General features: G+C 66.7%; 46 protein-coding genes (2 of these 46 cut by a window edge). 31 read left to right on the top strand and 15 right to left on the bottom strand.

The features are described 5' to 3' along the window. From F7R26_RS02495 to F7R26_RS02465, 7 genes are all read left to right on the top strand, one after another. A protein-coding gene (locus F7R26_RS02495; protein ID WP_150987841.1) for a xanthine dehydrogenase family protein molybdopterin-binding subunit crosses the window boundary here: on the top strand, positions 1-1,689 show its 3' portion. Its footprint begins 702 nt before the window's first position; only the last 1,689 of its 2,391 coding nucleotides appear in the window; its start codon lies off the left edge, out of view; it ends in the stop codon at positions 1,687-1,689. A gap of 15 nt (positions 1,690-1,704) precedes the next feature. Further along, positions 1,705-2,505: an FAD binding domain-containing protein gene (locus F7R26_RS02490; RefSeq protein ID WP_150987838.1), complete on the top strand. Its 801-nt coding sequence runs from the start codon at positions 1,705-1,707 to the stop codon at positions 2,503-2,505. Between the two features lie 127 nt (positions 2,506-2,632). Continuing rightward, positions 2,633-3,529 carry an AAA family ATPase gene (locus tag F7R26_RS02485; protein WP_150987835.1) on the top strand — a complete coding sequence of 299 codons (897 nt, stop codon included), beginning with the start codon at positions 2,633-2,635 and terminating at the stop codon, positions 3,527-3,529. 3 nt (positions 3,530-3,532) lie between these two features. Further along, complete coding sequence (locus F7R26_RS02480) at positions 3,533-4,828, top strand: vWA domain-containing protein (protein ID WP_193692117.1); 1,296 nt, start codon at positions 3,533-3,535, stop codon at positions 4,826-4,828. Next, positions 4,819-5,400, top strand: a complete 582-nt coding sequence (locus F7R26_RS02475; protein ID WP_150992933.1) for a CoxG family protein — start codon at positions 4,819-4,821, stop codon at positions 5,398-5,400. The genes F7R26_RS02480 and F7R26_RS02475 overlap by 10 nt, the downstream gene beginning before the upstream one ends. Then, a complete protein-coding gene (locus F7R26_RS02470) occupies positions 5,373-6,401 on the top strand; it encodes an XdhC family protein (protein WP_150992931.1) in 1,029 nt (342 codons plus the stop codon). Before F7R26_RS02475 ends, F7R26_RS02470 begins: the two co-directional genes overlap by 28 nt. Continuing rightward, the gene (locus F7R26_RS02465) at positions 6,398-7,024 is read left to right on the top strand and encodes a nucleotidyltransferase family protein (protein WP_241754406.1); all 627 of its coding nucleotides are present in this window, start codon (positions 6,398-6,400) and stop codon (positions 7,022-7,024) included. The genes F7R26_RS02470 and F7R26_RS02465 overlap by 4 nt, the downstream gene beginning before the upstream one ends. A gap of 1,026 nt (positions 7,025-8,050) precedes the next feature. Here the strand turns inward: F7R26_RS02465 and F7R26_RS02460 are convergent. From F7R26_RS02460 to otsB, 3 genes are read right to left on the bottom strand one after another with little or no spacing between them, the layout of a single operon-like run. Further along, on the bottom strand, positions 8,051-9,442 hold the full coding sequence (locus F7R26_RS02460) for an alpha,alpha-trehalose-phosphate synthase (UDP-forming) (protein ID WP_150992929.1): 1,392 nt from the start codon (positions 9,440-9,442) through the stop codon (positions 8,051-8,053). Positions 9,443-9,476: 34 nt separating this feature from the next. Further along, entirely contained in the window at positions 9,477-11,315 is a 1,839-nt protein-coding gene (locus F7R26_RS02455) for a glycoside hydrolase family 15 protein (RefSeq protein ID WP_277820351.1), read from the bottom strand. Positions 11,316-11,327: 12 nt separating this feature from the next. Then, entirely contained in the window at positions 11,328-12,113 is a 786-nt protein-coding gene (gene otsB, locus F7R26_RS02450) for a trehalose-phosphatase (RefSeq protein ID WP_150992927.1), read from the bottom strand. A gap of 242 nt (positions 12,114-12,355) precedes the next feature. Here otsB and ilvA point away from each other — a divergent pair, with 242 nt between their 5' ends. Continuing rightward, on the top strand, positions 12,356-13,882 hold the full coding sequence (gene ilvA / locus F7R26_RS02445; protein WP_150992925.1) for a threonine ammonia-lyase, biosynthetic: 1,527 nt from the start codon (positions 12,356-12,358) through the stop codon (positions 13,880-13,882). Between the two features lie 15 nt (positions 13,883-13,897). After that, complete coding sequence (gene queF, locus F7R26_RS02440; RefSeq protein ID WP_043343529.1) at positions 13,898-14,731, top strand: NADPH-dependent 7-cyano-7-deazaguanine reductase QueF; 834 nt, start codon at positions 13,898-13,900, stop codon at positions 14,729-14,731. Positions 14,732-14,809: 78 nt separating this feature from the next. Here the strand turns inward: queF and F7R26_RS02435 are convergent, their stop codons facing one another. Next, positions 14,810-16,219, bottom strand: coding sequence for a carbohydrate porin (locus F7R26_RS02435; protein ID WP_150992923.1), 1,410 nt, complete (start codon positions 16,217-16,219; stop codon positions 14,810-14,812). A 208-nt stretch (positions 16,220-16,427) separates the two neighbouring features. Here F7R26_RS02435 and F7R26_RS02430 point away from each other — a divergent pair, with 208 nt between their 5' ends. Genes F7R26_RS02430 through F7R26_RS02410 form a run of 5 tightly spaced genes read left to right on the top strand, consistent with a single transcriptional unit; the run spans position 16,428 to position 21,856 of the window. Continuing rightward, positions 16,428-17,141, top strand: a complete 714-nt coding sequence (locus F7R26_RS02430) for a TetR/AcrR family transcriptional regulator (RefSeq protein WP_150992921.1) — start codon at positions 16,428-16,430, stop codon at positions 17,139-17,141. Between the two features lie 27 nt (positions 17,142-17,168). Further along, a complete protein-coding gene (locus tag F7R26_RS02425; protein ID WP_150992919.1) occupies positions 17,169-18,167 on the top strand; it encodes an HlyD family secretion protein in 999 nt (332 codons plus the stop codon). After that, positions 18,164-19,177, top strand: coding sequence for an ABC transporter ATP-binding protein (locus F7R26_RS02420; protein ID WP_150992917.1), 1,014 nt, complete (start codon positions 18,164-18,166; stop codon positions 19,175-19,177). Before F7R26_RS02425 ends, F7R26_RS02420 begins: the two co-directional genes overlap by 4 nt. Then, a complete protein-coding gene (locus tag F7R26_RS02415; protein ID WP_150992915.1) occupies positions 19,174-20,352 on the top strand; it encodes an ABC transporter permease in 1,179 nt (392 codons plus the stop codon). The genes F7R26_RS02420 and F7R26_RS02415 overlap by 4 nt, the downstream gene beginning before the upstream one ends. Positions 20,353-20,362: 10 nt before the next feature. Continuing rightward, positions 20,363-21,856 carry an efflux transporter outer membrane subunit gene (locus F7R26_RS02410; protein ID WP_193692116.1) on the top strand — a complete coding sequence of 498 codons (1,494 nt, stop codon included), beginning with the start codon at positions 20,363-20,365 and terminating at the stop codon, positions 21,854-21,856. Positions 21,857-21,945: 89 nt separating this feature from the next. On the opposite strand, the gene F7R26_RS02405 is transcribed toward F7R26_RS02410, so the two are convergent. From F7R26_RS02405 to F7R26_RS02390, 4 genes are all read right to left on the bottom strand, one after another. Continuing rightward, the gene (locus F7R26_RS02405) at positions 21,946-23,139 is read right to left on the bottom strand and encodes a pyridoxal phosphate-dependent aminotransferase (protein ID WP_150992913.1); all 1,194 of its coding nucleotides are present in this window, start codon (positions 23,137-23,139) and stop codon (positions 21,946-21,948) included. 111 nt (positions 23,140-23,250) lie between these two features. Next, positions 23,251-23,535, bottom strand: coding sequence for a hypothetical protein (locus F7R26_RS02400; protein ID WP_150992911.1), 285 nt, complete (start codon positions 23,533-23,535; stop codon positions 23,251-23,253). A 225-nt stretch (positions 23,536-23,760) separates the two neighbouring features. Next, positions 23,761-29,652: an excinuclease ABC subunit UvrA gene (gene uvrA / locus F7R26_RS02395; RefSeq protein WP_193692115.1), complete on the bottom strand. Its 5,892-nt coding sequence runs from the start codon at positions 29,650-29,652 to the stop codon at positions 23,761-23,763. A 355-nt stretch (positions 29,653-30,007) separates the two neighbouring features. After that, positions 30,008-31,354: a cytochrome-c peroxidase gene (locus F7R26_RS02390; protein WP_170301993.1), complete on the bottom strand. Its 1,347-nt coding sequence runs from the start codon at positions 31,352-31,354 to the stop codon at positions 30,008-30,010. A 229-nt stretch (positions 31,355-31,583) separates the two neighbouring features. Here F7R26_RS02390 and acpA point away from each other — a divergent pair, with 229 nt between their 5' ends. Further along, positions 31,584-33,722: an acid phosphatase gene (gene acpA / locus F7R26_RS02385; protein WP_150991786.1), complete on the top strand. Its 2,139-nt coding sequence runs from the start codon at positions 31,584-31,586 to the stop codon at positions 33,720-33,722. Between the two features lie 131 nt (positions 33,723-33,853). Here the strand turns inward: acpA and ssb are convergent, their stop codons facing one another. Both ssb and F7R26_RS02375 read right to left on the bottom strand, forming a co-directional pair. After that, positions 33,854-34,411, bottom strand: coding sequence for a single-stranded DNA-binding protein (gene ssb, locus F7R26_RS02380; RefSeq protein ID WP_150991789.1), 558 nt, complete (start codon positions 34,409-34,411; stop codon positions 33,854-33,856). Between the two features lie 197 nt (positions 34,412-34,608). Further along, positions 34,609-35,865, bottom strand: a complete 1,257-nt coding sequence (locus F7R26_RS02375) for an MFS transporter (protein ID WP_150991792.1) — start codon at positions 35,863-35,865, stop codon at positions 34,609-34,611. A gap of 351 nt (positions 35,866-36,216) precedes the next feature. Between F7R26_RS02375 and uvrA (F7R26_RS02370) the strand changes: the two genes are divergently transcribed. From uvrA (F7R26_RS02370) to F7R26_RS02360, 3 genes are all read left to right on the top strand, one after another. Continuing rightward, on the top strand, positions 36,217-39,081 hold the full coding sequence (gene uvrA / locus F7R26_RS02370) for an excinuclease ABC subunit UvrA (RefSeq protein WP_150991795.1): 2,865 nt from the start codon (positions 36,217-36,219) through the stop codon (positions 39,079-39,081). Positions 39,082-39,086: 5 nt separating this feature from the next. Then, entirely contained in the window at positions 39,087-39,434 is a 348-nt protein-coding gene (locus F7R26_RS02365; protein ID WP_150991798.1) for a hypothetical protein, read from the top strand. A 113-nt stretch (positions 39,435-39,547) separates the two neighbouring features. Continuing rightward, positions 39,548-40,033 carry an adenosine-specific kinase gene (locus tag F7R26_RS02360; protein WP_150991801.1) on the top strand — a complete coding sequence of 162 codons (486 nt, stop codon included), beginning with the start codon at positions 39,548-39,550 and terminating at the stop codon, positions 40,031-40,033. 38 nt (positions 40,034-40,071) lie between these two features. On the opposite strand, the gene F7R26_RS02355 is transcribed toward F7R26_RS02360, so the two are convergent. After that, positions 40,072-41,757, bottom strand: coding sequence for a Na/Pi cotransporter family protein (locus F7R26_RS02355; protein ID WP_150991803.1), 1,686 nt, complete (start codon positions 41,755-41,757; stop codon positions 40,072-40,074). A 188-nt stretch (positions 41,758-41,945) separates the two neighbouring features. Next, complete coding sequence (locus F7R26_RS02350) at positions 41,946-42,518, bottom strand: adenine phosphoribosyltransferase (protein WP_150991805.1); 573 nt, start codon at positions 42,516-42,518, stop codon at positions 41,946-41,948. Positions 42,519-42,680: 162 nt separating this feature from the next. Between F7R26_RS02350 and F7R26_RS02345 the strand changes: the two genes are divergently transcribed. Both F7R26_RS02345 and F7R26_RS02340 read left to right on the top strand, forming a co-directional pair. Then, on the top strand, positions 42,681-43,259 hold the full coding sequence (locus F7R26_RS02345) for a DJ-1/PfpI family protein (protein WP_150991807.1): 579 nt from the start codon (positions 42,681-42,683) through the stop codon (positions 43,257-43,259). 68 nt (positions 43,260-43,327) lie between these two features. Next, complete coding sequence (locus F7R26_RS02340) at positions 43,328-43,711, top strand: ribbon-helix-helix domain-containing protein (protein ID WP_043343452.1); 384 nt, start codon at positions 43,328-43,330, stop codon at positions 43,709-43,711. Positions 43,712-43,746: 35 nt separating this feature from the next. Here F7R26_RS02340 and F7R26_RS02335 read toward each other — a convergent pair whose 3' ends face one another. Then, a complete protein-coding gene (locus tag F7R26_RS02335) occupies positions 43,747-45,726 on the bottom strand; it encodes a monovalent cation:proton antiporter family protein (RefSeq protein WP_150991854.1) in 1,980 nt (659 codons plus the stop codon). 150 nt (positions 45,727-45,876) lie between these two features. On the opposite strand from F7R26_RS02335, the gene F7R26_RS02330 reads away from it, so the two are divergent. The 11 genes from F7R26_RS02330 to F7R26_RS02280 all read left to right on the top strand — a co-directional run bounded on the left by F7R26_RS02330 (position 45,877) and on the right by F7R26_RS02280 (position 55,162). Beyond that, positions 45,877-46,860 carry a KpsF/GutQ family sugar-phosphate isomerase gene (locus F7R26_RS02330; RefSeq protein ID WP_150991810.1) on the top strand — a complete coding sequence of 328 codons (984 nt, stop codon included), beginning with the start codon at positions 45,877-45,879 and terminating at the stop codon, positions 46,858-46,860. A gap of 17 nt (positions 46,861-46,877) precedes the next feature. Further along, positions 46,878-47,504 (top strand): LPS export ABC transporter periplasmic protein LptC, encoded by a 627-nt coding sequence (gene lptC, locus F7R26_RS02325; RefSeq protein ID WP_150991856.1) that lies wholly within the window; start codon positions 46,878-46,880, stop codon positions 47,502-47,504. Positions 47,505-47,558: 54 nt separating this feature from the next. Further along, complete coding sequence (lptA, locus tag F7R26_RS02320) at positions 47,559-48,203, top strand: lipopolysaccharide transport periplasmic protein LptA (protein ID WP_150991812.1); 645 nt, start codon at positions 47,559-47,561, stop codon at positions 48,201-48,203. Between the two features lie 24 nt (positions 48,204-48,227). Then, entirely contained in the window at positions 48,228-49,013 is a 786-nt protein-coding gene (gene lptB / locus F7R26_RS02315; RefSeq protein ID WP_150991814.1) for an LPS export ABC transporter ATP-binding protein, read from the top strand. A 135-nt stretch (positions 49,014-49,148) separates the two neighbouring features. Further along, positions 49,149-50,624 carry an RNA polymerase factor sigma-54 gene (locus F7R26_RS02310; RefSeq protein ID WP_043343436.1) on the top strand — a complete coding sequence of 492 codons (1,476 nt, stop codon included), beginning with the start codon at positions 49,149-49,151 and terminating at the stop codon, positions 50,622-50,624. A 49-nt stretch (positions 50,625-50,673) separates the two neighbouring features. Further along, complete coding sequence (hpf, locus tag F7R26_RS02305) at positions 50,674-51,024, top strand: ribosome hibernation-promoting factor, HPF/YfiA family (RefSeq protein ID WP_006159435.1); 351 nt, start codon at positions 50,674-50,676, stop codon at positions 51,022-51,024. A gap of 382 nt (positions 51,025-51,406) precedes the next feature. Next, the gene (gene ptsN / locus F7R26_RS02300) at positions 51,407-51,862 is read left to right on the top strand and encodes a PTS IIA-like nitrogen regulatory protein PtsN (protein WP_006159436.1); all 456 of its coding nucleotides are present in this window, start codon (positions 51,407-51,409) and stop codon (positions 51,860-51,862) included. A 35-nt stretch (positions 51,863-51,897) separates the two neighbouring features. Beyond that, positions 51,898-52,869, top strand: a complete 972-nt coding sequence (hprK, locus tag F7R26_RS02295; RefSeq protein WP_006159437.1) for an HPr(Ser) kinase/phosphatase — start codon at positions 51,898-51,900, stop codon at positions 52,867-52,869. 188 nt (positions 52,870-53,057) lie between these two features. Further along, positions 53,058-53,381, top strand: coding sequence for a PsiF family protein (locus tag F7R26_RS02290; protein WP_150991818.1), 324 nt, complete (start codon positions 53,058-53,060; stop codon positions 53,379-53,381). A 119-nt stretch (positions 53,382-53,500) separates the two neighbouring features. Beyond that, a complete protein-coding gene (gene rapZ / locus F7R26_RS02285; protein ID WP_150991821.1) occupies positions 53,501-54,418 on the top strand; it encodes an RNase adapter RapZ in 918 nt (305 codons plus the stop codon). Between the two features lie 66 nt (positions 54,419-54,484). Next, positions 54,485-55,162 carry an LON peptidase substrate-binding domain-containing protein gene (locus F7R26_RS02280; protein WP_150991824.1) on the top strand — a complete coding sequence of 226 codons (678 nt, stop codon included), beginning with the start codon at positions 54,485-54,487 and terminating at the stop codon, positions 55,160-55,162. A gap of 6 nt (positions 55,163-55,168) precedes the next feature. On the opposite strand, the gene mutY is transcribed toward F7R26_RS02280, so the two are convergent. After that, a complete protein-coding gene (gene mutY, locus F7R26_RS02275; protein WP_150991828.1) occupies positions 55,169-56,338 on the bottom strand; it encodes an A/G-specific adenine glycosylase in 1,170 nt (389 codons plus the stop codon). A gap of 123 nt (positions 56,339-56,461) precedes the next feature. Beyond that, a protein-coding gene (locus F7R26_RS02270) for a dynamin family protein (RefSeq protein WP_150991830.1) crosses the window boundary here: on the bottom strand, positions 56,462-57,671 show its 3' portion. Its footprint extends 734 nt past the window's final position; the window shows 1,210 of its 1,944 coding nt (coding positions 735-1,944); its start codon lies beyond the right edge, outside the window; its stop codon occupies positions 56,462-56,464.

The raw sequence follows: 57,671 nt of genomic DNA, 5'->3' as shown, positions 1-57,671 counted from the left end.
GAGCGCCTGCTGATGGGCGCCTTCGTGCTTGGCCTGCCGGAGTCGCGCCTGCGCATCATCGCGCCGGATGTGGGCGGCGGCTTCGGCTCCAAGATCTTCCTGTACGCGGAAGACGTGGCGCTGACCTGGGCCTCGAAGAAGATCAAGCGCCCGATCAAGTGGACCGCCGAACGCTCGGAGTCCTTCCTGACCGATGCGCACGGCCGCGACCACGTCACCAAGGCCGAGCTGGCGATGGACGCCGATGGCAAGTTCCTGGCCATGCGGGTGCACACCACCGCCAATATGGGCGCCTACCTGTCGACCTTCGCGTCGAGCGTGCCGACCATCCTGTACGCCACGCTGCTGGCCGGGCAGTACACCACGCCGGCGATCTATGCCGAAGTGCGCGCCGTGTTCACCAACACCGCGCCGGTGGACGCTTACCGCGGCGCGGGCCGCCCGGAGGCCACCTATGTGGTGGAGCGGCTGGTGGAAGCCGCTGCGCGCGAAATGAAGATGGACCCGGCGGAAATCCGCCGCAAGAACTTCATCCACGACTTCCCCTACGCCACCCCGGTCGGCCTGACCTATGACACCGGCGACTACGAGCCGTGCCTGGCACGCGCGCAGGAACTCGCCGACGTCAAAGGCTTTCCCGCGCGTCGTGAAGAAGCGAAGCAGCGCGGCAAGCTGCGCGGCCTGGGCTACTCCTGCTATATCGAGGCATGCGGGCTGGCGCCGTCGAATATCGCCGGCGCGCTGGGCGCGCGTGCGGGACTGTTCGAAGTCGGCGAGATCCGTGTCCACCCGACCGGCACCGTGACCGTGTTCACCGGCTCGCACAGCCACGGCCAGGGGCATGAAACCACCTTCGCGCAGATCGTGGCGGACCGGCTTGGCATTGCCCTGGATGCCGTGGAAGTGGTGCACGGCGACACCGGCCGCGTGCCGTTCGGCATGGGCACCTATGGCTCGCGCTCGCTGTCGGTAGGCGGCTCGGCCATCATGAAGGCGCTCGACAAGATCGAAGCCAAGGCCAAGAAGATCGCGGCCCACTTGCTGGAGGCCTCGGACGCCGACATCGAGTTCAAGAACGGCACGTTCAGCGTGGCCGGCACCGACCGCAGCAAGACCTTCGGCGAGGTGGCGCTCACCGCCTACGTGCCGCACAACTACCCGCTCGACAAGCTGGAACCGGGCCTGAACGAAAACGCCTTCTACGACCCGACCAACTTCACCTATCCGTCGGGCGCCTACATCTGCGAGGTGGAAGTCGATCCGGACACCGGCGAAAGCAAGGTGATCAAGTTCACCGCGGTGGACGATTTCGGCAACATCATCAACCCGATGATCGTCGAAGGCCAGGTGCACGGCGGCATCGGCCAGGGCCTCGGCCAAGCCATGCTGGAACAGTGCGTGTACGACGACGACAGCGGCCAGTTGCTGACGGGCTCCTACATGGACTACGCCATGCCGCGCGCCGGCGACCTGCCGGATTTCACGGTGGAAACCGCCAAGGGCACGCCCTGCACGCATAACCCGCTGGGCGTGAAAGGCTGCGGCGAGGCCGGCGCGATCGGCTCGCCACCGGCCTTCATCAACGCGCTGGTGGATGCGCTCTCGCCGCTTGGCGTGCACGACATCCAGATGCCCGCCACGCCGCACCGTGTGTGGCAGGCCATCCGCCACGCGCAGGCCCCTAACTGAGATCGGAGGCACATCATGTACGCATTCAATTTCGAACGCGCCGCCGATACCAAGGCGGCCGTGGACAAACTCAAGGCGGACCCGGACGCCAAGTACCTCGGCGGCGGCCAGAGCCTGCTGGCCGCGATGAAGCTACGCCTGGCCGCGCCATCCGCGCTGATCGACGTAGCCCGCATTCCCGGCATGGCGGATATCCGTGTCGAGAACGATGAGCTGGTGATCGGCGCGGCGGCACGCCATGCCGACGTGGCGGCCAACGCCGACGTGCGCAAGCGCATTCCCGCGCTGGCTGCGCTGGCCGACGGCATCGGCGATCGCCAGGTGCGTGCGATGGGCACACTGGGCGGCTCGCTGGCCAACGACGATCCGGCCGCCTGCTACCCGGCGGCCGTGCTCGCGCTCAACGCCACGGTGGTCACCGACCGCCGCAACATCGCCGCCGATAGCTTTTTCAAGAGCCTCTACGAAACCGCGCTGGAACCCGATGAGCTGATCACCGCCGTGCGCTTCCCCACGCCGGACAAGGCTGCCTACATCAAGTTTCGCAACCCGGCATCGCGCTTCGCGCTGGTGGGCGTGATGGTGGCGCAGTTCGGCAAGGTCGTGCGGGTCGCGGTCACCGGCGCGGCCGACAGCGTGTTCCGCTGCGCACCGCTGGAGCAGGCGCTGGCAGCCAGCTTCACGCCGGCGGCAGCACGCGCGGTGGTGGTGGATGCCAGCAAGCTGAACACCGACTTGCATGCATCCGCCGAGTACCGCGCGCACCTGATCCCGGTGCTGGCGGCGCGCGCGGTGGAGCAGGCGTTGAAGGGATAGGGGAGAAAGCCGGAGCGAAAGCGCCGGCACTCGCCAAGCCGGGCGTGCTCACTTCGAGCTCACGCCCGCCCTCTCCCCCAGCCCCTCTCCCACGTGGTGGGAGAGGGGAGCCAACCGGCTAGCCCCCATGCTTCCCCAGTCCATCGATCAAACCGCTGCCCTGCTGGAGGCACAGCAGTACTTCGCCGATCGCGAAACCGCCACCGTGCTGTACCTGGCACTGCGCATGCAGCGCCCACTCTTCCTCGAAGGCGAGCCTGGCGTGGGCAAGACCGCACTGGCACGGGCCATGGCCGACGCCCTCGGCACGCGCTTGCTGCGCCTGCAATGCTACGAGGGGCTCGATGCCTCCAGCGCGCTGTACGAATGGGATTACCCGCGCCAGATCATGGCGCTGCGCCTGGCCGAAGCGCGCGGCGAGCGGCCCGACACGCAATCGCTGTATCACGACGATTTCCTGCTCAAGCGCCCCTTGCTGGAATCCCTGCTGCCCGACCCGGCCGCGCCCGGCATCCCGCGCGTGCTGCTGATCGACGAGATCGACCGCGCCGACGAACCCTTCGAAGCCTTCCTGCTGGAGGTGCTGTCGGAGTTCCAGGTATCGATCCCCGAGATCGGCGTGATCCGGGCCGAGCAGCCGCCGCTCATCATCGTCACCTCCAACCGGACCCGCGAGGTGCATGACGCGCTCAAGCGCCGCTGCCTGTACCAATGGATGGGCTATCCCCAGCGCGAGCGCGAACTGCAGATCGTGGCCGCGCGCGCCCCCGAGGCCGCCGCCGCCCTGCAGCACCAGGCCATCGACTTCATCCACCGGCTGCGCGGCATCGACCTGTTCAAGTCGCCCGGCATCGCCGAGGCCATCGACTGGTGCCGCGCGCTGGCCGCGCTGGGCGTCTGCGAGCTCGATCCGCAATCGGTGCGCGACACGCTGGGCGTGCTGCTCAAGTACCAGGACGACCTGGCCCGGGTCGATGGCCCCACCGTGGCCGAGCTGCTCGCCAGCCGGGCGCCGGGAGCCTGAGTCATGCCCCGGCTCCATCCGGACGCGCCGCTGGCTGCCGTGCCACCCGCCGGCACGCTGCCCATGCTGGCGCGCAACGTCACGCATTTCGTGCGGCTGCTGCGCGATGCCGGCTTTGCGCTGTCGCCCGCGCAAGCTGTGGATGCGCTGCTGGCGCTGCAGTACGTGGACATCGGCAGGCGCGACGAAGTGCGTGCGGCCATGGCAGCCCTGATGGTGAGCGGGCCCGATCAGCGCCTGCTGTTCGATGCCGCCTTCGACCTGTTCTGGCGCGACCCGGACTGGGAGGGCAAGCTGCGCGCCCTGCTGCTGCCGCGCGTGGATGCCGGCGCGCCGCCGCCGCCGCGCAACAACCGGCTGGCCGACGCACTCGCCGCCCAGCGCCCGCCCGAATCCGGCCGACGTGGCGAGGACCACGCCGAGCGCTTTACCGCGCCGCTCACCTTCTCCGCGCAGGAGCGCCTGTCGCAACGCGACTTTGAAACCCTTGGCGCGGAAGAATGGCGCGCGCTGCAGCACATGATCCGCGCGCGCCACGCGCGCCTGGCCACCGAGCGCACGCGCCGCCTGCGCGCCGCCGCCAGCGGGCCGCACGCCGACCTGCGCGCCAGCGCGCGGCTGGCGGTGCGCCAGCAAGGCGAATGGCTGCGCTGGAAATACCGCCGCCGCGCCGAGCGCCGCCCGCCGCTGGTGCTGCTGCTCGATATCTCAGGCTCGATGAGCCAGTATTCGCGCGCGGTGCTTTACTTTTGCCATGCGCTGATGCAATCGCGCGAGCGGCTGTCCGTGTTCCTGTTCGGCACCCGGCTGACCAACATCACACGCTGGCTGCGCGAGCGCGACCCGGACGAAGCGGTTGGCGCCATCACGGGCCAGGTGCGCGACTGGGCCGGCGGCACCCGCATCGGTGCCGCGCTGGCCACCTTCAACCGCCAGTGGGCGCGCCGCACGCTGTCCGGACGCGCCACGGTGCTGCTGGTCACCGACGGGCTCGACCATGAAGACATCGACCTGCTAGACGCCGAAATGGCACGCTTGCGCCGCTTTGCCCATCGCATCGTCTGGCTCAACCCGCTGCTGCGCTATGCCGGCTTCGTACCGCAGGCACGTGGCGTGCAAGCCATCCTGCCGCATGTGGACGCCCTGCGCTCGGCGCACAACCTGGACAGCCTGTTCGCGCTCGAATCCCTGCTGGCCGCGCGCGAGACCCTGGCCATGCCCGTGTTCCCCGCGGCGCCGAAGCCCGCAGACATTAAAAACATGAAGGACACCAAGGAGACGCCCCAACCATGGAAATGACACAGACGCGGCAACTGCCGGTAGCGCAGCAAACCGCCTGGGAAGCCCTGAACGACACGGCGCTGCTCAAGCAATGCATCCCGGGATGTGAGAGCATCGAGCCTGACGGCGACAACGCCTACCTGGTGGCGCTGACCGCCGCGGTGGGCCCGGTCAAGGCGCGCTTCAAGGGGCGCATGGCCCTGCAGGACATCCAGGCGCCCGACAGCTACACCATCCAGTTCGATGGACAAGGCGGGGTCGCCGGTTTCGGCAAAGGCACCGCGGCGGTCACGCTGGCCCCCGAAGGCGACGCGACGGTGCTGACCTACACGGTCAACGCCCAGGTTGGCGGCAAGATCGCGCAGATCGGCTCGCGCCTGGTCGACGCCGCCGCGCGCAAGATGGCCGATACCTTCTTCGACCGCTTCACGGCGGCGTTGAGCGGGTCCGGCGCGCAGGGTGACGAACCAGGCACGGATGACAATGTCGCCAAGGACGGAGCGGCGGCCGGCGAAGGCAGCGCGCCCGATGAACAAAACGGTGAAACGAAGCGGAAACGATCATGGACAGCGTGGATCTCGAAGTCCTGAAAAGCAGTGTGAAGTGGCAGGCCGAAGGCCATCGCACGCTCTTGGTGACGGTAGTCAGAACCTGGGGCTCCTCGCCCCGGCCGGAAGGCGCCATGCTGGCCGTGCGCGACGACGGCCTGGTGGTCGGCTCGGTCTCGGGCGGCTGCATCGAAGATGACATCATCGACCGGGTACGGCGCGAAGGCATTGCCGGCGCGCACCCCGAGGCCGTCAAGTACGGCATCAGCGCGGAGGAAGCGCACCGCTTCGGCCTGCCCTGCGGCGGCACCATCGAACTGGTGACCGAGCCGCTCAGCGCCGACAGCCACCTGGACGAACTGCTGGCCGCCGTGGAAAGCGGCAAGCTGGTCGCCCGCACGCTCGACATGGCAACAGGCCGCGCCACCCTGGGCCCGGCCGCGGCCACCGACGGCCTTGCCTTCGACGGCGCCACCCTGCTCACCATCCACGGGCCGCGCTACCGCATGCTGGTGATTGGCGCGGGACAGCTCTCGAAGTACCTGAGCCAGATCGCGGTTGGCCTGGGCTTCCAGGTCACCGTATGCGACCCGCGCGAGGAATACACCGAGACCTGGGACATCCCCGGCGTCACCATGGTGCGCACCATGCCGGACGACACCGTGACCGACATGAAGCTCGACGAGCGCTGCGCGGTGATCGCCGTCACGCACGACCCCAAGCTCGACGACCTGGCCCTGATGGAAGCCCTGCGCACGCGCGCCTTCTATGTCGGCGCCCTCGGCTCGCGCCGCAACAACCAGGCGCGCCGCGAGCGGCTCAAGGAGTTCGACCTCAACGAGCTGCAGCTCGCGCGGCTGCACGGCCCGGTCGGCATCTACATCGGCAGCCGCACGCCCCCCGAGATCGCCATCTCGATCCTGGCCGAAGTCGTCGCCGCCAAGAACCACGTCTCGCTGCCCGACATCCTCCAGGTAGAAGGCGCCAAGGCCGCGCGCGAACTGGCCGCCAACGAAGGCAGCACCTGCAGCCCCACCCCGTGACCACCCCGCTGACGGGCCCCATCAACGGCGCCATCCACACTGCCGAGCCCCCCACCGGCATCCTGCTGGCAGCCGGCTACGGCCGCCGCTTCGACCCCGCCGGCCAGCGCAACAAACTCCTGGCCACGCTGCCCGACGGCCACACCGTAGCCGCCCGCAGCGCCCGCACGCTAGCCTCCGTGCTGCCCGGCACGCTAGCCGTGATCCGCCCCGGCAATGCCGCGCTGGCAGCCGAATTGCAAGCTGCCGGCTGCCGGGTCCTGGAGACGGCAGCCGCCGAAGCCGGCATGGGCGCCGCGCTGGCTGCGGCGGTGGCCGCCACGCCCGGCGCCAGCGGCTGGGTAGTGGCGCTGGCCGACATGCCGTGGCTGCCGGCCGAGCTGGTGCGCGCGGTGGCGTTGACGATCACGACGCGTGACGCGATTGCCGCACCGTGGCGCGACGGACGGCGTGGGCATCCGGTCGGATTCGGGTCCGCGTGGCGGGATGCCCTGCTGAAGCTTGATGGGGATGAAGGCGCGCGGGAATTGTTGAAGACGCAGCCGGTGATGAGGATTCTGACTGAGGATGAGGGGGCGTTTCGGGATGTGGATGTTGAGGGGGATATAGGGGGTAGGGGGTAAGGGGGTTGGGGGGTATTGGGGTGTTTGCTGGCGGTGTTGGTTTTTGGGCCCACGAGCCGGACGACATCTCCCTGCGGGGTTGGTCGCTGTTTATTTCATCGGCGTTGGTTTTTGGACCCAAAAGCCATACGACATCCCCCTGCGGGGGCTGCCGGTCACTTTTCTTTGACCGGCAAAGAAAACTAACGAAAAGAAAGCCGCCCTGCCGGGGGCAGAGCAATCAGGCTGTTTTTGCCTCGGTGGTCTCGTCGTACGGCCCGGAGTGTTGGCTAGCGGATCCTACCGGCCCAAAGGACATCGCACATACATGACCCATGGGTTACGTCGTGCGGCCCCTGACCTCGTGCGCGGTGACCATTCCCACATCTGCCGTTCGCGGGGCGAAGTGCTGCGCCGTTTCGGGCGTTACTGGTTTCGTGGTTTTGTCTCAGAGGACGAGCGCGGTGAGGGGGTGCGAGCGCGGACCTCGCGGACGGGCCACGGTGCCCACCACGAAACCAGAGGGGGGTGAAGCAAGGTGCCGCTCGCGCCGGTACGGCAGGGCATCAAATACCCGGGCGCCGGCCGCCAGAGACAAAACCACGAAACCGCCGAGGCAGGCAGGATCGTGGCGCTAAGCACCGCGAACGGCAGATGCCCGAACGCGCACCGAGCAAAGCGATCAGGGGCACTACCACGTGACCATAGGGTCATGCAGTAGCGATGTCCTTCGGGCCGGTAGGATCCGCCAGCCAACACTCCGGGCCGTACGACGAAACCACCGAGGCAAAAACAGCCTGATTGCTCTGCCCCCGGCAGGGCGGCTTTCTTTTCGTTAGTTTTCTTTGCCGGTCAAAGAAAAGTGACCGGCAGCCCCCGCAGGGGGATGTCGTATGGCTTTTGGGTCCAAAAACCATCGCCGATGAAATAAACAGCGACCAAGCAAGCAAGGGCGATGTCGTACGGCCCTTGGATGCAAAAACCAACACCGCCAGCAAACACCCCAATACCCCCCTACCCCCCTACCCCCTTACCCCCTACCCCCCCTTACCCCCCATCCGTCTCCGCCAAAGTCCTCAAATACTCCCTCCTCCACCAATGCACATCCTGCGCCCGAATCCGCTCCAGCAACTTCTGATGCCGGGACTGCCGCTCCGCCAGCGGCATATGCAAGGCCTGCTGAATCGCCTGCGCGGTGGCATTGATATCGTATGGATTCACCAGCAACGCCTCGCGCAACTGCTCGGCAGCTCCAGCAAACCGCGATAGCACCAGGACCCCGGGATCGTCCGGATCCTGCGCGGCAACAAACTCCTTCGCGACCAGGTTCATCCCATCGCGCAGCGGCGTCACCAGCGCCACGCGGCAAGCGCGGCAAAGGCCCGGCAAACGGCGCCGTGCAGTGGTGCGATGGATATAGCGCACCGGCATCCAGTCCAGCTCGCCGTACTCGCCATTGATCGCCCCGGACAGCCCTTCCAGCTCGCGCCGCAGATCCGCGTAGGCATCTACCGTTTCGCGCGATGGCGCGGCAATCTGGATCAGCGTGGCGCTGCGGCGGTTCTCCGGATACTGCGCCATCAGCGTCCTGACTGCCTTGAGCCGCTGCGGCAGCCCCTTGGAGTAATCCAGGCGATCGATGCCTAGCAGCAGACGGCGGCTCGAATACTGACCGCGCATCATCTCGTATGTCTCGCGCGATTCCTCGCACTGGCCCAGCGCGGCGAACTCGTCGACGTCGATGCCGATCGGGAACGCTTGCGCGCGCACGGTGCGGTGGAAGGCCCGGAAGCGATACTCGCCCATGGGCTCGGCCTGCGCTTCGCTTTGCACGTAGCGCGAGAAATGCTCGAGATCGAGCTGGCTCTGGAAGCCAACCAGGTCATAGGCGAACAGCGCCCGCATCAGCCATTCGTGCTGTGGGATGGCGGCAAGGATCAGCGGCGGGGGCAACGGGATATGCAGGAAAAACCCCATGCGCTGGCCGCAGCCCATGGCGCGCAGCTCAGACGCAAGCGGGATCAGGTGATAGTCGTGGATCCAGATCACATCGTCCGGGCGCAGCAGCGGCGCAAGCTTGCGTGCAAAGAGCTGGTTGACGCGGCGATAGATGTTGAGATAACCGGAGTCGAAATCCGCCAGGTCGATGCGATAGTGGAACACCGGCCACAACACGCCATTGCTGTAGCCCTGGTAGTACGCGTCGTGGTCCTCGCGGCACAGGTCGACCGTGGCCAGCGTGACATTGCCGGCTTGCTGGATATGCAGCTCTCCCTCGCCCGGCGTGCCGCCCTGCGCGGCTTCCACGATCTTGCCGCTCCAGCCGAACCACATGCCGCCGGTCGCCTTGAGCGCTTCGCCCAGTGCCACGGCGAGGCCGCCCGCGGCAACGTTGCGCGGATCGGCCACGCGGTTGGATACCGCTACTAGTCTGCCCATACATTCCCTTGCGCTGGCCTTGCCGCGCGCGCCTTCAGATCACGGAATCCCATGGCGCGGACAGGCGCATGGCGCCGTTGATCAGGCCCACCATCGAGTAGGTCTGCGGAAAATTGCCCCACATCTCGCCGGTCACGGGGTGTGTATCCTCGGACAGCAGGCCAAGCGGATTGCGCGCCGCCAGCATGGCTTCGAAGATCTCGCGCGCTTCCTCCCGGCGCCCCACGCGCGCGAGCGCATCGATACGCCAGAAGGTGCAGATGTTGAAGGCGGTCTCGGGCTTGCCGAAGTCGTCCGGCGCCTCGTAGCGGCGCATGTAAGGCCCGTCGCACAGTGACGCTTCCATGGCCTTGAGCGTGGACATGAAGCGTTCATCCCTGGGCTCGATAAAGCCGACCTCGGCCATCAGCAACACGCTGGCATCGAGCTCGCGCCCGCCGAAGCTCTCGGCGAACGCCTGGCGTTCCTCGCTCCAGGACTCGCGCACGATGCGCACCTTCATGCCGTCGGCATGCTGGCGCCAGTAAGCCGCGCGATCGGGCAATTGCAGCGCATCGCCGATTTTGGCGAGGCGGTCGCAGGCGGCCCAGCTCATCAGCGCGGATGAGGTATGCACCCGCGCGCGCGTGCGCAGCTCCCACATGCCCGCATCGGGCGTGCCGAACACGCGTACCGCCTGCTCGCCCACGGTTTCCAGCACGTGGTACTCGGCCGCCCCGCCGCGGTGCAGCAGGCGATGGTCGTGGAAAGCCTGGGCCGCGCCCAGCACCACGTTGCCGTAGACATCATGCTGGAAGTGCTCCTGTGCCTGGTTGCCCACGCGCACCGGACCCATGCCACGGTAGCCGGACAAATGATCGAGCATGCTCTCCGGCAATTCCAGCTCCAGCCCGATGCCGTACAGTGGCTGGATATGGCCATTCTTGGATTGCATCACCACGTTGGACAACCAGCGCAGGTAGTCCTCCATGGTGCCGACCTCGGACAAGCTGTTGAGCGCGCGGATCACGAAGAAGGCATCGCGCAGCCAGCAGAAGCGGTAATCCCAGTTGCGCCCGCTGCCGGGCGCCTCGGGAATACTGGTGGTCATGGCCGCGACGATGGCGCCCGTCTCTTCATACAGCGACAGCTTGAGCGTGATGGCGGCGCGGATCACCGCGTCCTGCCACTCGCGCGGCACCGCGAGACGGCGGCTCCACATCTTCCAGTAAGCCGTGGTTTCCTGCTCGAAGTCGCGCGCGACTTCCTCCACGCCGCCTTGCAGGGTTTCGTCAGGACCGAGGATGAAGTTGAGGTCGCGCGTGAGCAGGAAAGGCGTGTGCGACAGCACGTAGGTCAGCGGCGCGTCGGTGGTCATGCGCAGCGTGCTGCCGTCGCCGACATAGCGCACGTGGCTGCTGCCGCGCGTGATCTCGGGCTTGATGCGCCCCCAGTCGAAACGCGGCGCCAACGTCACGCGCACACGCGGCGCGCCCTGTATCGGGCGGATGCGGCGGATCAGCGAGGTGGGGCGGAAGTAGCGCCCGATGCGGAAAAAACGCGGTGCGAAATCGGTGATCTCAAGGCTGTTGCCGTGCTGGTCGGTCAGCCGGGTCCGCAGCACGGCCGTATTGGGCTCGTACCACTGGTGCGCTTCCTGGAAGTCCTCGATTTCGATGGCGAAGTGGCCAGCGTTCTCGCCCGGATCGAGCAAGGCATTGAAGACCGGATCGCCGTCAAAGCGCGGCAGGCAGCACCACACGATGCGCCCGCGCCCGTCGACCAGCGCGGAGATCGCGCAGTTGCCGATCATGCCCAGCGATAGCGAAGGGTCGGCGTAGCGGCCGGCACCTCCGGCGCGCGCCGGATTATCCTCGGTGGATGGGTTGCTCACAGCGAATCCCCCTCAAGACGTCGTTGTGGATGTGGCTCCGGAAACCTGCGTGCCCTGCGCGGCGGCCATGACTTCAAGTGCCTTGGCGGAGCGATGCAGCCAGCAGCGCAGCGCGGCCGGGCCGGTCACGCTGGCGGTGGCGGCGCTGGGCCGCGCGCCAACCAGCAAGCCGATGCCGCCGAGGCGGCGCACCACGGCAAAGCCTGCCTCGTCGGTAATATCGTCGCCGGCAAACAGCGGCGTGCGCCGCGCAAATGGCGGGCTGCGCATAAAGGCCTCGATGGCGCCGCCCTTGTCGATGCCTGCCGGCTTGAGCTCCACCACCATCTTGCCGTGCAGGACTTCGATGCCCGGCATGCGGCTGGCAAGTTCAGCCGCGAAGTTGCGCACCATGCCTTCGAGGTGGGGAACGGCGCGGTAGTGCACCGCGACCGCAACCGATTTGCGCTCGAGCTGCAGGCCGGGATGCGCGCCGACCAGCGCTTCGAGCGGCGGGAGCAGCAGCGGCACGCCGGGGTCAGGCTGGCGCAGGCGGTGGCCGCCCGCGTCGCGCAGCTCCGCGCCATGCACGCCGGCGCACGGCAGTTGCAGCGGATGCAGGAAATGATCCAGCTCGGCGATCGGCCGGCCGGAAACCAGGGCTAGCGCGCCGCCCAGATGCAGATGCAGGGCGCGCAACGTCCCCACCAGTTCCGGTTCGACCTGCACGAGGTCAGGACGCGGCGCAAGGTCGGCCAGCGTACCGTCGAAATCCAGGAACAGTGCGGTGTTCGGTTCGATAAGAGGTAGGGAAGGCATTGCGTTACACCGTATCACGAGTGTTCCGGCAGCGTCCACCGGGCTTCGTCCTACAAGGTGCGCAAACGCCCCTTCGGCGCGCCACGGCGGCGCCTGCACCGCTGCGGTGCGCAACGCGCCTCGCGCACGAAGGTGAGCTTGCCTGCCCTTCGCGCCCGCTTGCACAGGGGTGCAGCCATCGCCGCCCCCCGCCATCCTTTATCATTACCGGTTTCCGCCAATCCCCGCCCCGGCTGTCCACGATGACCCGCAAACCCGATTACCTGAGAAAGATCCTGACCGCCAAGGTGTACGACGTGGCCCAGGAGACCGATCTCACCTATGCAAACCTGCTCTCCGCGCGCACCGGCAACAAGGTGTGGTTCAAGCGCGAGGACACCCAGCCGGTGTTCTCGTTCAAGCTGCGCGGCGCATACAACAAGATGGCCTCGCTGTCACCGGAGGAACTCAAGCGCGGCGTGATCGCCGCTTCGGCCGGCAATCACGCGCAGGGCGTGGCGCTTTCGGCCGCGCGCCTGAAGTGCAAGGCGCTGATCGCGATGCCGGTCACCACGCCGCAGGTGAAGATCGACGCGGTGCGCGAGCGCGGCGGCGAGTGGGTGGAAATCGTGCTGCACGGCGACTCATACAGCGACGCCTACAACCACGCCGCGGTGCTGGAGAAAAAGCACAAGCTGACCTTCATCCACCCCTTCGACGATCCCGAAGTCATCGCCGGCCAAGGCACCATCGCCATGGAAATCCTGCGCCAGCACCCGGGCCCGCTGCATGCGGTGTTCGTGGCGATCGGCGGTGGCGGCCTGATCTCCGGCATTGCCTCCTACATCAAAGCGGTGCGCCCGGAGATCAAGGTGATCGGCGTGCAGACCGTGGACTCCGACGCGATGAAGCGCTCGGTGGACGCGGGCAAGCGCGTGGAGCTCAAGGAAGTGGGCCTGTTCTCGGACGGCACCGCCGTGAAGCTGGTCGGCAAGGAAACCTTCCGCATCACGCGCGAGCTGGTCGACGAGATCATCCTGGTGGACACCGACGCCATCTGCGCCGGGCTCAAGGACGTGTTCCAGGATACCCGCAGCATCCTGGAGCCGGCCGGCGCGATGGCCGTGGCCGGCCTGAAACTCTACGCCGAGCGCGAGAAGCTCAAGGGCCAGCACCTGGTGGCCATTGCCTGCGGCGCGAACATGAACTTCGACCGCCTGCGCTTCGTGGCGGAGCGCGCCGAGGTGGGCGAGGCGCGCGAGGCGGTCTTCGCGGTCAGCATCCCCGAGGAACGCGGCAGCTTCAAGCGCTTCTGCGAGCAGCTCGGCACGCGCAATGTGACCGAGTTCAACTACCGCATCGCCGACAACAGCATGGCGCATATCTTCGTCGGCGTGCAGATTGCGAGCCGCGCGGAGAACGAGAAGATCGCCGCCGGATTCCGCCGCCACGGCTTCGATACGCTGGACCTGTCCAACGATGAGCTGGCCAAGCAGCACATTCGCTACATGGTGGGCGGGCACTCGCCACTGGCGCATGACGAACTGCTGTACCGATTCGAGTTTCCCGAGCGGCCGGGCGCGCTGATGCGCTTCCTGTCGAGCATGAGCCCGAACTGGAATATCAGCCTGTTCCACTACCGCAACCAGGGCGGCGACACCTCCAACATCCTGGTTGGCATCCAGGTGCCCAAGAACGAGAAACGCGCCTTCCGCGCCTTCCTCGCCACGCTTGGCTATGTACACTGGGAAGAGACCGAAAATCCCGTGTACAAGCTGTTCCTGTCCTGATCAACCGAGGCAACCATGAGCCTTCCCGAACAATCGCCGCTAGGCAAACCCTCGGCCTACAAGACCGAGTACGACCCGACGTTGCTGTTCCCGATCCCGCGCCAGCCCAAGCGCACGGAGATCGGGCTGGCGCAAGGGCGCGCGCTGCCGTTCTTCGGCGTGGACATCTGGAACGCGTACGAGCTGTCGTGGCTGAACATGAAGGGCAAGCCGCAGGTGGCGCTGGCCAGCTTCATCATTCCGGCCGACACGCCCAACATCGTCGAGTCCAAGTCGTTCAAGCTCTACCTGAATTCGTTCAACCAGAGCAAGATCGCCTCGCCCGAAGCGTTGCAGCAGCTGCTGCACCACGACTTGTCCGAGGCTACCGGCGGCACGGTGCAGGTGCGCCTGGTGACCGAGGCTGATCTCGGCACGCAGAAGATGGCCGAGCTGGACGGCGTGCAACTGGACCGGCTCGACATCGAAACCGACATCTACGAGCCGGCCCCGCACTTGCTGCATGCCGCCCAGGACGAATCGCCAGTGGAAGAAACATTGGTCTCGCATCTGCTCAAGTCCAACTGCCTGGTGACCGGCCAGCCGGACTGGGGCAGCGTGCAGATCCGCTACGTGGGCGCGCCGATCAACCAGGAAGGACTGCTCAAGTACCTGATCTCGTTTCGCAACCACAACGAGTTCCATGAGCAATGCGTGGAGCGGATCTTTACCGACGTGATGCGGCAGTGCAAGCCCGTGAAGCTGGCGGTTTATGCGCGCTATACGCGGCGCGGCGGGCTGGATATCAATCCGTTCCGCACCAACTTCAACACGCCGTGGCCGGACAACCGGCGCAACGCACGGCAGTGAGCCTCGCAAACGCATGAAACCAAGAAAAACCCCGGCGCGCACGCCGGGGTTTTTACTTGCGCCATGATCCTGGCCTGCTCAAAACTCCGCGTGCAGGCGCACGCCGTAGAACATCGCCGGGCCGCGGTCGCGGTTGTAGCCAGGATTGCGGATGTACTGGAAGTCCGGGCTGATGCTCAGGTACTTGATCGGCTGGAAGCTGTAGAACAGCTCAAGGACCTGCTCAGGACCATAGCGCAACGCGCCATCGCCAAGAAAAGCGCCCTGCCCACCCGCGGCCAGGTAAGCCTGGTGCCGCGATCCCAGCATATTCACCGACATCGCCAACCCAAGCACATCGCGCGGCCGGCCCCACGCATTGCCGTTGAGCACGCCGCCGATGGCGACCTGGCGGCCGATTTCCGTAAAGGCATAGGTCTCGGTCTTGTCGTCCGACATATTGGCGCGCGCGAACACGCCGAGCGATTCGTTGACCCGTTGCATCAGCGACAATCCCGCGCCGATCTTGGCGTGCTCCTCGCGCACATTGGCCACGTCCGGCGTCGCGCCATTGGCGGCGCCGAACTGCAGCGCATCGCTGAACGCGCCCATGCGCGCCTTGTTGCGCCAGAGCAGCAGGCGCGCCACGCCGGGCTGGCCGGCCAGGTTGTAGCGCTTCTCGAACTCGAGGATGTCGCCATAGTGCTGGAACATCCGCGTATCGAGTTCCAGCCCGTTTGACTCCAGCGGCTGCAGGAAGCGGCCAAGCCGCACCGACCACATGTCGCCGATGTACTCGAGCGCCACGCCCCAGTTGTAGCCGCGCGCGTCGGCTGGGTAGTCGAAGGAGCCGTGCGTCATGAACGACCAGTTCATGAACTGGGTACGCGGGTCGGAGCCGTACTCGTTCTGGTCGAACACGTCGAGCACGCCGAAGTTGCCGGCGGTCAGCACCACGCGGCGCTTGTCGACGCTGCCGGCCAGCTGGTTGAAATCGGCGTCCACCTGCTCACTGCCGCCGCCCAGCCCCCAGGTCTGGCGGACAAACGCGCGCGCCCGGTAGAACACCGGACTGGTGCTCGATACCTTGGCCAGTTCACCGTTGGTCGGCCCGCCCAGGCCATGCAGCTCGGAGAACGGCACGCCCTGGGTCACCTCCGGGTTGAAGTGAAACTCCGCGCCGCGCCACAGGCGCACTCCGAGATCGAGCGTGGCGCTGAACGAGTAGCTCTTGGCGCGCTCCGCCGTCAGGCTGTTGGCGCCGGAATAGGCCGCGCCAAAGGACGGCTTGCGCTGCCAGATATAGGTGGTCTGGCCGTGGAAGGCGTAATCCTCGGGGGCATCGGCCTGCGCGGGCGCGTCGCTGCTTGTCCCGGCTTTTTCCTGCGCCAGGGCGGGCATGGCCGCCATGCCCGCAAGGCCGGCCAGCGACAAGGCCACACCCGCCAGGCGAGTGGCAAAAAACAGGCGTAGCCGCGCTGGGGCGGCATGGAAACGACAAAGCAGCATGAAAAAATCCGGGGAACAGCAGCAGGCACATTAAGGGGCAAGCCCGGCTGATGGGCGGACGAAGCATAGCCAAGCGTTTATGACATGTCTACCTTGCATTGCTGCGTCGCAACATAGCGAGAATAAAAGTGTCTTATAAGTAATTTTGCAATCGACCTTGAATTAATTAATGCATAAATTAATATTACCTGGAGATTCAGGAGCCGCCATGCCGCCTGCTACTGCCACCCCGCCCGCAAGCCGCCGTCCGGGCCGGCCCGCCGCCGGGGATGCTGCCAGCGCCGGACAGCGCGAGCAGTTGCTCGACGCCGCCACGGATTTGTTCGCCCAGCGCGGCGTTGCCGCCACACCGATCAAGACCATCGCTACCCATGCTGGCGTCACCCCGGCGCTCGTGCACTACTACTTCCGCGATCGCGACCAGTTGCTTGACGCGGTGGTCGACGAGCGCCTGCAGCCGCTGGTGGAACAGGTGTTCGCGCCGGCCGCCGCCGACAGCGCGGACGCGGCAGCCATGCTGGTGGGCATTGCCGGGCGGCTGATCCGCACCGCCGCCGCCACACCATGGTTTCCCGGGCTGTGGATCCGCGAGATCGTTGGCGCCGACGGCCAGTTGCATCAGCGCGTGCTGCAGAAGTTCGCGCTGCAGCGCGCCGGCCTGGTGATCGGCCCGCTGGCGGCGGCGCGCGCACGCGGCGAGATCAACGCCAGCCTGGAGCCGGCGCTGCTGATGGTGTCGCTGATCGGCCTGACGCTGCTGCCGCTGGCCACCACCCATATCTGGCGCCGCCTGCCCGGCGCCGCCGCCATCGACAGCGAGGCGCTGGTGCGCCACGTCAGCGCGCTGCTGGCGCACGGCCTGGGGGTACCGCCGACCGCGCCGATCGCGCAGCCCGGGCCGGCCACGCCGCCGTCCGCCTGAACCCAGCCTGCCCGCCACGGAGCCCGCATGCCTCGCCACGCTCAGCCTCATTCCTCCCGCCCCGTCCCGAACCCGCGTGCGGGCTGGCCATTGGCCGCCCTGATCGGCGCGGCGCTGCTATCTGCCTGTGGCGAGCCAGCGCCACCCTCCTGGCAAGGCTATGTGGAGGGCGAATTCGTCAGCGTGGCCTCCCCCTTTGCCGGCCGGCTGGACCAGATCTCCGTCCAGCGCGGGCAGCAGGTGGCAGGAGGCGCGCCGCTGTTCGCGCTGGAGGCCGACGACGAGCGCGCGGCCCGGCAGCAAGCGGCGGAACAGGTGCGTGTGGCCGAATCCCAGCTTGCCGACCTGCAGACCGGCAAGCGCGTGCCGGAAGTCGACGTGAGCCGAGCGCAGCTGGCGCAGGCGCAAGCCGCCTCGGTGCGCAGCGCCGCGCAACGCAAGCGCGACGAAGCCCAGTACGCCATCGGCGGGATCGCGCTGGCGCAGCTGGAAGACAGCCGCGCCACCGCCGCCTCCGACGCCGCCCGCGTGCGCGAGCTGCAGCGCAATATCGACGTGGCCCGGCTGCCGGGACGCTCCGCGCAGCAGGCGGCCCAGCAAGCCCAGGTGGCCGCCGCGCGCGCCGCGCTGGCGCAGGCCGAGTGGAAACTGTCGCGCAAGACCGTGAGCGCGACCCAGGCCGGCCTGGTCTACGACACGCCCTTCCGCCTTGGCGACTGGGTGCCGGCCGGCAGCCCGGTGGTGCGGCTGCTGCCGCCCGGCAACGTCAAGGTGCGTTTCTACGTGCCGCAGGCCGTGCTCGGCGCGTTCAAGAACGGCGAGGCCGTGCGCGTGCGCTGCGATGGCTGCGCCGCGCCCGTTGCGGCCACGGTCACCTACATCTCCAGCCAGGCCGAGTACACGCCGCCGGTGATCTACAGCAATGAAACGCGCAACAAGCTGGTGTTCCTGGTGGAAGCGCGGCCCGCACCGGCCGACGCGCCGAAGCTCCATCCGGGCCAGCCGGTCGAGGTGGCAAGGCCATGAACGCAACCGTTGCTCCCCTGGACGGCGGGCCCGGCAAAGCCAGCGCCCTGGCCATCGACGTGCACGGCATCAACAAGCACTACGGTGACAAGCACGTCGTCAACAACCTGACGATGCAAGTCGCGCGCGGCGAGATCTTCGGCTTCCTCGGCCCCAACGGCAGCGGCAAGACCACGTCCATCCGCATGATGTGCGGGCTGCTGACGCCGGACTCCGGCACCGGCACCTGCCTGGGCTACGACATCCTGCGCGAGACCGCCGAGATCAAGCGGCGCGTGGGGTACATGACGCAGAAGTTCTCCTACTGGGACGATCTCTCCATCCGCGAGAACCTGGATTTCGTGGCGCGCGTGTACGGCATGCCGCGCCGGCGCGAGGCGGTGGACCGGGCACTCGAGGAGCTCGGCCTGGCCAGCCGCGCGCAGCAACTGGCCGGCGCGCTCTCGGGTGGCTGGAAGCAGCGCCTGGCGCTGGCCGCCTGCCTGCTGCATGAACCGGAGCTGTTGCTGCTGGACGAGCCCACCGCCGGGGTCGACCCGAAAGCGCGCCGCGATTTCTGGGAGCAACTGCACCAGCTAGCCGCGCGCGGCATCTCGGTGCTGGTCAGCACGCACTACATGGATGAAGCCGAGCGTTGCCACAAGCTCGCCTATATCGCTTACGGCAAGCTGCTGGCGCAGGGCACGGCAAGCGAAGTGGTGGCCAGCCAGAAGCTCGTCACCTGGAGCGTGCAGGGCGAGCAGCTCTCCGCGTTGTCGGATCAGCTCAAGGGTGCGCCGGGCGTGGAGCAGACCGTGGTGTTCGGCAGCGCGCTGCACATCACCGGGCACGATGCGCCCGTGCTGGAGGCCACGCTGCGCCGCGTTGCCGGCCCGCAGCACCGGATCGAGCCGATCGAGACCAGCCTGGAAGACGTCTTCATCCACATGATGAGCGGCGCCGAGGACAATATGCGCGCGGGTGAGCAAAAGCAAAAAAACAGGCAGGACGGCGAGGAGGCCCGGGCATGACGCGCGACCCAGGCGAACCGGCCAAGGCCACCAACGGCGCACGCTTCCCGCTCTCCCTGCAGCGCTGGTGGAGCATCGTGCTCAAGGAGTTCCTGCAACTGCGGCGGGACCGCGTGACCTTCGGCATGATCGTCGGCCTGCCCATCGTGCAGCTGATGCTGTTCGGCTTCGCCATCAACACCGATCCGCGCCACCTCACCACCGCGGTCATCGCCGCGGACCAGAGCGAGTTCACCCGCTCCTTCGTGGCCGGCATGCAGGCAACCACCTACTTCAACGTGGTCGGCACCCTGCCCGACGAAGCCGCCGGGCGCGAGGCGCTGATGAAGGGCGAGGTGCAGTTCGTGCTCAGCATCCCGCCCGACTTCACCAGCCGGCTGCTGCGCGGCGAACGCCCGGCGCTGCTGGTGGAGGCTGACGCCACCGACCCGTCCGCCACCGGCTCGGCCATCGCCGCGTTGTCGCAGCTGCCGTTCTCGGTCGCGGACAAGGACCTGCAGGGCGCGCTGGCGCATCTGGCGGGCGGCAAGCCGCCGTTCGACGTGCAGGTCCAGCGCCTCTATAACCCGGAGGGACTCACGCAGTACAACATCATTCCCGGGCTGATGGGCGTGATCCTGACCATGACCATGGTCATGATGACGGGCCTGGCGATGACGCGCGAACGCGAGCGCGGCACCATGGAAAACCTGCTTGCCACGCCGGTCAGGCCGCTGGAGGTGATCAGCGGCAAGATCATCCCCTACATCTTCATCGGCCTGATCCAGTCCACCATCATCCTGCTGGCCGCGCGCTGGGTCTTCGGCGTGCCCTTTGTCGGCTCGGTAGTGGCGGTCTACCTGGCGGCGCTGCTGTTTATCGCCGCCAACCTGACCGTAGGCATCACACTGTCGTCGCTTGCGCAAAACCAGCTGCAGGCGGTACAGCTGACGTTCTTCTACTTCCTGCCGAACCTGCTGCTGTCCGGCTTCATGTTCCCGTTCCAAGGGATGCCGCGCTGGGCGCAGGCCATTGGCAACGTGCTGCCGATGACCTACTTCAACCGCCTGATCCGCGGGATCCTGCTCAAGGGCAACAGCTGGACCGAGCTATGGCCGAACGTGTGGCCGATGGCCCTGTTCACGGTCGTCGTCATGACCATCGCGGTGCGTTTTTATCGCCGCACGCTGGATTGAGGAGCCTGCCATGCAAGCCTCGCCACACGGTAAATCCACATCCCGCACGGTCCTCGCCGTACTGACGGCAGCCATGCTTTCGGCATGCGCGGTGGGTCCGGACTTCACCGAGCCGGCCGCGCCCGCTGCGCCGTCCTATACCGAGGGCACGCAGCCAGCGCGCACCAGCGCCGCCGACGCACCGCACGGCCAGGCGCAAACGCTGGAGAGCGGCGCCGACGTGCCGGCGCAATGGTGGACGCTGTTCCGCAGCCCCGCGCTGGACCGCGCCATCCGCGCGGCGCTGGATGCCAGCCCGACGCTGGCGCAGGCACAGGCCCGCATCGAACAGGCGCGCCAGGAACTGGTGGCCACCACCGGCGCGCGCCTGCTGCCGCGCGTGGACGCCAAGCTCAACACCACGCGCCAGCAGGTCGACTTCAACTCGCTCGGCATCACCGCCTTTCCCAGTCCCGGGCCATTCACGCTGTACGGCGCCAGCGTGGAAATCTCCTACACGCTCGACCTGTTCGGCGGCCAGCGCCGCGAGCTGGAAGGCCTGCGCGCGGCGGTGGACTACCAACGTTTCGAGCTGGAGGCCGCGCGCCTGACGCTGGCCGGCAACGTGGCCACGGCCGCCATCCGCGAGGCTGGCTTGCGCGCGCAGATTGCCGACACCGAGGCCATCGTGGCGGCGCAGCAGCGCCAGCTCGCCATCACCGAGCAACGCTTGCGCGCGGGCGGCGTGGCGCAGGTGGACGCGCAGCGCCAGCGCAATGAACTGGCGCAGAGCCAGGCCTTGCTGCCGGGCCTGGCGCAGCAGCTTGCGGCCACGCGGCATCAGCTTGCCGTGTACCTGGGACAAGCCCCCGCAAGCGCCCGACTGCCCGAGTTCCGGCTGGAAGATCTCACCTTGCCCGCCACGCTTCCGGTGAGCCTGCCCTCCACCATGGCAAGGCGGCGCCCGGACATCCGCGCGGCCGAGGCGCTGCTGCACCAGGCGTCGGCCAATATCGGCGTGGCCACCGCGCAGCTCTACCCGCAGCTCACGCTGTCCGGCAGCGCCGGCACGCAGGCGCTCTCCGCGCGCGATCTGTTTGGCAGCCTCAACGTGTGGTCGCTTGCCGCGGGGCTGGCGCAGCCGGTGTTCCGGGGCGGCGAGCTGGTGGCGCGCAAGCGCGCGGCGCAAGCGGCCTACGCGCAATCGCTCGCGGCCTACCAGCAAACGGTGCTGCAAGGCCTGCGTGAAGTCGCGGATTCGCTGCGCGCGCTGGAGGCCGATGCCAACACCCTGCAGGCGCGCGCCGACAGTGCGAAGCAGGCCGCCGATACGCTAGCGGTCGTGACCGGCCAGTATCGCCTGGGCGGCGTCAGCCAGCTCGCGGTGCTCGATGCCGAGCGGCAGTACCGGCAGGCCGCGCTTTCGCTGTCGCAGGCTACCGCCAGCCGCTTTACCGATTCCGCGGCGCTGCTGCAGGCGCTGGGGGGCGGCTGGTGGCAGGCAGAGGCGACCGCTGCGCAGTGAAGCGCTAGTGCTAATGCCAATGCTAGCGGTGCCGTCTCGACATGAAGATGGCGCACGCCAGCCCGATCGCACCGCGAGCGGCGCGGCGCTCACCGCCCCAGAAACCCGCGCAACCGCCGCACACCCTCGTCTAGCCTTGCCGGATCACACGCATAGCACCAACGCACAAAGCCCTCCCCCTCGTCCCCGAACGCGCTCCCCGGCGCCAGCCCGAGCCGTGCCTCGCGCACCAGCTGCTTGCACAACGCCAGGCTGTCGCTGGCGCCGGCCAGCCGGAAGAACACATACATGGCGCCCTCGGGCGCATGCACATCCACGCCCGGCACCGCAGCCAACGCACCCACCAGGTGATCGCGCGCCGCGCGCAGCCTGCCGACCAGTTCACGGGTAAAGGCCTCGCCCTCGCGCACCGCCACAATGCCGGCTTCCTGCACGAAGGACGGCGCGCACGATGTGTTGTACTCAACCAGCTTGCCCAGGTCGTCGGTGAGCGCAGCGGGCAGCACCATCCAGCCCAGCCGCCAGCCGGTCATCAACCAGGCCTTGGAGAATGAGTTGACGCAGATCACCCGCTCGTCGCGGCTGGCGATATCCAGGAACGACGGCGCGATGGCGCCATCGCCTTCGCCGTAATACAAGCGCTCGTAGACTTCATCGGCAATGATCCAGATGCCATGGCGCCGGCAGTGCGCGAGCACCGCTTGCTGGTCCGCGCGCGACATCACCCAGCCGGTCGGGTTGTTCGGCGAGTTGATCATCAGCAAGCGCGTCTCAGGCGTCAGCGCGGCCAGCAGCTTGTCGAGATCCAGGGTCCAGCCGTGCGTGCCGTAATCGAGCGCGACGGTTTCCACCTCGGCGCCAAGGATCTTGGGGATTTCCACCAGGTTGGGCCACAGCGGCGTGACGGCAACCGCGCGGTCGCCGGGCCCGGCCACCAGCTGGGCAGCCAGCATCAGCGCGTTGACGCCGGCGCTGGTCACCACCACGTTGTCCAGGGCGGTGGCGCCGTGCAGCGCGCTGACGTAGTCGGCCAGCGCGCTGCGCAGCGGGGCAATGCCCAGGTTATGCGTGTAGAACGTCGCCCCGCCGGCCAGTGCCCGGCTGGCGGCGTCGCGGATAAAGGCGGGCGTGACCTGGTCGGACTCGCCGAACCAGAAGGGCAGCACGTCGGGCAGGCCGATGCCAGCATTGGCCACCTCGCGGATGCGCGAGGCGCGCAGGTGATGGACGGTGGCGCGGGCTGCGGCCGGGGCGCACGCAAAGCCGGACGGGCTGGTGGACATCTGAGCTCCTTGCGGTGTAGGGGTCGGACTGCGGGTCGGACTACGGAACCCACAGAGCGTACCGCAAAGGCACTGCCGCCGGTATGCCCGGCAGCATGCCGAGCTGGCTGGCTAACGCCCGGGCCCGGCGGAATCGTCCTGCTGCGGCCAGCCGGGTTTCATCCGCAGGCCAAAGCTGCTGCGCGGCTGCACGTCGCGCTCGGGGCGCAGTGCGTATTGGTCGTGGTTGACCTGCGGCGCGGTGGTGGCTTGCTGAACGGCCCGGGAGGTTGGCGTCGGCGCCGAGGCCGCGCGCTTGCCCGCCTTGGCAGGCGCGCGTGCGCCGCTGGCGTCCGATGCGGCAGCGGGTGCCGCCAGCGCGGACGTGCTGGCCAGGGCGAGCCAAAGCGCCGTCACGATGGCGGGTAGGCAGAGGAGGGAGAAAAGGGAAAGGGGTTTTGCTATCACGCTGTCATGCGGCGGCTACGCATGGCCCGCCCGGCCGCCACCTCTGTGGCGCACGGCTGGACCGGCGGCGGCCACCAGTGGCTGAATCCGTCATTGTGTCAGCTACCGGGGCCGCCGGGTGAAAATGGCCTGCAGCCTCGCCCTCCGGGTAGGGGCGAGGCCGCCGTGCTGGCTTTACTGCGCCGCCGCAAGGCGGTGCCCGGCGTCGTTGCCGCTCTCTGGCGCTGCCTTGCCAGCCGCCTTGCCGCGGGCCAGCACCGGCGCCAGCGCCGCGCCGGTGTGGCTGGCCCGCACCCGCACCAGCCCCTCGGGGTCGGTCGCGGCGACAATGCCGCCGCCCGCCACGCCGCCCTCCGGGCCCAGGTCGAGGATCCAGTCCGCCTCGGCGATCACGTCGAGATCATGCTCGATCACCACCACGCTGTGCCCGCCATCGGCCAGCCGGTGCAGCACGCGGATCAGCTTGGCCACATCGGCCATGTGCAGGCCCACGGTAGGCTCATCCAGCACGTACAGCGTGTGCGGCGCCTGCTGCCCACGGCGGGTGATGTCGTCCCGCACCTTGGACAACTCGGTCACCAGCTTGATGCGCTGCGCCTCGCCGCCGGACAGCGTGGGCGACGGCTGGCCCAGCGTCAGGTAGCCCAGGCCCACGTCCTTCATCAGCTGCAGCGGGTGCGCGATATTGGACATGGCGGAGAAGAACTCCACCGCCTCGTCGATCTCCATCGTCAGCACGTCGCCGATATTCTTGCCGCGCCAGGTGACCGCCAGCGTCTCCGGGTTGAAGCGCTGGCCGTGGCAGACATCGCAATGCACCTTCACGTCCGGCAGGAAGCTCATGCCGATGGTGCGCACGCCCTGTCCCTCGCAGGCCGGGCAGCGCCCGTCGCCGGTGTTGAAGGAAAAGCGCGAGGCGGAATAGCCGCGCGCCTTGGCCTCCAGCGTCTGCGCGAACAGCTTGCGGATGGTGTCCCACACGCCGATATACGTGGCCGGGCAGGAGCGCGGCGTCTTGCCGATCGGGGTCTGGTCGACCTCGAGCACGCGGTCGATGCTCTCATACCCGGTGATGGACTCGCAGCCCTGCCAGTTGTGCGTGACCTCCAGCTTGCGGCGCGGCTCGGTGCGCGCCGTGGCCTGCGAGCGCGCGGGCGCCTCGCTGCCCGCCGCCTTGCGCGCGCGCCGGGTGGCCGGCGACGACATCACCGAGCGGCCCACCGCGTCGAGCAGGTTGGCCATCAGCACATCGCGCGCCAGCGTGGACTTGCCGGAGCCGCTGACGCCCGTGATGGCAACCAGCCGCGCCAGCGGAATGCTTGCGGTCACGTTGCGCAGGTTGTGCTTCGTGGCGTTGTGCACGGTCAGCCAGCGCTCAGGTACGGCCGCGCTGTTCTTGCCTTCCGGCTTGACCTCACGGCGCGGCTGCAACGGATGCAGGATCGGATGGGCGAGGAACTGCCCGGTGAGCGAATCCGCACTGGCCGACAGTGCGGCCACGCCGCCTTGCGCCACCAGCGTGCCGCCGCGCTTGCCGGCGCCAGGGCCGATGTCGATGATATGGTCGGCGCGGCGGATGGTGTCCTCGTCGTGCTCCACCACCACCAGCGTGTTGCCCTTCTCGCCGAGCTTGCGCAGGGCGTCGAGCAGGATCTGGTTGTCGCGCGGATGCAGGCCGATGGTGGGCTCGTCAAGCACGTAGCACACGCCCTGCAGGTTGCTGCCAAGCTGCGCCGCCAGCCGGATGCGCTGCGCCTCGCCGCCGGACAGGCTGGGCGCAGCGCGATCCAGGCTCAGGTAGCCCAGGCCAACCTCTTCCAGGAACTGCAGGCGGCTGCGGATCTCGCTTACCACGTCGCGCGCGATCTCGCCTTCGCGCCCGGCCAGGTGCAGGCCCTGCACCCAGCGGTGCGTGTCGGACACCGTCCACTGCGCCACTTCCACGATGGGGTGCGCGTCGAAGGTGACCGCGCGCGCCACCGGGTTCAGCCGCGTGCCGCCGCAATCCGCGCACGGGGTATCGGCGACGTCGTCGGGCTCTTGCTGCTCCGAGGGCAGCGTCTGCTCGCGCCCGCGGTTGTCGTCGGCCATCACGGTATCGTCGTAGGCCGCGCGCTGCTCACGCGTAAGCGTCAGGCCGGTACCCACGCAGCTGGTGCACCAGCCGTGCTTGCTGTTGTAGGAGAACAGGCGCGGGTCCAGTTCCGGATAGCTGGTGCTGCACACCGGGCAGGCGCGCTTGGTCGAGAACACCGTAGTGCTGCCAACGCGAGCGGTGCCGCCGTTGCCCATGGCATGCTGCAGGCCATCGAGCGGCGCCAGCAGGTGCATCACGCCCTTGCCGGCTTCCAGCGCCTGCCCGAGCAGCGCGCGCAATGCGGCTTCGTTGTCCGCGGACACTACGATGTCACCCACCGGCAATTCGATGGTGTGCTCGCGGAAACGGTCCAGGCGCGGCCACGGGTCCACCGGCAGGAATTCGCCGTCCACGCGCAGGTGCGTGTTGCCGCGCGCCTTGGCCCATTTGGCCAGATCGGTATAGACCCCCTTGCGGTTGACCACCAGCGGGGCCAGCAGGCCCACATGCTGGCCCTTGTAGTCGCGCAGCAATTGCGCCGCGATGGACTCGGGGCTTTGCGAAGTCACGGGCGTGCCGTCGTGGATGCAATGCTGGATGCCCAGCTTCACATACATCAGCCGCAGGAAGTGCCAGACCTCGGAGGTGGTCGCTACCGTGCTCTTGCGGCCGCCGCGCGACAGGCGCTGCTCGATGGCCACGGTGGGCGGAATGCCGTACACCGCATCCACCTCCGGCCGCCCTGCGGGCTGCACGATGGAGCGCGCGTAGGCATTGAGGGATTCGAGATAGCGGCGCTGCCCTTCATGGAACAGGATGTCGAAAGCAAGCGTGGATTTGCCCGATCCCGACACACCGGTGATCACATTGAATTTGCCGTGCGGGATATCGACGTTGAGCGCCTTCAGGTTGTGCTCGTGCGCGTTGACGATGCGCACCACGTCCTCGCCTTCGATGGCGCGGCGCGCGCGCGCCGCGCGCAAGGCCGCCTGCAGAGGCACGCCCGCGTCCTCCGCGACAAAGGCATGGCCGACGGCGCGGTCGTATTGCAGCAGCGCCTTGCCGGTATGCGATTGCGCGCAGCGCTTGACGTCTTCCGGCGTGCCCACGCACAGCACTTCACCGCCCGCGTCGCCGCCCTCGGGGCCGAGGTCGATGATCCAGTCGGCGGCGCGCACCACGTCGAGGTTGTGCTCGATCACGATCAGCGAGTGGCCGCCATCGAGCAGCTTGCCGAAAGCGCGCATCAGCTTGGCGATGTCGTCGAAGTGCAGCCCGGTGGTGGGCTCGTCAAACATGAACAGCTTGCACTCGTACGGCATCGGCTTGACGCGCGTATTGCTCGCCTGCGCGGTCTCGGCCAGGTAGCCGGCGAGCTTCAGCCGCTGGGCCTCGCCCCCCGACAATGTCGGCACCGGCTGGCCCAGCTTCACATATTCCAGGCCCACGTCGACGATCGGCTGCAGCACGCGCAGCACCGCCGCGTCGCCAGCAAAGTACGCCACGGCCTCGCTCACGGTCAGCTCGAGCACATCGGCCACGCTGAGCGCGCGCGGCGGCTGGCCTGGCAGCGCGCGCTCGATCTTCACTTCGAGGATTTCCGCGCGGTAGCGCCGTCCATCGCAATCCGGGCAGCGCAGGTAGACGTCGGAGAGGAACTGCATCTCGACGTGCTCGAAGCCCGAGCCGCCGCAGGTAGGGCAGCGCCCGTCGCCGGAGTTGAAACTGAACATGCCGGCGGTGTAGCTGCGCTGCAGCGCCATGGGCGCCTTGGCGAACAGCTTGCGGATCTCGTCGAAGGCCCCCACATAACTGGCCGGGTTGGAGCGCGCGGTCTTGCCGATGGGCGACTGGTCGACAAACACCACATCGGCCACCTGTTCCGCGCCGGTGAGGCTGCGAAAGGCGCCGGGCGCATCCGTGGACTTGCCGAACTGGCGCGCCATGGCGGGATACAGCACGTCCTGCAGCAAGGTGGACTTGCCCGAACCGGAAACGCCGGTCACGCATACCAGGCGCTGCAGCGGGATCTCCACGGTGACGTCACGCAGGTTGTGCTCGGAGGCGCCTTCGAGCACGATGCGCGGCGTCGCAGCGTCAACCGCGCGAGGTTGCCAGCGGGAGAGATCGGTCACCTGGCGATGGCCGGCAAGATACTCGCCGGTGAGCGTGCCCGAGCCGCGGATATCGGCGGGCGTGCCGTCAAAGATGATGTTGCCACCGCGCTCGCCCGGGCCGGGGCCCATGTCGATGAGCCGGTCAGCCGCGAGCATCACCGAAGGATCGTGCTCCACCACCACCAGCGTATTGCCGGCGTCACGCAGGCGATGCATGGCCTCGACGATGCGGTTCAGGTCGCGCGGGTGCAGGCCGATGCTGGGCTCGTCCAGCACGAACAGCGTCTTGACCAGCGAGGTGCCGAGTGCGGTGGTCAGGTTGATCCGTTGCACCTCGCCGCCGGACAGCGTGCGGCTCTGGCGGTCCAGCGTGAGGTAGCCCAAGCCCACGTCGCACAGGTATTTCAGGCGCGTGCGCACTTCGGCCAGCAGCAGCTTGAGCGCGTCATCGAGCATCAGGCTCGGCAGCGTGAGCTCGTCGAAAAACTTGCGGATGCGCTCGATCGGCATCAGCATCAGGTCGTGCACGGTGAGCCCCGGCAGCGCTTCGAGCTGCGTGCGGTCCCAGTCCACGCCGCGCGGCAGGAAGCGCTTGTCCGGCGCGCATACGGCGTCCGCACCCGGCTTGCTGCCCAGGCGCCACAACAGCGCCTCGGTCTTCAGCCGCGCGCCGCCGCAGGTCTCGCACGGCGTATAGCTGCGGTACTTCGATAGCAGCACGCGGATGTGCATCTTGTACGCCTTCGACTCCAGGTAGTCGAAGAAGCGCTTGACGCCATACCAGTGCGTATTCCACTTGCCATTCCAGTCCGGCGAGCCGTCGATGACCCAGGCGCGCTCTGCCGGGGTAAGGCTTGACCACGCCACATCGCGCGGGATGCCGGCCTTGGCGGCGTAGCGCATCAGGTCGTCCTGGCACTCCTTCCAGGCCGGCGTCTGCATCGGCTTGATGGCACCACCGCGCAGCGTCTTGCGCTCGTCCGGGATCACCAGGCCGAGGTCCACGCCAATTACGCGGCCGAAGCCGCGGCAGGTCTCGCAGGCGCCGTAGGCGGAGTTGAAGGAGAACAGCGCGGGCTGCGGATCGGCATAGCGGATATCGCTTTCCGGGCTGTGCAGGCCGGTCGAGAACCGCCACACCTGCGCCTGCGCGCCCTCGTCCGCCGCGTCGATCACGTAGACGTTGACCCGGCCGCTGCCGCGCTTGATCGAGGCCTCGATGGCTTCCAGCACCCGCACCTTTTCGGTATTGCCCAGGCGGAAGCGGTCGGCCACCACGTCCAGCACCTTGCGCGGGCCGGTGGGCGAGGCCACCACGCGCTGCGCCTGCACGCGCGTGTAGCCGCTGACGGAGAGCCACTGCTCGATCTCGGCATCGGTGGTGGTTTCCGGCAGTTCCACCGGGAAGGTGACGACCAGGCGCGGATCGCCCTGGGCGGCACGTGCTTGCAGCTCCGCGTAGATGGTCTCAGGCGAGTCATGCCGCACAGGCTGCGCGGTCTGGCGGTCAAACAGCTCGGCGGCGCGCGCGTACAGCAGCTTCAGGTGATCGTTGAGCTCCGTCATCGTGCCGACCGTGGAGCGCGAACTGCGCACCGGGTTGGTCTGGTCGATGGCGATGGCCGGCGGCACGCCGTCCACCCGGTCCACCTGCGGCCGGTCCATGCGGTCCAGGAACTGGCGCGCATAGGCGCTGAAGGTTTCGACATAGCGCCGCTGCCCTTCGGCGTAGAGCGTATCGAACACCAGGCTCGATTTGCCCGAGCCCGACGGCCCCGTCACCACGGTCATTTCGCCGGTGTGCAGGTCGAGGTCGAGATTCTTGAGATTGTGCTGACGGGCTCCGCGAATACGGATGACACCGGATGACATGGGATGCGTCCTTTAAGGCGTGGCTTGCGAGTGGCTAGCTGGTGGCTTGCGTGCGGCGTGCGATTGGCGAAGACGGGCCTGGCAGGGCACACAGGCCCCGGGAGCGCGGCGAAAGCCATCGCGAATCGCGGTATTGGTACGGTCAGGCCGCTATCCTATCCCGAAGGACGGCAGCGTGCCGCGCGCTGAAGTGTGGCGCTGACATCTCCTGACAGCACGGTGTCAGGAGGAAATGGGGACGGATTGGAAAAAGGAAAGGCTTGCGAGGCGCCCGGCCCGTTGCCGGGCCCGTGCTCACCCACCAATGCGCGCTAATCCGCAGGTACCAGCGAACAGCCACTGCCGCCAGAACGCCTCAATGGGTTGCAGGCAAGCGGTAGCCGTCGTTGAGGGTCTTCAGGAACGCGATGACGTCGCGGATCTCCGCCTCCGACAGGGTGGGCTTGCTGCCGGGCGCGCCGCCGAACGGAGGCTCCATATTGACGTTGTCACGATACCGCGCCGGCAGGTCGTCGAACTTGTCGATGCTGCCATCGGCCTTGCGCGGATACCACTTGCCGGGATTGCTGTCGCGTTGCACGTAGAAACGCAACACCTCTTCCAGCGAATGAAAGGCGCCGTTGTGGAAGAAGGTCTTGCGTTGCGCCACGTTGCGCAAACCAGGCGTGCGAAACAGCCCACAGTACTCGGCGCGCGCCTTCAGGTCGGTGCGATCCGGCCCGCACAGGCCCATGTCGAAGAAGGCCGGATCGGCATTGACCGCCAGCTTGCGGTTGCGCGGCACGCCTAGCGCAATGAAGCCAAAATCGCTGAAAGCGGGAAAGACGCCATCGGCGCTGATCGCGCTGGGGTGGCAGGCCGCGCAGTTGCCCTTGGCGGGATCGTTGAACAGGCGCAGGCCGCGCGCTTCCTGCTCGCTCAGCTTGACTTGCCGCCGCAGGAACGCATCGTACTTGCTGCTGTAGGGATAGAACTCGGACGGCGTTTCCTGGAACACCTCGAGCGCCATCAGCGCGGCCTGGAAGGCGACCTCGTCGCGCTCCAGGATGTCGGCGCCGAACACCTCGCGCAAGGTCTGCGCATGCTTGCCGGCGCGCAGCCTGGCGGCCACCGCCGCCGCGTCCGCGTTCGCCATCTCATGCGGGGACAGCAGGGGAATGCCGGCCTGCTCGTGCGTGGAAGACGCCCGCCCGTCCCAGTTGTGGCCGCCGGTGGGGCCCTGGTCTTCGCTGTCGTTGCCGTCGTTCTCGTGGAAATGCTCGGAGAACGGCGGCACATTCTGCACATAGCGCAGCGACGGCGCCGCGCGCGCGCCGGTGTGCAGCATGTCGGGGCCGCCCAGTTGCACCGACAGGTCGTTGGCTGGCCCATAGGCGTGTTCCGGGCTGTGGCAGCTTGCGCACGCGAGCCGGCCGGACGCCGACAACGCGGGATCAAAGAACAGCGCCTTGCCAAGCGCGGCCATGGCCGGCACCTGCGGCCGGCGCGTTGCCATCATGGTGTAGAACGCGTCGGCATAGGCTGGCCGCGAAGGCGCGGCGACCTGGCTGGCGGCCGGCGCGGATGCCGGGGCCGCGGCCACGCCCTCCTGTCCGGGCTTGCCACAGCCCGCCAGGGTCAGGGCGAAAACCAGCAGCACGGCCCCGGTGGCAAGGCGGCGGATCGGGGAAGGAACTGGCGGCAGAACAAAGCGCGGTGGCATCTGTGCGGCGAAGTGGAATGGCCAGGGTGTGATGGATGCGGCAGCCCAGGCACAGAAGATTCAGGAATGGGCAGTCACGCTAGCACGCGTGCATGACAGCGGCGTGTCATGCACGGCCGGATATCTTTCTCTCGTCCCGGCGCCATCATCAATCTGACATGGTGCGGCGCGAGAATCACGCGGCTGTCCCAAAAAAAACCGCCTATACATAACGAAAAAAGGATATTCCATGCGCCGAGCCTTAAGACTTTATCCCCTTGCAGCGGTGGCCGCCGCTGCCATGGCCGCCTGCGGCGGCAGCGACTCCACTGCTGCCCTCACCACCTCGGGCGTGGTGACCGGCAGCTATTTCGAGCACGCCAAGGTCTGCATCGATGCCAATAACAATGGCAAGTGCGAAAGCACGGAGACCAGCACCTACACCGACAAGAACGGCGCCTTTACGCTCACCGGCCAGGGCGCGATCGCCGCCGAGATCGGCAGCGACGCCTTCCGCAACGATGACACCGGCGGCCACGCAGCCGTGACCCGTCCGCTGGTGTTCCGCGCACCGGCCGGCGCCAACGGCGTGCTCAGCGCGATTACGACCGAACTGGTCGCACTCATGGAGTCCAACGGCGGCGACCTCACCGCAGCCAAGGCACGTCTGGCCGCCCGCATCGGCGTGACGGCAGACAAGCTGCTGGCCGACCACAACAAGGAAACCGACAAGGCCATCAAGGCAACCCTGCAGGCAGAGATCGACCAGACCATCGACCTGATCGCCGACGCGGTGGCCGGCGGCGGCGACATCGCCCAGGCGCTGCGCGACGGCGTCGCCAAGCGGGTCGCCCTCGACAACATCAAGACCGTGGTGGTGATCTATGCCGAGAACCGCGGCTTCGACAATCTCTACGGCCTGTTCCCGGGCGCCAACGGCATCCCCGGCGTGAACCCCGCCTCGACCGGCACCGCCGAGCCGCAGAAGGACTTCGATGGCTCCGTGCTGCCGGTGCTGCCGCCGACCTGGGGCGGGCTCACGGCGGCAGGGCAAGCCGTGCAACTGCCGCAGGCCAGCACCGCCAACTGGCCGAACAAGCCGTTCCAGATCGACAATCCGCTTTTGTCTGGCGGCATCAACGGCACCGGCACATTGGTTTCGCAAGACGTCACCACGCGCGACCTGGTGCACCGCTTCTACAACAACCAGATGCAGATCAACGGCGGCAAGAACGACAAGTACGCCGCGTTCTCGGACGCGGGCGGCCTGTCGATGGGCTACTACGACGGCAGCCAGATGCAGATGTGGCAACTGGCCAAGCAATATGTGCTGGCCGACAACTTCTACATGGGTGCCTTCGGCGGCTCGTTCCTGAACCACCAGTACCTGATCTGCGCCTGCGCGCCGCAGTACCCGAACGCCGACGCAGCCACCTCGCCGGCCAAGAATTCGATCTCCGCGATCGACGTCGACGCCAACGGCAACTTCGTGCGCCTGACCCCCGGCACCGGCAACCCCACCTCGGTCCTCTCCGGCAAGGCGGTGTACCAGAACGACAGCACGCTGACGCCCAAGGACGCCAGCGGCATGTTCTACGCGGTCAACACCATGCAGCCGGACTACCAGCCTAGCGGCAACAAGCCCGCCACCACCGACACCACGGGCCTCTACGCCGACCCCACCAAGGCGACCACGCTGCCGCCGCAGACCCAGACCACCATTGGCGACCTGCTGAACGCGCGCGGCGTGAGCTGGGCCTGGTACGCCGGTGCCTGGGCCAAGGCCACCCAGGACCCGACCGCCATCTACAACAACACGGTGCCCAACTTCCAGGCGCACCACCAGCCGTTCAACTACTACGCCAACTTCGACCCGGTCACCCAGGCCGCCAACCGCAGCGCGCACCTGAAGGACTTCGACAGCCAGTTCCTGCAGGACGCCGCCGCCGGCAACCTCCCTGCGGTCACCTTCTACAAGCCGCAGGGCAACCTGAACCAGCACCCCGGCTACGCGAGCGTGGCCGACGGCGACAAGCATATCGCCAGCGTGATCGCGCAGCTCCAGCAGAGCCCGCAGTGGAAGAACATGCTGATCCTCGTCACCTACGACGAAAACGGCGGCTTCTACGACCACGCGCAAGTGCCCACCGGCGACCGCTGGGGCCCGGGCACGCGCATCCCGGCGATCCTGGTGTCGCCGTATGTGAAGAAGGGCTTTGTCGACCACACGCAATACGACACGGCCTCGGCGCTGCGCTTCATCACCCGCCGCTTTGTCCTGCCGACCCTGCCGGGCCTGCAGCAACGCGATACCGCCCTGCTCGCCAACAAGGGCAAGGCCATGGGCGACCTGACCAACGCGCTGGACTTCACCGCCATGCCGCACTGAGCACGCGCGGCGCCTTCGAGGAGCCAAGAAACAGAAAACCCCGGGAGCCAACGACTCCCGGGGTTTTTTGTTTGCCGGTGCAGGCCGTACCGACTGTGTCGGCCTGGGATGGCAGGGATGCTCAGAACGACTTAGAACGGAATATCGTCGTCCATGTCTTCAAAGCCGTTCGACGGAGCCTGCTGCTGGCGACGCGCGCCACCACCTTGCTGGCCACCGGCAGCCTGGCCGCCACCGCTGCGCGCACCGCCGCCGTAACCACCGCCGCCGCCCGACGATTCGCGGCCACCACCGTAGCCACCGCCGCCACCGCCCATGTCGTCGCCACCGCCGCCGCCGCCACCGCCCATGCCCTGGCGCGAGCCCAGCATCTGCATTTGCTCAGCCACGATTTCGGTGCTGTACTTTTCCACGCCGGACTGGTCGGTCCACTTGCGGGTGCGGATGCGCCCTTCGATATAGACCTGCGAGCCCTTGCGCAGGTACTGGCCGGCGATCTCGGCCAGCTTGCCGAAGAAGGCAATGCGGTGCCACTCGGTGGCTTCCTTCATCTCGCCGCTGGTCTTGTCCTTGTAACGATCGGTGGTCGCCAGGCGGATGTTGCTCACGGCGTCGCCGCTGGGCAGGTAGCGGGTTTCCGGATCCGCGCCCAGGTTGCCGACGAGGATGACTTTGTTGATCGATGCCATGTGAATGTTCTCCCAGGGCCACGCCCTCTGCTGCAAGCGGCGTGGCGATGCCTTGACTGTTGACTGATGCGTAAACGAATAACGCGCCCCCGGCCAAGAAGTCGGGCGCGCGGTCATGCTAGTGCCTGATTACGGCAAAAAGCTATACGAAGTGATGCGGGCTGCCTTTGCGGACCAATGACCGCTGGCCGCCAACTTCAGGCAGCGACGGCCTGGGCACTGCTTTTCCGGGCCGGCGGCGACTTCATGTTCCAGGCGATTATAAGCCAGAGCAGGAGCACCACGGCGCAGCCGATGAAGACCGCGCTGCGGCCTTCGTGCTTGAGCAGCCACCCACCCACGGCGCCGCCAAGGAACAGGCCCATCGCCTGCGTGGTGTTGTAGACGCCAAGCGCCGCCCCGCGCGCGGCGGCGGCGTAGCGCGATACCAGCGAGGGCTGCATGGCCTCCAGCACGTTGAAGGCCACGAAGAACAGCAGCAACACGCCAACGATGCCCCACAGTCCGTGCACAGCGGCAAACAGCAGCTGCACCGCGGTCATCAGGCCAACCGCGCCAAGCAGCACGGGGCGTACCTTGCCATAGCGCTCGGCGGCCATCATCGGCGCGAGCATCAGCACGAAGGAAACCAGCACCACCGGCAGGTAGACCTTCCAGTGCTGGTCCAGCGGCATGCCGGCATCGCTGAGCATGGCCGGCACCACCATGAACATGGCCACCTGCGACGCGTGCAGTGCCAGCACGCCCACGTTCAGGCGGATCAGGTCGGGGTTGAGCAGCACGCTGCGAAACGGCAGCCGCACCGGATGCGGCGGCGGCGGCGTGGGCACCAGGAACAGGGTCACCAGGATGGCGACCACGCCCAGCACCGACATCAGCGTGAAGATCCCGGGCATGCCGATGCTGTGCAGCAGCGGCGAGGCAATCACCAGCGACAGCGCGAAGGTCAGGCCGATGCTGCCGCCCACCATGGCCATGGCCTTGGTGCGATGCTGCTCGCGGGTCAGGTCGGCGATGCAGGCGGTGATAGCCGCGGAGATCGCGCCCATGCCTTGCAGCGAGCGGCCGACGATGATGCCGGACAGCGTGTCGGAGTTGGCCGCCACCAGCCCGCCGGCGACAAACAGCAGCAGGCCCGCCACCATCACCGGCTTGCGGCCGACGCGGTCGGACAGCCAGCCGAGAGGAATGTGCAGGAAAGCTTGCATCAGGCCGTAGATGCCCATGGCCAGGCCCACGCGCTGGGCGTCGTGCCCATCGGGCAGGCCATGCGCATATTCAGCGAACACAGGCAGGATCAGGAACAAGCCCAGCATGCGCAGCGCAAAGATACTGGCGAGCGAAATGCTGGCCCGCACTTCCATGCCGGTCATGCGGTCGCGCCCGGCAGCGGGCTGAACCTTGGAATCGTCGGCCTTGGCCGCATCTTGGGAGGAGCTATGGATCGACGACATTGCGATCGTGGGGAATTTCTATGACGGATTGCCGGGTCGTGCACCGCACACGCACCGCATCACCCCAATGCTGACGGGGCGGCGACAACTTCGATCCATGGCCGGAGCGGAAGTTGCGACGCTTCTGCCACCGTTGCTGCAGGGCGCAGTCTCATGGCCCAAGCAACCCCCGGAAACCGAAGTTCGGTATATTAACAGGTTTGCTCCGCTGCGCTTTCGGCTCCGAATCGGACACCGCGAGCCCCGGCGCGGGCCGGCTGCGGCCCTGCTGGCATGCTTTTTTCTTGAAATTCCGTGAGACCCGGCCTGTCGACCTGACCGGCGGCCCCGCCTGGCGAAGACAATCGGTATATGGAAGAAATTAGAATCCGTGGTGCCCGTACCCACAACCTGAAGAACATCAATCTCGATCTGCCGCGCAACAAGCTGATCGTGATTACCGGGCTGTCCGGATCGGGCAAGTCCTCGCTCGCCTTCGATACCCTGTACGCGGAGGGCCAGCGCCGCTACGTGGAATCGCTGTCGGCCTACGCGCGCCAGTTCCTGCAACTGATGGAAAAGCCGGACGTCGACCTGATCGAGGGGCTATCGCCCGCGATCGCCATCGAACAGAAGGCAACCAGCCACAACCCGCGCTCGACCGTGGGCACGGTCACCGAGATCCACGATTACCTGCGGCTGCTGTTCGCACGCGCCGGCACGCCTTACTGCCCAGACCACAACCTGGCGTTGCAGGCGCAAAGCGTCTCGCAGATGGTCGACGCCGCGCTGGCGCTGCCGGAAGACACCAAGCTGATGATCCTGGCGCCGGTGGTGGCCAACCGCAAGGGCGAACATTCCGACCTGTTCGACACCATGCAGGCCCAGGGTTTCGTGCGCTTTCGCATCCGCTCCGGCGGCGGCACCACGCATGAGGCGCCGGCGGTGGTCTACGAGGTGGACGCGCTGCCCAAGCTGAAAAAGACCGAGAAGCATTCCATCGACGTGGTGGTGGATCGCGTCAAGGTGCGCCCGGACATCAAGCAACGACTGGCGGAATCGTTCGAGACCGCGCTGCGCCTGGCCGACGGCCGCGCCATCGCGCTGGAGATCGACACCAACCAGGAGCACGGGTTCAGCTCCAAGTTTGCCTGCCCGATCTGCTCGTACTCGCTGCAGGAGCTGGAGCCGCGGCTGTTCTCGTTCAACAACCCGATGGGCGCCTGCCCGAGCTGCGACGGCCTGGGCCAGATCACCTTCTTCGATCCCAAGCGGGTGGTGGCCTTCCCCAACCTGTCGCTGGCCTCGGGCGCCATCAAGGGCTGGGACCGCCGCAACCAGTTTTACTTCCAGATGCTGCAAAGCCTGGCGGCCTACTACGACTTCGAGCTCGATACGGCCTTCGAGGACCTGCCGGCCGAGGTGCAGGAAGTCGTGCTGCACGGCTCGGGCGACGTGGAGATCCCGTTCACCTACATGAACGAACGTGGCCGCACCACGGTGCGCGAGCATGCCTTCGAGGGCATCATTCCCAACCTGGAGCGCCGCTACCGCGAGACCGACTCCATCGCGGTGCGCGAGGAGCTCGCCAAGTACCAGAACAACCAGGCCTGCCCCGCCTGCCACGGAACCCGCCTGCGCACCGAGGCGCGCCACGTCAAGCTGGGCGAGAACGACCAGGCGCGCGCCATCTACGAGATCAACGGCTGGCCGCTGCGCGACGCGCTCACCTATTTCCTCACGCTGGACATGCACGGCGCCAAGCGCGAGATCGCCGACAAGATCGTCAAGGAAATCAGCGCGCGCCTGAACTTCCTCAACAACGTGGGGCTGGATTACCTGTCGCTCGAGCGCAGCGCCGACACGCTGTCGGGCGGCGAGGCGCAGCGCATCCGGCTGGCGTCGCAGATCGGCTCCGGCCTGACCGGCGTGATGTACGTGCTGGACGAACCGTCCATCGGCCTGCACCAGCGCGACAACGACCGCCTGATCGGCACGCTCAAGCACCTGCGCGACATCGGCAACTCCGTGCTGGTGGTGGAACACGACGAAGACATGATCCGCGCCTGCGACTACGTGGTCGACATCGGCCCCGGCGCCGGCGTGCACGGCGGCATGATCGTGGCCGAAGGCACGCCGCAGCAGATCGAGCAGTCGGCCAATTCGCTCACCGGGCAGTACATGTCCGGCGCGCGCCGCATCGAGGTGCCGAAAGAGCGTGCCGCGCCCGACGAGGAAAAGCTGCTGCGCATCATCAACGCCACCGGCAATAACCTGCGCAACGTCAGCGCCGAGATCCCGGTGGGCCTGCTCACCTGCGTGACCGGCGTGTCCGGCTCGGGCAAGTCGACGCTGATCAACGACACGCTCTACCACGCGGTGGCGCGCCACCTGTATGGCTCCACGGCGGAGCCGGCCGCGCACGACCGCATCGACGGGCTGGAGCATTTCGACAAGGTCATCAACGTCGACCAGAGCCCGATCGGCCGCACCCCGCGCTCCAACCCCGCCACCTACACCGGCCTGTTCACGCCGATCCGAGAGCTGTTCGCGGGCGTGCCCTCCGCCAAGGAGCGTGGCTACGATCCGGGCCGCTTCTCGTTCAACGTCAAGGGCGGGCGCTGCGAGGCCTGCCAGGGCGATGGCGTGATCAAGGTCGAGATGCACTTCCTGCCGGACGTGTACGTGCCTTGCGACGTCTGCCACGGCAAGCGCTACAACCGCGAAACGCTGGAGGTGCTCTACAAGGGCAAGAACATCCACGAAGTGCTGGACATGACGGTAGAGCACGCGCACGAGTTCTTCCTGGCGGTGCCTGTCGTGCGGCGCAAGCTCAAGACGCTGCTGGACGTGGGCCTTGGCTATATCCGGCTGGGCCAGTCCGCCACCACGCTCTCGGGCGGCGAGGCGCAGCGCGTCAAGCTGTCGCTGGAGCTGTCCAAGCGCGACACCGGCCGCACGCTCTACATCCTGGACGAGCCCACCACGGGCCTGCACTTCCACGATATCGAGCTGCTGCTCAAGGTCATCCACAAGCTGCGCGACCAGGGCAACACGGTGGTCATCATCGAGCACAACCTGGACGTGATCAAGACCGCGGACTGGCTGCTCGACATGGGCCCGGAGGGCGGTGCGGGCGGTGGCCAGGTGATCGCCAAGGGCACGCCGGAGACAGTGGCGGCTAGCCGCGCGAGCTTCACCGGCAAGTACCTGGCGCCGCTGCTCGAGCGCCGCTGACCACGGTGCGCACGCGATTCGGCCTCATCCTGTGCGCCTGGCAATGCGCGCTGCTGCTCGGCGGCGCCGCCGTTGCCGGCCCGGCCGTGGCGCAAGCCACCGTCACGCCGATCGACCTGGCCGCGCCGGCGGCGCGAGCGCTGGATGAACCTGCCGCGCCAGCGGCATCCGCCCCGCCAGCGCCAGCTGCCCGGGAGGCCAGCGCCGCCAGCGCTGCCCAGGCACCTGCCAAGGCGAGCGGCGCTGTATCCGGCAATCTGGCGCTGACGCTGGGCGGCGCGGCCGTGCTTGTGGCCATCGCCGCGATGCTGCAGCGCGCGCGCCGCAGGCGCCGCCCGCCTTCCTCGAAGTAGGCCGGCGCGGCGCCTTGCATTCGACCTTGCCCGGCCTACCATAGACTGCGGAAGGCCGCGCCTCTTGAAGCCCTTTTTCGCGGGCTGGCACAGGCCAATGCAGGAGCACGGCCATGGAACTCACCGTAGTGCCGATCGCCAAGCCCGAGGCGACCAACTTCCTTTTCGGGCAATCCCACTTCATCAAGACCGTGGACGACATCCACGAGGCGCTGGCCGGCGCGGTGCCGGGCATCCGCTTTGGACTAGCGTTCTGCGAGGCCTCGGGCAAGCGCCTGGTGCGCTGGTCCGGCACCGACGAGGCGATGATCGACCTGGCATGCCAGAACGCGCTGGCAATCGGCGCCGGCCACTGCTTCCTGCTGTTCCTTGGCGACGGCTTCTATCCGGTCAATGTGCTCGCGACCGTGCGCGCGGTGCCGGAGGTATGCCGGATCTATTGCGCCACGGCAAACCCGACCGAGGTGGTGGTAGCGCAGACCGCGCAGGGGCGCGCGGTGCTTGGCGTGGTGGATGGCGCTTCGCCGCTCGGGCTGGAATCCGAGGCCGACATTGCCGCGCGGCGGAACCTGCTGCGGGAGATCGGCTACAAGCTGTAGCCCTCCCTAGCGGCTCCTTAGGGTTCCTTGGTGACGCCTCAGTGCGCCTGCGCAGACGGCACCGCCCTGGCCGGGGGCTCGCCATCATCTTCCTTCATGCGGCTGCGGTTAAGCACGCCAGCGTCTTCCAGCACCGGGTAGGCGGTGGCGCAGAACAACGAATTCAGGCGCTTGAGATCGCTGATCACGTCGAGGTGCAGCGAGCTGGTCTCGATGCTCTCGGCGGTCTGCACGGCGATGCGTTGCAGGTGGGTGCGCGCGTACTGGCGCTCCATCTCGCGGAAGGTCGCCTTCTCCGCCATCAGTTGCTGCGCGCTTTTCAGGTCGCCGGAGAGGAAGACCGACAGCCCGAGCCGCAGGTTGGCCACCACGCGCGCGTGCATCTGCGAGATCTCCTGCATGCCCGCTTCCGAGAAGGCCAGGTTGTGGGCAATCTTCTTTTCGCGCGCGTCCTGCAGGATGCGCTCGATGATGTCGCCGGCATGCTCGAGGTTGATGGTGAGCGAGATGATCTCCGTCCAGCGCCGGCCGTCGCGCTCGTCCAGCGCCTCCAGGCTGATCCGGGTCAGGTAGAGCTTGATCGCGGTGTAGAGATCGTCCACCTCGTCGTCGATGCGGCAGGTGGCGGTGGCGAGCTTGGCATCGTTGGTGCGCAGCACGCGCAGCATGTTGTCCAGCATCTGCTCGATGCGGTCGCCGATGCGCAGCACCTCGCGCGCGGCATTGGACAGCGCCAGCGCCGGCGTGGGCAGCGCGGCGGGATCGAGGTGGCGCGGGGTAACCTGGCTATCGCCGGTGTTGCGCCCGGGCAGCACCGCCTCGCACAGGCGCGCCAGCGGACCGGTGGCGCCCAGCAGCAGCACCGCCAGCGCCACATTGAAGAGCAGGTGGAAATTCACGACCAGCCGCTGTGGATCGGCATCGACCAGCGCCAGCAGGCGTTCGGCCTGCCCCAGCAACGGCAGCGCGATCACGCAGCCGAGCAGGCGCGACAGCAGGTTGCCCAGCGTGACGCGCTTGCCGGGCTGGTTGTTGCCCGAGGTGGTCAGCAGCGCGGAAATGCCCGAGCCCAGGTTGGCGCCCAGCACCAGCGCCATCGCCACATGCAGGGACACCACCCCGGCCGAGGCCAGCGCCCCGCAGAACAGCACCACCGCCAGGCTCGAATAGCAAAGGATGGTCAGGAAGGCGCCAATCAGCATGTCCAGCGTGGGGTCTCCGGTGAGCGTGCCGAACAACACCTTGACGCCGGCCGCTTCCACCACGGGGCGGGTGGCAATGGAGATCAGCTCCAGCGCCAGCGTGATCAGCCCCAGGCCAATCAGTACGCGGCCCACGTGGCCAGGCTTGTTGCCCTTCCAGGACAGATGCAGGATCACGCCAACGAAAATCAGCAGCGGCGACAGCCAGGACAGGTCCAGCGAGAACACCTGCACCATGATGGCGGTGCCGACGTTGGCGCCCAGCATGATGGCCAGCGCCGGGGCCACGGCAATCAGGCCCTGGCCGACGAAGGAGCTGACGATGACGGCGGTCGCGTTGCTGCTCTGGACCAGGCCGGTCACGCCAAGGCCGGCGGCAAAGGCCGTGAACCGGTTGGAAATGCTGGACGAAAGCACGTGGCGCAGGTTGGCGCCATACACGCGCAGGATGCCGACCTTGACGATGTTGGTGCCCCACACCAGCAGCGCCACGCCGGAAAGCAAATGAAGTAGTACGCCCATGCTGCGCCCTTATGCCCTTATGTGACCGGTGCCTCCATTGCGGATCGCAAGATTTCGCCCGGCCATCGTATCGTCGTCAATGGGGCATTATGCGCCCGCAGGCATGTGTGGGCAACGCCATGTCCACGCGGTGGAAATGGCCGCAAGCCCAATGCGCAAGCCGCTCGGAGAGCGGCCGTCAATGCAGGTCAATGCCCGTCAAAGCGGCAAACCGTGAACAGCGGCAGGCCACTATCCAGCAGGTGGCGCGAGCCGCCAAGCTCGGGCAGGTCGACGATGGCGGCGCCTTCCACCACGGTGGCGCCCAGCCGCTCGAGCAGCTTGCGGCCAGCCATCATGGTGCCGCCGGTGGCGATCAGGTCATCCACCAGCAGCACACGATCACCCGGCTTGCAGGCATCGGCGTGGATTTCTACCGTGGCGCTGCCGTACTCCAGTTCATATTCCTCGGCCACGGTCTCGAACGGCAGCTTGCCCTTCTTGCGGATCGGCACGAAGCCCAGGTTCAGCTCGTACGCCAAGATGGCGCCCAGGATAAAGCCGCGGGCGTCGATGCCGGCCACCACATCGAGCCTGGCGTCCATGTAGCGGTGCACGAAGACGTCGATCAGCACGCGCAGGGACTTGGGATCCTGCAGCAGCGGCGTGATGTCGCGGAACATCACGCCGGGCTGGGGCCAGTCCGGCACGGTACGGATGCGCTCGCGCAGGTAGTGGGTAACGTCGCCAAGGGCGGACGACTGGATAGTGGTGTTGGGCATGGGGACTCGTTCGGGCAGCCTGCCAAACCGGCAGGCTGGATGCGGTAATGGGTTACCACCCGGGCTGCCGCAAACGGCAACACAATGGGCAGCGCCTGGGCGGATGGCACGCTTTGCGTGCGTGGCTCCCCCGGGACAACCGTAACCATACAGGAGACAGCGATGGCGAAAAAGATCTTGATGCTGGTCGGCGACTACGCCGAAGATTATGAAACCATGGTGCCTTTCCAGGCACTCCAGATGGTGGGCCACACGGTCCATGCGGTGTGTCCGGACAAGACGGCCGGCGCCAGCTGCCCCACCGCCATCCATGATTTCGAGGGCGACCAGACCTATAGCGAAAAGCGCGGCCACAACTTCGCGCTGAACGCGAGCTTTGCCGATGTGGATCCGGCGGCCTACGACGGGCTGGTCATTCCGGGCGGGCGCGCCCCGGAATACCTGCGCCTTAACGAGCGGGTGCTGGAGATCGTGCGGCACTTTGCCAGCACCAACAAACCGATCGCCGCGGTGTGCCACGGCGCCCAGCTGCTAGCCGCGGCCGGCGTGCTGGAAGGCCGCACCTGCTCGGCCTATCCGGCCTGCGCGCCCGAAGTGCGCCTGGCGGGCGGAAAATATGCCGACATTCCGGTCGACCAGGCTTACACCGATGGCAACCTGGTAAGCGCACCGGCCTGGCCCGCGCACCCGGCATGGCTGGCGCAGTTCCTTGCCGTCCTGGGCACCAGGATCGTACATTAGAGGCTACCGAACGCGGCCCGCGAGCCTGCCTATGGCTATCGCGGGCCGTTAAGCACGGGAGTTCTTCTATGTGTGAAATCTTCATCCGGGCCACCCCGCAGTCGTACCAGGGCCAGTCCCGCTCGCTCCGGCTGCATGGCGTGGCCACCAGCATCCGGCTGGAAAGCCTGTTCTGGGAAGTGCTCGAAACCCTGGCGCGCCGCGACGGCATGAGTGTGGGCCAGCTCATCACCCGGCTGCACGATGAATTGGTCGCCTACCGGGGCGAGGCCGCAAACTTCACGTCCTTCCTGCGCGTATGCTGCCTGCGCTACCTGATGCTGCAAGGCGAAGGCCGTATTCCCGCCGACCCGCGCATACCGATCGGCTCGCTCGATGCGCGCTCCGTGCTGGAGGGCCTGCCGCCATCGTGGGCAGAAGAGGCGCACGCCGGCAGCCGCGTGGCGGCATGAACCCGAACTTGCGCGACTGAGCGCATAGCGCGGGCTCAGCCGGCCAGCATGCGCGCCTCGGCCGCTTCCAGCGCCTCTGGCTGGCCGCGCAAAACCACGATATCGCCCGGCTCCAGTACGGTATCGGGCTCCGGATCGAACGCGCGGATGCCACGCCGGCGCACCGCCGTCACCTCCACCCCGATACGGTCCAGCCCGAGCGCGCCCAGGCGCCGCCCCACCGAGGTGGCCTCCGGGCCGAGCGAAATGGAGTGCAGGCGCACGGACTCTCGCTCCACCATGTCTTCCTCGTCGTCGCGGCCGTGAAAGTAGCCGCGCAGCAGGCTGTAGCGCGCATCGCGCGCCTCCTGCACCCCGCGCACCACGCGCCGCATCGGCACGCCCAGCAGCACCAGCGCGTGCGAGGCCAGCATCAGGCTGCCCTCGATGCTTTCCGGCACCACCTCGGTGGCGCCTGACTTTTGCAGGATGTCGAGCTCCGAGTCGTCCATGGTGCGCACGATCACGGGCAGCGCCGGCTCCAGCTCCTGCACATGGTGCAGCACCTTGAGGGCCGAGGGCGTGTTGTTGTAAGTGATGATCAAGGCTGCCGCGCGATGCAGGCCAGCCGCGATCAGCGCCTCGCGCCGGCCGGCGTCGCCGTACACCACCGTGTCGCCCGCGCCGGCGGCTTCACGCACCCGGTCCGGGTCGAGGTCCAGCGCCACGTAGGTGATGCCCTCGCGCTCCAGCATGTGCGCCAGGTTCTGGCCGCTGCGGCCAAACCCGCAGATGATGGCGTGCTTCTCGGTCTGCAGGCTCTGCGCCGCGATGCGCGTCATGTTGAGCGACTGCATCAGCCATTCGTTGGCGGTAAAGCGCAGCACGATGGCGTCGCTGTACTGGATCAGGAACGGCGCCGCCAGCATCGACAACAGCATGGAAGCCAGGATGACCTGGATCAGCACCGGGTCGACCAGGTTCAGGCCGTCGATCTGGTTAAGCAGCACGAAGCCGAACTCGCCGGCCTGCGCCAGGCCCAGGCCGGTACGGATCGCCACCCCCTGGCGCGAACCGAACAAGCGGGCCAGGCCGGAGATCAGCACCAGCTTGAAGACAATGGGCACCACCAGCAGCGCCAGCACCAGCCACAAGTGATCGAGCACCACATGGATATTGAGCAACATGCCGATGGTGACGAAGAACAACCCCAGCAGCACGTCGCGGAAGGGCTTGATGTCCTCCTCCACCTGATGGCGATAGGGCGTCTCGGAGATCAGCATGCCAGCCATGAAGGCGCCCAGCGCCATCGACAGGCCGAGCCGCTCGGTCAGCGCGGCCATGCCCAGCGTGACCAGCAACAGGTTGAGCATGAACAGCTCTTGCGAGCGGCGCGCGGCCACGATGTGGAACCAGCGGCTCATGAGACGCTGGCCGACGAAGAAGATCAGGCTCAGGGCCACCACGATCTTCACCGTGGCCAGGCCCAGCGCCATCATCAGGTCGCCCGGATCGCGCGAGAGCGCCGGGATCACGATCAGCAGCGGCACCACGGCCAGGTCCTGGAACAGCAGGATGCTGATGATGTTGCGCCCGTGCTCGCTCTCCAGCTCCAGCCGCTCCGACAGCATCTTGGACACGATGGCGGTGGATGACATGGCCAGCGCGCCGCCCAGCGCCACCGAAGCCTGCCAGGACAGCGGAAACAGCCAGTTGAACGCCCAGCTTGCCGGAATCACGGCCAGGAGCGACAGCACCACCTGCGAGCCGCCCAGGCCGAACACCTGCCGTTTCATCGCCTTGAGCTTGCCCAGGCTAAACTCCAGGCCGATCGAGAACATCAAGAAGACCACGCCGAACTCGGCCAGGTATTTGGTTTGCGCGGTGTCGCTGGCCAGGCCGAGCGCGTGCGGCCCGATCAGGATGCCCACGACCAGGTACCCCAGCATCGGCGGCAACTGCAACATGCGAAACGCGACCACGCCAAACACGGCGGCGGCGAGCAGGACAAGGGTAAGGTCCAGCGGAGAGTGCATCGACAGGGTCAGGTACGCCGCGCCGGGCACCGGGCCGGCCCGGTGCGGGCGGCCCTGCCGGCGGATTACGGCAAGCGCGATGGCCGCCCTCGCTGCCCGATCCCAGGAACAGCCCAAGCGCCATCGCATTCGTTGGTATACTTCGTCGCCATGATAGCTAATTTCAATGCGGATCGAGCACTTAGGCTCGCTCGCGAAACCCTCCAGATCGAAGCCGACGCCGTTGCTGCCCTCGCGGGCCGCCTGGACGACGGATTTGCGCAGGCCGTGCAACTGACGCTCAATTGCAGCGGGCGCGTCGTCGTCTCCGGCATCGGCAAGTCGGGCCATATCGGCCGCAAGGTCGCGGCCACGCTGGCCTCGACCGGCACGCCCGCGTTCTTCGTGCATCCGGCCGAAGCCAGCCACGGCGACCTGGGCATGGTCACGCGCGACGATGTGCTGATCGCTTTTTCCAACTCCGGAGAGACCGCCGAGTTGCTTTCGATCGTCCCGATCGTCAAGCGCATCGGTGCCAAGCTCATCTCCGTGACCGGCAACCCCGCATCCACGCTGGCCAAGCTGGCCGACGCGCACCTCAATGCCGGCGTGGAAAAAGAAGCCTGCCCGCTCAACCTGGCCCCGACCGCCAGCACCACCGCCGCACTGGCGATGGGCGACGCGCTCGCGGTGGCGGTGCTGGATGCCCGCGGCTTCGGCGAGGAAGACTTTGCCCGCTCGCATCCGGGCGGCGCGCTCGGGCGCAAGCTGCTGACCCACGTGCGCGACGTCATGCGCAGCGGCAACGCGGTGCCCAAGGTGCGCGAGAGCACGCCGCTGGCACAGGCCCTGATGGAAATCACCCGCAAAGGCATGGCAATGACCGCGGTGGTGGACCCGGACGACCGCCTGATCGGTGTCTTCACCGATGGCGACCTGCGCCGCTTGCTCGAAACCCCGCGCGACTGGAAGACCGTACCCATCAGCGAAGTCATGCACCGCACGCCGCATACCGTCGGGCCGGACCAGCTGGCCGTGGAAGCCGTGCAGGTCATGGAGGCGAACCGCATCAACCAGATGCTGGTGGTCGACGCAGAGCGGCGCCTGGTCGGCGCGCTCCACATCCACGACCTGACCCGCGCCAAGGTCATCTGAGGCCAGAGCCCATGCCTATGCGGGAAATCCTGTCCTCCCTGAGCCGGCTTGCCATGCGAGCCCTGCCCCTGCTGCTGATGGCACTGGTGGCGGGCAGCACCTTCTGGCTGGTGCAGGTCAACTCCCCGAAAGAAGCGGACACCGGGCCGGTAGGCAAGAAGCATGAACCGGATTACTACATGATCCGTTTTTCCGCGACCGAGCTTGCCGAGGACGGCAACACCAAGCTGCGCTTCACCGGCGACAAGATGATCCACTTCGAGGACGACCAGACCTACGACGTGACGCGCCCGGCCATGCGTTCCTACGAAATCGACCGTCCGCCCGTCACCGGCCACTCCGATCGCGGCACGATGAACGCGGAAGGCTCGGTCATCGACCTGTTCGGCAATGCCTTCATCGTGCGCGCCCAGGGCCCCGACCCCGCCAAGGACCCACAGATGACGGCCGCCTCGGAGTACTTCCAGGTGCTGGTGAACGATGACATCGTCAAGACCGACAAGGCTGTCAAGCTGACCCGCGGCCCGTCGGTGATGACCGCAAACGGCCTGGTCTTCAACAATGTCACTCGCGAAGTACAATTGCTGGGTAACGTACGCGGCACCATCATCACGGGACCGCCGCCGGCGAGTCCCGCAAAGTAGCCCAGAAGCCGCCCGCGGGCACCAGCCGCCCGCGTCAACCGCCATCACGCCAACATGAATCCATTCCCGACGACTTCGTCCTGTCTGCGCCGCAGCACGGCCGCTTTGCTGACGCTGGCCGCCGTCCTTGGCCTCACGCTGGCCGCGCCCGCCAGCGCCGAAAAGGCCGACCGCGATAAGCCGCTGGTCCTGGAGGCCGACAATGCCAGCTACGATGACGTCAAGCAGGTCTATGTCCTGACCGGCAACGTAGTGCTGACCAAGGGCACCATGGTGCTCAAATCCGACGCGGCCGAAGTCCGTACCGATCCTGAGGGCTACCAGTACGCGGTCGCGACCTCCAAGGGCGCAAAGCAAGCCTATATCCGCCAGAAGCGCGACAACGTCGACGAGTACATCGACGGCTGGGGCGACCGCATCGAGTATGACGGCAAGCAGGAGTTGTCCAAGCTGATCGGGCGCGCCCGCATGGCCCGCCTTGCCGGTGCAAAGCTGGTCGACGAGATCCGCGGCGCGGTGATCACCTATGACAGCCGCAACGAGTTCTACACGGCCAGCGGCGGCGCCGAGAACGCGACCGCGGGCAGCCCGTCGGGCCGCGTGCGCGCCGTGCTGTCGCCGCGCCAGGAGCAGCCCGCCAGCGGTGCCGCAGCCAGTCCGCTGCCGCTCAAGCCGGCGACCGCCCCCGTCAACCCCTGACCCACGGATTCTGACTTCACCTTCATGACCGCTACCCAAACCGCACCGTCCCAGCCCGCCACCCTGAAGGACAGCAGCACGCTGGTCGTGCGCCACCTGAAGAAGCGCTACGGCTCGCGCACCGTGGTCAAGGACGTGTCGCTCGATGTGAAAAGCGGCGAGGTGGTTGGCTTGCTGGGCCCCAACGGCGCGGGCAAGACCACGTCGTTCTACATGATCGTGGGGCTGGTGGCGCTGGACGAGGGCGATATCGTGCTCGACGACAAGCACATCAGCGGCCTGGCCATCCATGAGCGCGCGCGCATGGGCCTGTCCTACCTGCCGCAGGAAGCCTCCGTGTTCCGCAAGCTCAATGTGCAGGAGAACATCCGCGCTGTGCTGGAGCTGCAGCTCAACGATGGAAAACCCCTGGGCAAGGCAGAGATCGAGCGCCGGCTGGACACCCTGCTGGACGACCTGCAGATTGCCCATCTGCGCGACAACCCGGCGCTATCGCTGTCCGGCGGCGAACGCCGCCGCGTGGAAATCGCCCGCGCGCTGGCCTCCGCGCCGCGCTTCATCTTGCTCGACGAGCCCTTCGCCGGTGTCGACCCGATCGCGGTGGGCGAAATCCAGCGCATCGTCAGCTTCCTCAAGGCACGCAATATCGGCGTGCTGATCACCGACCACAACGTGCGCGAGACTTTGGGCATCTGCGACCACGCCTACATCATCAGCGAAGGCGCGGTGCTGGCGTCCGGGCAGCCTGAAGACATCATCGCCAACGAGTCGGTGCGCAAGGTCTACCTGGGCGAGAACTTCCGCATGTAAGGGCGCGCGGCGCCTGCCGCGCATCGCCCCCCGGGCGGCTTCAGTGTCGCCTTTTATCCTTCAAACGATCATAGCGACACCAGCGATAGCAATTTCCGTTCCACCAGTACGGAAGTTGGGCATAAAATAGGTCGCATGAAACCGTCGCTACAGCTCCGCCTCTCGCAGCATCTCGCGCTTACGCCGCAACTCCAGCAGTCGATCCGGCTGCTGCAACTGTCCACGCTTGAACTGCAGCAGGAAGTGGAACAGGCGCTGACCGAGAACCCCTTGCTCGAGCGCGAGAACGACTGGCTGGACAGCCCGCTGCGCGTATCTTCGGACGGCTCGGTGAACCTGCAGAGCGCGCCAGCGCCGGCACCCGCCGATGGCCAGGGCACCAGCGAGAACCGCCCCGATGGCGCCCCCGAGGCCGACGACAGCTACTCCGACAGCAATGAGGACTACGGCAGCGACTGGAGCCTGGACGACTTCGCCCGCCGCCCGCAAGGCGAAGACGACGAAAAAACCCCGATGCAGCTGCGCGACGCCGAGCCCACGCTGCGTGAACACCTCATGGAGCAGCTGGCGCCGCTCAAGATTTCCCTGCGCGACAAAGGGCTGGCTATCTTCCTGGTCGAATCCCTGGACGATGACGGCTACCTGAGCACCACGCTCGAGGAAATCTGCAGCGAGCTGCCGGAGGAGCTCGAGTTCGAGGTCGACGAGATCCAGGCTGTGCTCACGCTGCTGCAGAGCTTCGATCCGCCGGGCGTCGGGGCGCGCAATGCCGCCGAGTGCCTGGCGCTGCAATTGCGCAGGCTCAAGCATCCGCAGCGCGAACTGGCGCTGAGCATCGTCACCAACCACCTCGAGCTGCTGGCGGTGCGCGATTACACGCGCCTGAAAAAAGCGCTGCAAGTCGACGAGCCGGAACTCAAGGCAGCACATGAACTGATCCGCTCGCTCGCGCCCTACCCCGGCCATGCCTACAGCCGGCCAGAAGCGGACTTCGTGGTGCCCGATGTTTTTGTTCGAAAGTTGAGCGGCGGATGGATCGCCCACCTCAACCCGGATGTGATGCCACGGCTACGCATCAACGACATGTACGCGCAGATTTTGCGCGGTGCAAAAGGCGATGCGGGCGCGGCCGGACTGCAGCAAAAGCTGCAGGAAGCACGTTGGTTGATCAAGAATATCCAGCAAAGGTTCGATACGATATTGCGCGTCGCACAAGCCATTGTCGAACGTCAAAAGAACTTCTTCACCCACGGTGAAATTGCGATGCGCCCCTTGGTTTTGCGGGAGATTGCCGATACACTGGGTTTACACGAGTCCACCATCTCTCGGGTGACTACCAATAAATACATGGCAACGCCGATGGGGACTTTCGAGCTGAAGTATTTTTTCGGCTCTCACGTATCCACAGAAACCGGCGGCGCGGCCTCATCAACGGCAATCCGTGCGTTGATCAAGCAATTGATAGGAGCCGAAGACGCTAGGAACCCCTTGTCCGACAGCCGGATTGCCGAATTGCTCGGCGAGCAAGGCTTTGTGGTAGCACGGCGTACCGTTGCCAAGTACCGCGAAGCGCTCAAGATTCCCGCGGTCAATCTCCGTAAGACTTTGTAGCCGAGCTGCATCGCCTGCCTGATGCAGCTCTTTCAGAAGGAGAAACGCTATGAACTTCAAGATCAGTGGACACCACTTGGACATCACGCCGCCTCTGCGTGAGTACGTGGAAACGAAACTGGAGCGTATCGTCAGGCATTTCGATCAAGTCATTGGCGTAAGTGTGCTGCTCTCTGTCGACAATACAAAAGAAAAGGACCGGCGGCAGTACGCGGAAATCAATCTACATCTCAAGGGCAAGGACATCTTTGTCGAAGCGCATCATGAAGACCTGTATGCCGCTATCGACGCACTGGTCGACAAGCTCGACCGGCAGGTGATTCGCCACAAGGATCGCGTGCAGAGCCACGACCGTGAAGCGGTCAAGTACCAGATGGCCGCATCGCAGATGCAGCAATGACCGTGCCTGGCGGCCCACATACCGGGCCGTCGGTGTCAGTCCCTTGAAAAACGGAATCAAGCCGCGCCCAGAGCGCGGCTTTTTCGTTGCAGCCCACCCGATCGGGTCACGCAGGGGATTCCGCAACGCATATGTAGCAGTGTATGCTGTGCAATACATGGTTGACTGGCCTAGCCATTCCGGTGCATGCAGCACCGCTTGAGCGCATCGGCTATTGCAATGCACAAAGCGGAAGCGGGCCTGCTCTATAATGGCCAGACGCCCGACACCGGCATGGGGGACACCCGGTGGAAATCTCGGGCCTTGGTTTTTATCCTCTTTCCGCCCGGCGGGACGCCTCCTGGCCCCGGGCCTGCTTACTAGAAAACCCTGCGCATTCCACATGAATCGTTTGGCTAAATTGCTGCCACCCGGCAACATCAACCTCGACGTCAGCGTCACCAGCAAGAAGCGCGTGTTCGAACAGGCCGGGCTCCTCTTCGAGAACAACCATGGCGTAGCGCGCGCGACCGTGACCGACAACCTGTTTGCCCGCGAGTCGCTCGGGTCCACAGGCCTGGGCGCGGGGGTTGCGATCCCCCACGGCCGCATCAAGGGACTGAAGCAGCCACTGGCCGCCTTCATGCGCCTGGCCGAACCGATCCCCTTCGAGTCGCCCGACGGCAAACCGGTCGCGCTGCTGATCTTCCTGCTGGTGCCCGAACAGGCCACCCAGCAGCATCTGGAAATCCTCTCCGAGATCGCCCAGCTGCTGTCCGACCGCGAGATGCGCGAAGGACTGGCTACCTTGCCCACCCCCGACGACGTGCACCAGCTGCTGACGCAATGGCACCCATGATCCGGCACTGAAAGCCCGTCCCTGAAAGCACCCGAATGGAACTCACTGGCGTCACCTCGCAGTCGATCTTCGACGACAACGCAGCCGATATCAAACTCTCCTGGGTAGCGGGACTGGAGGGCGCGGACCGGGCCTTCGATGTCGAGTTTGCACGTGAAGCCACGTCCGCGGCCGATCTCGTCGGCCACTTGAACCTGATCCACCCGAACCGGATCCAGGTGCTGGGCAAGCCCGAAATCACGTATTACCAGCGCCTCGATGACGAGATGCGCAAGCGCCAGATGGGCGAGCTGATCCTGCTGGAGCCGCCGTTCCTGGTGATCGCAGACGGCATGGAGCCGCCGCCCGACCTGGAACTGCGCTGCACGCGCTCGTCCACCCCGCTGTTCACCACGCCGGTGTCTTCGGCCGCGGTGATTGATCACCTGCGCCTCTATCTGTCGCGCATTTCCGCGCCGCGCGTGACCATGCACGGCGTGTTCCTCGACATCCTCGGCATGGGCGTGCTGGTGATGGGCGAGTCCGGCCTGGGCAAGAGCGAGCTCGGCCTGGAACTGATCTCGCGCGGACATGGGCTGGTGGCGGACGATGCCGTCGATTTCGTACGCCTCGGGCCGGACTTCATCGAGGGCCGCTGCCCGCCGCTGCTGCAGAACCTGCTGGAAGTGCGCGGCCTGGGCCTGCTCGACATCAAGACCATCTTTGGCGAGACTGCGGTGCGCCGCAAGATGAAGCTCAAGCTGGTGGTGCAGCTGGTACGCCGCAACGATGGCGAATTCGAGCGCCTGCCGCTGGACTCCCAGTATCTCGACGTGCTCGGCCTGCCCATCCACATGGTCAAGATCCAGGTGGCGGCCGGCCGAAATCTCGCCGTGCTGGTCGAGGCCGCCGTGCGCAACACCATCCTGCGCCTGCGCGGCATCGACACGCTGCGCGACTTCATGGACCGCCAGCGCGCCGCGATGCAGGCCGATGTCGCATCGCGGGGCCAGGGCCGGCTGCTCTAGGTTTGGCAGGTCCACGCCGTGCGACCACGACGGGGCCGTTTTCAATTGCTTACATCCGGCCGCGCTTCGGTGGTCAACGCGATGGGGACACAGGCCGTTTTGTGCAGTAATGGGCATTGGGCCCATCCCCGAGTTGCCGAGCCGACAGGCCAGCAGCCATGAAGTTTTCCACAGCCAGGAGAGCAAGCATGAAAAAATTGATCGCGATGTGCGTGCTGGTAGCCCCGCTTTTTGCCACCGGCGCCTTCGCCCAGAATGCACCGGCCGCAGCACCCGCGGCACCGGCGGCAGCCAACACCCAGCAGGACAAGATGAAGGCTTGCAACACGCAGGCCACCGGCAAGAAGGGCGACGAGCGCAAGGCCTTCATGAGCGATTGCCTGTCCAACAAGCCCGCAGCCGCACCCGCCAAGAACAGCCAGCAGGAAAAGATGAAGACCTGCAACGCCCAGGCCACCGGCAAGAAAGGCGATGAGCGCAAGGCCTTCATGAGCGACTGCTTGTCCAAGTAAGCTACCGGCATCATTTGCGGCGCGGACGTGTAAAAATGGCGAACCTCTTCGGTTCGCCATTTTTACTGGCACGGCGCCGTCATGACGGCGTCATCACCTGATGTTATGCTTGTCGTGCTATGCGCATCATACTTATCACCGGGATCTCCGGCTCCGGCAAATCCGTTGCCTTGAACGTACTGGAAGACGCGGGCTACTACTGCGTCGACAACCTGCCGGCGCAGTTTATTCCGGAGTTGGCCCAGTACCTGGCGGCGCAGGGCTACACCCATCTGGGCGTCGCCACCGATATCCGTAGCCGCGAGTCGCTGGACGAGCTGCCCGGCACGCTTCGCGACCTCGCGGCCGAACACCAGGTCCGGGTGGTCTTCCTGACCGCCAATACCGATGCGCTGGTGCAGCGCTATTCCGAGACGAGGCGGCGGCATCCGCTGTCGATGCGCGCAGCCATGGCTGGCCTCTCGGCCAATCCCAAGAACGAGAATCTCGCCGACAGTACCGCCGAGGCCGCATTCAACGACACCTCGCTGATCGAGGCCATCGAGATGGAGCGCGAGCTCCTGAGCCCGCTGGCGGAGGCTGCGCACCGCATCGACACCAGCAATGTGCGCACCAATACATTGCGCGCGTGGATCAAGGAATTCGTGCGCGGCGATGACCTCAAGCTCACGCTGCTGTTCGAGTCGTTCGGCTTCAAGCACGGCGTGCCCAGCGATGCCGACCTGGTGTTCGACGTGCGCTCGCTGCCCAACCCCTACTACGACCTGGCGCTGCGCCCGCTGACCGGCCGCGACGAGCCCGTGATCGATTTCCTGCAAAGCCAGCCGATGGTGCTGGCCATGGCCGAGGACATACGCGCCTACGTGGAAAAGTGGCTGCCAAGTTTCATCGCCGACAATCGCAGTTACCTGACCGTCGCGATTGGTTGCACTGGCGGGCAGCATCGCTCCGTGTACATCGCGGAAAGACTTGCCAACTATTTTCGCGCCCATGGTAATGTGCTGGTGAGACACCGCGAGCTCGCACCGGGCGGCTAAACGCCGCACCGTCAGGTTTCGTGGTCAGGCTCGGCAATCCTCGCCCGAAACCTTTGCTGGCTCAGCATGTCCTCACCCGCCACGCCCGGCTCATCCGCATCGTTCGCCGCCCCGCACAGCACCTCGGCGGGGCCTACGCTGGATAGCCTGCCGCTGTTTCCGCTGCATACCGTACTCTTTCCCGATGGGCTGCTGCCACTGCGCGTGTTCGAAGCGCGCTATGTGGACATGGTGCGCGCCTGCATGCGCGATCGCACCCCCTTCGGTGTCTGCCTGATCGCCAGCGGCAATGAGGTCGCCCGCCCGGACGAGCCCACCATGCCCGAGACGATCGGCTGCCTGGCCGACATCATCGACTGCAATATGGAGCAACTGGGCGTGCTGCTGATCAGCGCGCGCGGCCGCCAGCGCTTCCGCTTGCTGGGCCACAGCGTGAACCCGGACGGCTTGCTGGTCGGCCAGGCGGAGTTGCTGCCGCCCGACATCATCGACTGCAAGCTCGAACTGCTGGGCGAATGCCTGGCCGTGCTACGGCGTATCGTTGCCTCGCTCCATGCCGAGCACCCGGGCGAGCTGCCTTTCTGCGAGCCGTTCCTGTGGGATGACCCCAGCTGGGTGGCCAATCGGCTGTGCGAGTTCTTGCCGGTGCCGCTCAAGGCCAAGCAGATGCTGATGGCGCTGCCGGACGCGGGCATGCGGATCGAGATCGTGCATAAATACATGCGCCAGCACCACATCCTCTAAGCAACGTTAAAACAATCCGCCTTGGGCTTGCGCCTCCAGCAGCTTGCGCACCGGCGCGGGCGTGCCTACCGCATCCAGATCGTCCAGTGACAGCCAGCGTAGCGCGGGGCCATTGGCGGCATCGCGCGCGGTGAGGCCGGTGACGTCGACGCGAATGGCGCGGATCAGCAGGCGGAAGTGCGTGAAGACGTGGGTGAGTTCGCCGACCATATTGGCCGTGCTGGGATTGCCGAATTCGCGGGCGCGTTCCAGCGCGGCGTCTTCGGCCAGTTCCGCATCGAAGGGCACGGTGTCGACCGGCATTTCGGGCAGGCTCCACAGCCCGCCCCAGATGCCGCTGTCCGGGCGCAGTGCGAGCAGGACCTCGCGGCCGCGGCGCACCAGCAGCATCACGGTGCTGCGCTCGGGAATGGCGGCACGCGGCTTTGGCGTGGGCAGCACGCCGGTCAGCCCGTCGCGGCGCGCCACGCAGTCGCTGGCCAGCGGGCACGACGCGGCGGCGGCGAGGCAGGCTGGCTTGCCGCGCGAACAGACCGTGGCGCCAAGGTCCATCACGCCCTGGGTGTAGGACACCATGTCCTCGGCTTGCGCCGGCCCCTTGGCGGGCAGGACCGCATCGGCAAGTTGCCACATGCGGTTCTCCACCGCCTTGACACCGGGATGGCCATGGATACCAAAGAACCTGGCAAAGACGCGCTTGACGTTGCCATCCAGGATCGGCGAGCGCACGCCGGCGCTGAACGCCGCCACGGCTGCCGCGGTGGAGCGGCCGATGCCGGGCAGCGTCGCCAGCACCTCGGGGTCGGTCGGGAACACACCGCCGTGCTCGCTCATCACTGCCTTGGCGCAGCGGTGCAGGTTGCGCGCGCGCGAGTAGTAGCCAAGCCCGGCCCACAGCGCCATCACCTCGTCCGCGCTGGCCTCGGCCAATGCGGCCACGGTTGGCAACCGGCCAACGAAACGCTGGAAATACTCGATCACCGCGCTGACCTGGGTCTGCTGCAGCATGATCTCGGACAGCCAGATACGGTAAGGGTCGCGGGTGTTCTGCCACGGCAGGTCATGGCGCCCGTGCACACGCTGCCAGCCCACCACGCGCGCGGCGAAATTGGCAGGAACCACGGCGGGGGAAAGATCGGATGAAACGGCAGGAGAAGCAGCGGGCTTGCGGGGCATCGGGTACGTGACGGGTAAGGCAACAGAGCAACAGCGCCGGAAGCGGCGGCGTGTCATGATACCGCCTCGCCGCCACCAGCCCTTGCCACCTGCATTCGCCGCCGGACTTGCTCCGGCCGCGCTTCAGGCCGCGAACGCCCGGAGCTGCCCCTCGTCGGCGTCCGGCTGCAGGATCCGCCTGGAGAACGATTCGATGCGCCCGCTGCGATCGTCCAGGCCGTTGAGTACTTCCTCGAGCTGCGCGATGCGGCTCTCGAGCGTGTCGGTGGCCTCGTGGATGCGCTCGATCGAATCGACCCGGCGGCGCAACTGTTTCTGGTGCTCGCGCACCTGCGCCTCCAGCGGCGTCATCACCGACTTGAGCCAGATCTCGATATCGCGGTTCAGATCCCGGAAGGTTTCCAGCACGCGGGTGGCGATGGTGGAAAACGCGCTCTGCACCAGCTGCGGGCGCGAGCGCGTGAGCATGTTCATGGCGCCGAAGTGCGTGTGGGCCAACCCCAGCGTCTGCTGCAATTCGCTGACGTAGCGCGCGGTGACAAACTGGATCGGCGCGGGCAGCGTAAAGCCATGCTCGGCATTGAAGCGGCGGTACATGCTGTCGGTGAGCTGGTGAAGCTGGGTGATCTTCTGGTCGGCCTCGCTGACCAGTTCACCGAGCCGCACGAACAAGGCATCCATGTCCTCGCGCATGCCGCGCGAGAAGAAACGCTCCTTCATCTGCTCGCGGCGCTCGCGCATGGTGCGGCGCACGTCGCGCAGCTGCAGGCTCTTGATGATGTCCGCGCTATGGCGCCCGAACACCAGCCGCAGCGCCTGGAACTTGGCGATGCTCTGCTCGAACTCTTCTTTCTCCGACTGCACGCGCATCAGCATATGCTTGACCATCGCGTGGTTCTTGCCGCGCAGCCCGCGCAGCTCGAACAACTGCTCGACGATGCTGCGGCGGCGGCTTTGCAGCAGTTGCTGCGCGCCGCGTGCCATTTCCTCGACCGAGCGCTGCACCTGGTCGGCGACGATCTCGCGCCGCTGCGGGATCAACTGGTCAGACAGCACGTGCTCGAACTGCGGCAGGCCGCTGCGCGCCAGCAAGTCGTCGTCGTTGGTGACCTTGGCCACCAGGCCCTTCTGCGCCGACACCGGGTAGACGCGTGACTCGTCGATGCCCAGCACATGAGCGCTGGTGGTGACCTGGCGCGTGATCTCGGCCGCGGTCTCGGCCGGCGACTTGAGCGGGTCCCACAGGCCATCGATCTTGTTAAGTACCGCCAGGCACCCCTTGCGGTGGCCTGCGCTCACATGGCTGCGCCAGAGGTCGAGGTCACTCTTGGTC

Source organism: Cupriavidus basilensis (assembly GCF_008801925.2).
GTDB lineage: Bacteria > Pseudomonadota > Gammaproteobacteria > Burkholderiales > Burkholderiaceae > Cupriavidus > Cupriavidus basilensis.
Note: the sequence above shows the minus strand (reverse complement) of the source record. Positions and strands in the feature narration are given on the sequence as shown.

Bases quoted from the DNA above. Each gene is read 5' to 3' on its own strand.
- acpA (WP_150991786.1), top strand. From the start codon at position 31,584: ATGCGCCGAGCCTTAAGACTTTATCCCCTTGCAGCGGTGGCCGCCGCT.
- lptB (WP_150991814.1), top strand. From the start codon at position 48,228: ATGACCGCTACCCAAACCGCACCGTCCCAGCCCGCCACCCTGAAGGAC.
- F7R26_RS02470 (WP_150992931.1), top strand. From the start codon at position 5,373: ATGGACAGCGTGGATCTCGAAGTCCTGAAAAGCAGTGTGAAGTGGCAG.
- F7R26_RS02310 (WP_043343436.1), top strand. From the start codon at position 49,149: ATGAAACCGTCGCTACAGCTCCGCCTCTCGCAGCATCTCGCGCTTACG.
- F7R26_RS02475 (WP_150992933.1), top strand. From the start codon at position 4,819: ATGGAAATGACACAGACGCGGCAACTGCCGGTAGCGCAGCAAACCGCC.
- queF (WP_043343529.1), top strand. From the start codon at position 13,898: ATGAGCCTTCCCGAACAATCGCCGCTAGGCAAACCCTCGGCCTACAAG.
- hpf (WP_006159435.1), top strand. From the start codon at position 50,674: ATGAACTTCAAGATCAGTGGACACCACTTGGACATCACGCCGCCTCTG.
- F7R26_RS02290 (WP_150991818.1), top strand. From the start codon at position 53,058: ATGAAAAAATTGATCGCGATGTGCGTGCTGGTAGCCCCGCTTTTTGCC.
- F7R26_RS02335 (WP_150991854.1), bottom strand. From the start codon at position 45,726: ATGCACTCTCCGCTGGACCTTACCCTTGTCCTGCTCGCCGCCGCCGTG.
- ptsN (WP_006159436.1), top strand. From the start codon at position 51,407: ATGAATCGTTTGGCTAAATTGCTGCCACCCGGCAACATCAACCTCGAC.
- F7R26_RS02340 (WP_043343452.1), top strand. From the start codon at position 43,328: ATGTGTGAAATCTTCATCCGGGCCACCCCGCAGTCGTACCAGGGCCAG.
- F7R26_RS02375 (WP_150991792.1), bottom strand. From the start codon at position 35,865: ATGTCGTCGATCCATAGCTCCTCCCAAGATGCGGCCAAGGCCGACGAT.
- hprK (WP_006159437.1), top strand. From the start codon at position 51,898: ATGGAACTCACTGGCGTCACCTCGCAGTCGATCTTCGACGACAACGCA.
- uvrA (WP_193692115.1), bottom strand. From the start codon at position 29,652: ATGTCATCCGGTGTCATCCGTATTCGCGGAGCCCGTCAGCACAATCTC.
- ilvA (WP_150992925.1), top strand. From the start codon at position 12,356: ATGACCCGCAAACCCGATTACCTGAGAAAGATCCTGACCGCCAAGGTG.
- F7R26_RS02490 (WP_150987838.1), top strand. From the start codon at position 1,705: ATGTACGCATTCAATTTCGAACGCGCCGCCGATACCAAGGCGGCCGTG.
- F7R26_RS02435 (WP_150992923.1), bottom strand. From the start codon at position 16,219: ATGCTGCTTTGTCGTTTCCATGCCGCCCCAGCGCGGCTACGCCTGTTT.
- F7R26_RS02390 (WP_170301993.1), bottom strand. From the start codon at position 31,354: ATGCCACCGCGCTTTGTTCTGCCGCCAGTTCCTTCCCCGATCCGCCGC.
- otsB (WP_150992927.1), bottom strand. From the start codon at position 12,113: ATGCCTTCCCTACCTCTTATCGAACCGAACACCGCACTGTTCCTGGAT.
- F7R26_RS02460 (WP_150992929.1), bottom strand. From the start codon at position 9,442: ATGGGCAGACTAGTAGCGGTATCCAACCGCGTGGCCGATCCGCGCAAC.
- F7R26_RS02355 (WP_150991803.1), bottom strand. From the start codon at position 41,757: ATGGGCGTACTACTTCATTTGCTTTCCGGCGTGGCGCTGCTGGTGTGG.
- F7R26_RS02350 (WP_150991805.1), bottom strand. From the start codon at position 42,518: ATGCCCAACACCACTATCCAGTCGTCCGCCCTTGGCGACGTTACCCAC.
- F7R26_RS02410 (WP_193692116.1), top strand. From the start codon at position 20,363: ATGCAAGCCTCGCCACACGGTAAATCCACATCCCGCACGGTCCTCGCC.
- lptA (WP_150991812.1), top strand. From the start codon at position 47,559: ATGAATCCATTCCCGACGACTTCGTCCTGTCTGCGCCGCAGCACGGCC.
- F7R26_RS02345 (WP_150991807.1), top strand. From the start codon at position 42,681: ATGGCGAAAAAGATCTTGATGCTGGTCGGCGACTACGCCGAAGATTAT.
- F7R26_RS02430 (WP_150992921.1), top strand. From the start codon at position 16,428: ATGCCGCCTGCTACTGCCACCCCGCCCGCAAGCCGCCGTCCGGGCCGG.
- rapZ (WP_150991821.1), top strand. From the start codon at position 53,501: ATGCGCATCATACTTATCACCGGGATCTCCGGCTCCGGCAAATCCGTT.
- uvrA (WP_150991795.1), top strand. From the start codon at position 36,217: ATGGAAGAAATTAGAATCCGTGGTGCCCGTACCCACAACCTGAAGAAC.
- mutY (WP_150991828.1), bottom strand. From the start codon at position 56,338: ATGCCCCGCAAGCCCGCTGCTTCTCCTGCCGTTTCATCCGATCTTTCC.
- F7R26_RS02330 (WP_150991810.1), top strand. From the start codon at position 45,877: ATGATAGCTAATTTCAATGCGGATCGAGCACTTAGGCTCGCTCGCGAA.
- F7R26_RS02485 (WP_150987835.1), top strand. From the start codon at position 2,633: ATGCTTCCCCAGTCCATCGATCAAACCGCTGCCCTGCTGGAGGCACAG.
- lptC (WP_150991856.1), top strand. From the start codon at position 46,878: ATGCGGGAAATCCTGTCCTCCCTGAGCCGGCTTGCCATGCGAGCCCTG.
- F7R26_RS02425 (WP_150992919.1), top strand. From the start codon at position 17,169: ATGCCTCGCCACGCTCAGCCTCATTCCTCCCGCCCCGTCCCGAACCCG.
- F7R26_RS02280 (WP_150991824.1), top strand. From the start codon at position 54,485: ATGTCCTCACCCGCCACGCCCGGCTCATCCGCATCGTTCGCCGCCCCG.
- F7R26_RS02405 (WP_150992913.1), bottom strand. From the start codon at position 23,139: ATGTCCACCAGCCCGTCCGGCTTTGCGTGCGCCCCGGCCGCAGCCCGC.
- F7R26_RS02480 (WP_193692117.1), top strand. From the start codon at position 3,533: ATGCCCCGGCTCCATCCGGACGCGCCGCTGGCTGCCGTGCCACCCGCC.
- F7R26_RS02415 (WP_150992915.1), top strand. From the start codon at position 19,174: ATGACGCGCGACCCAGGCGAACCGGCCAAGGCCACCAACGGCGCACGC.
- F7R26_RS02420 (WP_150992917.1), top strand. From the start codon at position 18,164: ATGAACGCAACCGTTGCTCCCCTGGACGGCGGGCCCGGCAAAGCCAGC.
- ssb (WP_150991789.1), bottom strand. From the start codon at position 34,411: ATGGCATCGATCAACAAAGTCATCCTCGTCGGCAACCTGGGCGCGGAT.
- F7R26_RS02360 (WP_150991801.1), top strand. From the start codon at position 39,548: ATGGAACTCACCGTAGTGCCGATCGCCAAGCCCGAGGCGACCAACTTC.